This is a genomic window from Pseudoduganella sp. OTU4001 (assembly GCF_038440195.1).
GTDB lineage: Bacteria > Pseudomonadota > Gammaproteobacteria > Burkholderiales > Burkholderiaceae_D > Rugamonas.
The window spans coordinates 1-55075 of record NZ_JASATG010000002.1; the positions used below are offsets into that span (position 1 = coordinate 1).

The 55075-nt window shown below is 61.7% G+C and carries 54 protein-coding genes and 1 pseudogene (1 of these 55 cut by a window edge); 27 read left to right on the top strand and 28 right to left on the bottom strand.

From position 1 onward, the window contains the following. The coding region (locus tag AAHE99_RS02025) for a DUF5610 domain-containing protein (RefSeq protein ID WP_342113895.1) at positions 1 to 539 on the bottom strand (539 nt) is incomplete at its 3' end. Positions 540 to 589: 50 nt separating this feature from the next. Here AAHE99_RS02025 and sbcB point away from each other — a divergent pair. Continuing rightward, complete coding sequence (gene sbcB / locus AAHE99_RS02030) at positions 590 to 2035, top strand: exodeoxyribonuclease I (protein WP_342113897.1); 1446 nt, start codon at positions 590 to 592, stop codon at positions 2033 to 2035. Positions 2036 to 2052: 17 nt separating this feature from the next. Here the strand turns inward: sbcB and pyrF are convergent, their stop codons facing one another. Then, on the bottom strand, positions 2053 to 2874 hold the full coding sequence (gene pyrF, locus AAHE99_RS02035; protein WP_342113899.1) for an orotidine-5'-phosphate decarboxylase: 822 nt from the start codon (positions 2872 to 2874) through the stop codon (positions 2053 to 2055). Between the two features lie 113 nt (positions 2875 to 2987). Between pyrF and AAHE99_RS02040 the strand changes: the two genes are divergently transcribed. From AAHE99_RS02040 to AAHE99_RS02070, 7 genes and pseudogenes are all read left to right on the top strand, one after another. Beyond that, the gene (locus tag AAHE99_RS02040; protein ID WP_342113901.1) at positions 2988 to 3578 is read left to right on the top strand and encodes a LemA family protein; all 591 of its coding nucleotides are present in this window, start codon (positions 2988 to 2990) and stop codon (positions 3576 to 3578) included. 189 nt (positions 3579 to 3767) lie between these two features. Continuing rightward, positions 3768 to 4239, top strand: a pseudogene (locus AAHE99_RS26750) (TPM domain-containing protein); the annotation flags it as partial. Positions 4240 to 4843: 604 nt separating this feature from the next. Further along, on the top strand, positions 4844 to 5371 hold the full coding sequence (locus AAHE99_RS02050; RefSeq protein ID WP_342113904.1) for a TPM domain-containing protein: 528 nt from the start codon (positions 4844 to 4846) through the stop codon (positions 5369 to 5371). Between the two features lie 32 nt (positions 5372 to 5403). Next, the gene (locus tag AAHE99_RS02055; RefSeq protein ID WP_342113906.1) at positions 5404 to 6168 is read left to right on the top strand and encodes an SDR family NAD(P)-dependent oxidoreductase; all 765 of its coding nucleotides are present in this window, start codon (positions 5404 to 5406) and stop codon (positions 6166 to 6168) included. Between the two features lie 251 nt (positions 6169 to 6419). After that, positions 6420 to 8303, top strand: coding sequence for a methyl-accepting chemotaxis protein (locus AAHE99_RS02060; protein ID WP_342113909.1), 1884 nt, complete (start codon positions 6420 to 6422; stop codon positions 8301 to 8303). Positions 8304 to 8452: 149 nt separating this feature from the next. Further along, positions 8453 to 8851: a VanZ family protein gene (locus AAHE99_RS02065; RefSeq protein ID WP_342113911.1), complete on the top strand. Its 399-nt coding sequence runs from the start codon at positions 8453 to 8455 to the stop codon at positions 8849 to 8851. 67 nt (positions 8852 to 8918) lie between these two features. Next, positions 8919 to 9257 carry a hypothetical protein gene (locus AAHE99_RS02070; protein WP_342113913.1) on the top strand — a complete coding sequence of 113 codons (339 nt, stop codon included), beginning with the start codon at positions 8919 to 8921 and terminating at the stop codon, positions 9255 to 9257. Here the strand turns inward: AAHE99_RS02070 and AAHE99_RS02075 are convergent. The 8 genes from AAHE99_RS02075 to AAHE99_RS02110 form a co-directional block, all read right to left on the bottom strand. Continuing rightward, positions 9254 to 10132, bottom strand: coding sequence for a TraB/GumN family protein (locus AAHE99_RS02075; protein ID WP_342113915.1), 879 nt, complete (start codon positions 10130 to 10132; stop codon positions 9254 to 9256). The two genes, AAHE99_RS02070 and AAHE99_RS02075, sit on opposite strands and share 4 nt — an antisense overlap. A gap of 165 nt (positions 10133 to 10297) precedes the next feature. After that, complete coding sequence (locus tag AAHE99_RS02080; protein ID WP_342113917.1) at positions 10298 to 11791, bottom strand: dipeptidase; 1494 nt, start codon at positions 11789 to 11791, stop codon at positions 10298 to 10300. A gap of 4 nt (positions 11792 to 11795) precedes the next feature. Then, positions 11796 to 12509, bottom strand: a complete 714-nt coding sequence (locus AAHE99_RS02085; protein ID WP_342113919.1) for a substrate-binding periplasmic protein — start codon at positions 12507 to 12509, stop codon at positions 11796 to 11798. A 28-nt stretch (positions 12510 to 12537) separates the two neighbouring features. Further along, the gene (locus AAHE99_RS02090; protein WP_342113923.1) at positions 12538 to 13251 is read right to left on the bottom strand and encodes a substrate-binding periplasmic protein; all 714 of its coding nucleotides are present in this window, start codon (positions 13249 to 13251) and stop codon (positions 12538 to 12540) included. A gap of 29 nt (positions 13252 to 13280) precedes the next feature. Further along, positions 13281 to 13742, bottom strand: coding sequence for a hypothetical protein (locus AAHE99_RS02095; protein WP_342113925.1), 462 nt, complete (start codon positions 13740 to 13742; stop codon positions 13281 to 13283). Next, positions 13739 to 14626 carry a DUF6160 family protein gene (locus AAHE99_RS02100; RefSeq protein WP_342113927.1) on the bottom strand — a complete coding sequence of 296 codons (888 nt, stop codon included), beginning with the start codon at positions 14624 to 14626 and terminating at the stop codon, positions 13739 to 13741. Before AAHE99_RS02100 ends, AAHE99_RS02095 begins: the two co-directional genes overlap by 4 nt. Further along, entirely contained in the window at positions 14626 to 15345 is a 720-nt protein-coding gene (locus AAHE99_RS02105; RefSeq protein WP_342113929.1) for a hypothetical protein, read from the bottom strand. Before AAHE99_RS02105 ends, AAHE99_RS02100 begins: the two co-directional genes overlap by 1 nt. Before the next feature lie 85 nt (positions 15346 to 15430). Beyond that, on the bottom strand, positions 15431 to 15943 hold the full coding sequence (locus AAHE99_RS02110; protein ID WP_342113930.1) for a DUF6160 family protein: 513 nt from the start codon (positions 15941 to 15943) through the stop codon (positions 15431 to 15433). Positions 15944 to 16393: 450 nt separating this feature from the next. On the opposite strand from AAHE99_RS02110, the gene AAHE99_RS02115 reads away from it, so the two are divergent. From AAHE99_RS02115 to AAHE99_RS02145, 7 genes are read left to right on the top strand one after another with little or no spacing between them, the layout of a single operon-like run. Continuing rightward, the gene (locus AAHE99_RS02115; RefSeq protein WP_342113931.1) at positions 16394 to 17161 is read left to right on the top strand and encodes a C39 family peptidase; all 768 of its coding nucleotides are present in this window, start codon (positions 16394 to 16396) and stop codon (positions 17159 to 17161) included. 10 nt (positions 17162 to 17171) lie between these two features. Beyond that, positions 17172 to 18164 carry a transporter gene (locus tag AAHE99_RS02120; RefSeq protein WP_342113932.1) on the top strand — a complete coding sequence of 331 codons (993 nt, stop codon included), beginning with the start codon at positions 17172 to 17174 and terminating at the stop codon, positions 18162 to 18164. A 10-nt stretch (positions 18165 to 18174) separates the two neighbouring features. After that, on the top strand, positions 18175 to 19776 hold the full coding sequence (locus AAHE99_RS02125) for an OmpP1/FadL family transporter (RefSeq protein WP_342113934.1): 1602 nt from the start codon (positions 18175 to 18177) through the stop codon (positions 19774 to 19776). Between the two features lie 12 nt (positions 19777 to 19788). Further along, entirely contained in the window at positions 19789 to 20322 is a 534-nt protein-coding gene (locus AAHE99_RS02130) for a DUF2059 domain-containing protein (RefSeq protein ID WP_342113936.1), read from the top strand. A 15-nt stretch (positions 20323 to 20337) separates the two neighbouring features. Beyond that, on the top strand, positions 20338 to 21306 hold the full coding sequence (locus AAHE99_RS02135; RefSeq protein ID WP_342113938.1) for an AraC family transcriptional regulator: 969 nt from the start codon (positions 20338 to 20340) through the stop codon (positions 21304 to 21306). Further along, positions 21293 to 21973: a hypothetical protein gene (locus tag AAHE99_RS02140; RefSeq protein WP_342113941.1), complete on the top strand. Its 681-nt coding sequence runs from the start codon at positions 21293 to 21295 to the stop codon at positions 21971 to 21973. Before AAHE99_RS02135 ends, AAHE99_RS02140 begins: the two co-directional genes overlap by 14 nt. Further along, a complete protein-coding gene (locus AAHE99_RS02145; protein WP_342113943.1) occupies positions 21970 to 22512 on the top strand; it encodes an SRPBCC family protein in 543 nt (180 codons plus the stop codon). Before AAHE99_RS02140 ends, AAHE99_RS02145 begins: the two co-directional genes overlap by 4 nt. A 1-nt stretch (position 22513) precedes the next feature. On the opposite strand, the gene AAHE99_RS02150 is transcribed toward AAHE99_RS02145, so the two are convergent. Further along, positions 22514 to 23326 carry a DUF4019 domain-containing protein gene (locus tag AAHE99_RS02150; protein WP_342113945.1) on the bottom strand — a complete coding sequence of 271 codons (813 nt, stop codon included), beginning with the start codon at positions 23324 to 23326 and terminating at the stop codon, positions 22514 to 22516. An 81-nt stretch (positions 23327 to 23407) separates the two neighbouring features. Between AAHE99_RS02150 and AAHE99_RS02155 the strand changes: the two genes are divergently transcribed. After that, on the top strand, positions 23408 to 24157 hold the full coding sequence (locus tag AAHE99_RS02155) for an FCD domain-containing protein (protein ID WP_342113947.1): 750 nt from the start codon (positions 23408 to 23410) through the stop codon (positions 24155 to 24157). Positions 24158 to 24163: 6 nt separating this feature from the next. On the opposite strand, the gene AAHE99_RS02160 is transcribed toward AAHE99_RS02155, so the two are convergent. Further along, positions 24164 to 25780: a M28 family peptidase gene (locus tag AAHE99_RS02160; protein ID WP_342113948.1), complete on the bottom strand. Its 1617-nt coding sequence runs from the start codon at positions 25778 to 25780 to the stop codon at positions 24164 to 24166. A gap of 115 nt (positions 25781 to 25895) precedes the next feature. Here AAHE99_RS02160 and gluQRS point away from each other — a divergent pair, with 115 nt between their 5' ends. Together gluQRS and AAHE99_RS02170 are read left to right on the top strand one after the other, a co-directional pair. Beyond that, positions 25896 to 26813: a tRNA glutamyl-Q(34) synthetase GluQRS gene (gluQRS, locus tag AAHE99_RS02165; RefSeq protein ID WP_342113950.1), complete on the top strand. Its 918-nt coding sequence runs from the start codon at positions 25896 to 25898 to the stop codon at positions 26811 to 26813. Between the two features lie 47 nt (positions 26814 to 26860). After that, positions 26861 to 27169, top strand: coding sequence for a DUF4124 domain-containing protein (locus AAHE99_RS02170; protein WP_342113952.1), 309 nt, complete (start codon positions 26861 to 26863; stop codon positions 27167 to 27169). On the opposite strand, the gene AAHE99_RS02175 is transcribed toward AAHE99_RS02170, so the two are convergent. Then, a complete protein-coding gene (locus AAHE99_RS02175; RefSeq protein WP_342113954.1) occupies positions 27166 to 27516 on the bottom strand; it encodes a hypothetical protein in 351 nt (116 codons plus the stop codon). The two genes, AAHE99_RS02170 and AAHE99_RS02175, sit on opposite strands and share 4 nt — an antisense overlap. A 125-nt stretch (positions 27517 to 27641) precedes the next feature. After that, positions 27642 to 28373, bottom strand: coding sequence for a substrate-binding periplasmic protein (locus AAHE99_RS02180; RefSeq protein WP_342113956.1), 732 nt, complete (start codon positions 28371 to 28373; stop codon positions 27642 to 27644). Between the two features lie 54 nt (positions 28374 to 28427). On the opposite strand from AAHE99_RS02180, the gene AAHE99_RS02185 reads away from it, so the two are divergent. Further along, positions 28428 to 29213 (top strand): alpha/beta fold hydrolase, encoded by a 786-nt coding sequence (locus AAHE99_RS02185; RefSeq protein WP_342113958.1) that lies wholly within the window; start codon positions 28428 to 28430, stop codon positions 29211 to 29213. A gap of 33 nt (positions 29214 to 29246) precedes the next feature. Next, positions 29247 to 29438, top strand: a complete 192-nt coding sequence (locus AAHE99_RS02190; RefSeq protein ID WP_342113960.1) for a hypothetical protein — start codon at positions 29247 to 29249, stop codon at positions 29436 to 29438. On the opposite strand, the gene AAHE99_RS02195 is transcribed toward AAHE99_RS02190, so the two are convergent. Beyond that, positions 29435 to 30307 carry a LysR family transcriptional regulator gene (locus tag AAHE99_RS02195; protein ID WP_342113962.1) on the bottom strand — a complete coding sequence of 291 codons (873 nt, stop codon included), beginning with the start codon at positions 30305 to 30307 and terminating at the stop codon, positions 29435 to 29437. The two genes, AAHE99_RS02190 and AAHE99_RS02195, sit on opposite strands and share 4 nt — an antisense overlap. 89 nt (positions 30308 to 30396) lie before the next feature. Here AAHE99_RS02195 and mdtH point away from each other — a divergent pair, with 89 nt between their 5' ends. The 5 genes from mdtH (at position 30397) to AAHE99_RS02220 (ending at position 34525) form a co-directional block, all read left to right on the top strand. Further along, entirely contained in the window at positions 30397 to 31602 is a 1206-nt protein-coding gene (mdtH, locus tag AAHE99_RS02200; protein ID WP_342113964.1) for a multidrug efflux MFS transporter MdtH, read from the top strand. Positions 31603 to 31725: 123 nt separating this feature from the next. Next, positions 31726 to 32820 (top strand): sialidase family protein, encoded by a 1095-nt coding sequence (locus tag AAHE99_RS02205; RefSeq protein WP_342113966.1) that lies wholly within the window; start codon positions 31726 to 31728, stop codon positions 32818 to 32820. Between the two features lie 2 nt (positions 32821 to 32822). Then, positions 32823 to 33305, top strand: a complete 483-nt coding sequence (locus tag AAHE99_RS02210; RefSeq protein WP_342113968.1) for a TlpA family protein disulfide reductase — start codon at positions 32823 to 32825, stop codon at positions 33303 to 33305. Between the two features lie 23 nt (positions 33306 to 33328). Then, positions 33329 to 33631 carry a hypothetical protein gene (locus AAHE99_RS02215; protein ID WP_342113970.1) on the top strand — a complete coding sequence of 101 codons (303 nt, stop codon included), beginning with the start codon at positions 33329 to 33331 and terminating at the stop codon, positions 33629 to 33631. 15 nt (positions 33632 to 33646) lie between these two features. Next, a complete protein-coding gene (locus AAHE99_RS02220) occupies positions 33647 to 34525 on the top strand; it encodes a 5'-nucleotidase (RefSeq protein WP_342113972.1) in 879 nt (292 codons plus the stop codon). On the opposite strand, the gene AAHE99_RS02225 is transcribed toward AAHE99_RS02220, so the two are convergent. The 3 genes from AAHE99_RS02225 to AAHE99_RS02235 all read right to left on the bottom strand — a co-directional run bounded on the left by AAHE99_RS02225 (position 34451) and on the right by AAHE99_RS02235 (position 38696). Further along, positions 34451 to 35227, bottom strand: coding sequence for a pseudouridine synthase (locus AAHE99_RS02225; protein WP_342113974.1), 777 nt, complete (start codon positions 35225 to 35227; stop codon positions 34451 to 34453). The two genes, AAHE99_RS02220 and AAHE99_RS02225, sit on opposite strands and share 75 nt — an antisense overlap. A gap of 1 nt (position 35228) precedes the next feature. After that, complete coding sequence (locus tag AAHE99_RS02230) at positions 35229 to 37745, bottom strand: DUF4214 domain-containing protein (protein WP_342113976.1); 2517 nt, start codon at positions 37743 to 37745, stop codon at positions 35229 to 35231. 72 nt (positions 37746 to 37817) lie between these two features. After that, on the bottom strand, positions 37818 to 38696 hold the full coding sequence (locus AAHE99_RS02235; RefSeq protein ID WP_342113978.1) for a LysR substrate-binding domain-containing protein: 879 nt from the start codon (positions 38694 to 38696) through the stop codon (positions 37818 to 37820). Between the two features lie 101 nt (positions 38697 to 38797). Here AAHE99_RS02235 and AAHE99_RS02240 point away from each other — a divergent pair, with 101 nt between their 5' ends. Further along, positions 38798 to 39529 carry a glutathione S-transferase family protein gene (locus AAHE99_RS02240; RefSeq protein ID WP_342113980.1) on the top strand — a complete coding sequence of 244 codons (732 nt, stop codon included), beginning with the start codon at positions 38798 to 38800 and terminating at the stop codon, positions 39527 to 39529. 31 nt (positions 39530 to 39560) lie between these two features. Next, positions 39561 to 40415 carry a diguanylate phosphodiesterase gene (locus AAHE99_RS02245; protein WP_342113981.1) on the top strand — a complete coding sequence of 285 codons (855 nt, stop codon included), beginning with the start codon at positions 39561 to 39563 and terminating at the stop codon, positions 40413 to 40415. On the opposite strand, the gene AAHE99_RS02250 is transcribed toward AAHE99_RS02245, so the two are convergent. The 10 genes from AAHE99_RS02250 to AAHE99_RS02295 form a co-directional block, all read right to left on the bottom strand. After that, positions 40324 to 40710 carry a response regulator gene (locus AAHE99_RS02250; protein WP_342113982.1) on the bottom strand — a complete coding sequence of 129 codons (387 nt, stop codon included), beginning with the start codon at positions 40708 to 40710 and terminating at the stop codon, positions 40324 to 40326. The two genes, AAHE99_RS02245 and AAHE99_RS02250, sit on opposite strands and share 92 nt — an antisense overlap. Positions 40711 to 41078: 368 nt before the next feature. Then, a complete protein-coding gene (locus tag AAHE99_RS02255) occupies positions 41079 to 41939 on the bottom strand; it encodes a hypothetical protein (protein WP_342113983.1) in 861 nt (286 codons plus the stop codon). After that, the gene (locus tag AAHE99_RS02260) at positions 41939 to 43579 is read right to left on the bottom strand and encodes an AAA family ATPase (RefSeq protein ID WP_342113985.1); all 1641 of its coding nucleotides are present in this window, start codon (positions 43577 to 43579) and stop codon (positions 41939 to 41941) included. The genes AAHE99_RS02255 and AAHE99_RS02260 overlap by 1 nt, the downstream gene beginning before the upstream one ends. Positions 43580 to 43621: 42 nt before the next feature. Next, a complete protein-coding gene (locus AAHE99_RS02265; RefSeq protein WP_342113987.1) occupies positions 43622 to 44758 on the bottom strand; it encodes a restriction endonuclease subunit S in 1137 nt (378 codons plus the stop codon). Next, positions 44755 to 46293 (bottom strand): type I restriction-modification system subunit M, encoded by a 1539-nt coding sequence (locus tag AAHE99_RS02270; RefSeq protein WP_342113989.1) that lies wholly within the window; start codon positions 46291 to 46293, stop codon positions 44755 to 44757. Before AAHE99_RS02270 ends, AAHE99_RS02265 begins: the two co-directional genes overlap by 4 nt. A gap of 29 nt (positions 46294 to 46322) precedes the next feature. Then, complete coding sequence (locus AAHE99_RS02275) at positions 46323 to 49769, bottom strand: DEAD/DEAH box helicase family protein (RefSeq protein WP_342113990.1); 3447 nt, start codon at positions 49767 to 49769, stop codon at positions 46323 to 46325. Between the two features lie 540 nt (positions 49770 to 50309). Further along, on the bottom strand, positions 50310 to 52289 hold the full coding sequence (locus tag AAHE99_RS02280; protein WP_342113992.1) for an ATP-binding protein: 1980 nt from the start codon (positions 52287 to 52289) through the stop codon (positions 50310 to 50312). 222 nt (positions 52290 to 52511) lie between these two features. Next, positions 52512 to 52712, bottom strand: coding sequence for a helix-turn-helix transcriptional regulator (locus AAHE99_RS02285; protein WP_342113994.1), 201 nt, complete (start codon positions 52710 to 52712; stop codon positions 52512 to 52514). Positions 52713 to 52772: 60 nt separating this feature from the next. Continuing rightward, positions 52773 to 53639, bottom strand: a complete 867-nt coding sequence (locus AAHE99_RS02290) for a phage integrase N-terminal domain-containing protein (RefSeq protein WP_342113996.1) — start codon at positions 53637 to 53639, stop codon at positions 52773 to 52775. Positions 53640 to 54667: 1028 nt separating this feature from the next. Continuing rightward, positions 54668 to 55075, bottom strand: the 3' portion of a protein-coding gene (locus AAHE99_RS02295) for a hypothetical protein (protein WP_342113998.1). 39 nt of this gene lie beyond the right edge of the window; 408 of the gene's 447 nt are visible here — the last part of the coding sequence; its start codon lies beyond the right edge, outside the window; its stop codon occupies positions 54668 to 54670.

Below are 55075 nucleotides of genomic sequence, written 5' to 3' on the forward strand. Positions count from 1 at the left end.
GCTTCGTCAGTCGAGGTGTTCTTGCCCTGGTTGGCGACGAAGTCGTCCAGGCCTTTCTGCACCAGCTCGTAAGTCTTGTCGATGTTGGAGGCGATGTCGCCGCCCAGCACCTGCAAGCCCTGCAGGATGTCGCGCGCTTCCTTGAAGCCTTTTTCGATGCCGCCCTTGATCGTTTCCATGAAACGGTTGAGGGCATCGTCGCCTTCCAGTTCGGAGTGCTGCTGCTGGAAAGCGCTGAAGAAGGCGGTCGAAAGTGATACGATGCGCCCCGCCGTGGCTTCCGGCGAATTGTCCTGGCTGGCGGCGTTCTGGATCGCATCCGGCCCGAAATCGGCCTCCAGCTGTTCGTTGATCGAGGTGATCGCCGACTTGTAGAGCAGCGCCAGCGGGTCGTTCTCGGAATTCAGCGACACCGAGGCCGATTCCTGCAGGATCGACACATTCAGCTGCAACTTGGCGCGTGTGGACGCCGAAATGGCCATGTCATTGCTGGCTGCCGCCGGCGTAGCACGGGTATTGATGGAAATGGAATTTGACACAACAGTCCTCCTTGCCTCAGCATTCGATAACGAGAACCAACATTTGCACCATGAGTAACCATACCTTCCTGTGGCATGACTACGAAACCTTCGGCGCCGTGCCACGCCGTGACCGCCCAGCCCAGTTTGCCGCCATCCGTACCGACGCTGAGTTGAACGAAATCGGCGAGCCGATCATGCTGTTCTGCCAGCCAGCCAACGATTTCCTGCCCGACCCGATCGCCTGCCTGATCACGGGCATTACCCCGCAGCAAGCTTTGCAACAGGGCGTCCCGGAATATAAGTTCGCGGCGACGATCGAAAAGGCCTTCTCGGAGCCTGGCACCATTGGCGTAGGCTACAACACAATCCGTTTTGACGACGAAGTCACGCGTTTCTTGTTCTGGCGCAACCTGATCGACCCTTATGCGCGCGAGTGGCAGAACCAGTGCGGGCGCTGGGACTTGCTGGACGTGGTGCGCATGACCTATGCGCTCCGGCCCGAGGGTATAGAGTGGCCTATCAATGATAACGGCAAGCCAAGCTTTAAACTTGAGCACTTAACCAAAGCTAACGGCCTGGTGCATGAGGCGGCGCACGATGCGCTGTCCGACGTGCGCGCCACCATCGCCCTAGCGCGCTTGATCCGCAGCAAGCACCCGAAGCTGTTCGATTTCTGCCTGGCCCTGCATAAGAAGGACCGCGTAGCGGAGGAGATCGGCCTGCACCTGGCCGCCAACCAGCGCCAGCCTTTCCTGCACGTGTCGGGCATGTTCCCGGCCGAGCGCGGCTGCCTGGCGCTGGTGTGGCCGCTGGCGCCGCATCCGACCAACAAGAATGAGCTGCTGGTGTGGGATTGTTCGTATGACCCGCAAGAGCTGTTCGCGCTCGATGCGGAGACCATCCGTATCCGCCTGTTCACCCGTTCGGACGCCATGCCGGAGGGCATGACGCGCCTGCCGATCAAGAGCATCCACATCAATAAGTCGCCGATGCTGGTATCCAACCTGAAGACGCTGCGGCCGGAGCTGGCCGAGCGCTGGGGGCTGGACCTGGAAGCGGCGCGTGCCCATGCGGCGCGTGCGGCTGAAGGGCCGGATATGTCGGCCATCTGGGAGCAGGTGTTCTGGCGCCCTGCCAGCGAGCCGGCGGATGTGGATGAAGACCTGTACGGCGGCTTTATCGGCAATGGCGACAAGCGCTTGCTGGAATCGCTGCGCCGCGAGCATCCGGCCAAGCTGGCGACTGCGTCACCGCATTTCCAGGATGAGCGTTTGGGCGAGCTGCTGTTCCGCTACCGCGCCCGCAACTTCCCGCAGACTTTGAGCGAGGAAGAGCATGAGCATTGGGAGCAGCACCGCGCTGCGCGCCTGTACGAAGGCGCTGGCGGTGCGCGCACGGTCGACGAGCTGTTCTCGGAGCTGGACCGCCTTGGCCCCGAAGCCGATGAAAACGGCCAGCAAGTGCTGGCCGCGCTGTACGACTACGTCGAGATGATTGCGCCAGAGCGCTATTAAAACCGCCAGAACCGGTTTTAAGCGCGATGTGCGTTAATAGCGTCGCGAGTCTCCTGCGCCACGCGGCGCGCCGCCGCAGCGAAATCTTCACCGCCCTGCGGCGCCGCATACAGAATAGCGCGCGACGAGTTGATCATCATGCCCGTGCCATTGTAAGTACGGCCCGACTTCACGGTCGCCTCAATATCCCCACCCTGCGCGCCGATACCCGGCACCAGCAGCGGCATATCCCCCACAATCGCGCGCACCTGCGCCAGTTCTTCAGGGAAGGTTGCGCCGACCACCAGCGAGCACTGGCCGTTGGCATTCCACTTTTCCGCCACCAGCTTCGCCACGTACTGGTACAGCGGCTTGCCATCGACCTTCAGGAACTGCAGGTCCGAACCGCCCGGGTTCGAAGTGCGGCACAGGACAATCACGCCGCGGTCGCTCCACTCCATATAAGGCTCGATGGTGTCGCCGCCCATGTAGGGGTTCACGGTCACCGCATCCGCCTGGTAGCGGTCGAAGGCCTCGCGCGCATACTGCTTGGCGGTGGCGCCGATGTCGCCGCGCTTGGAATCCAGGATCAGGGGGATATGCGGGTAGTTCGCTTTCGCGTAGGCGCAGATTTTTTCCAGCTGGTCTTCCGCGCGCAGTGCCGCGAAATAGGCGATCTGCGGCTTGAAGGAGCATGCCAGGTCGGCGGTCGCGTCGATGATCTCGGTGCAGAACTGGTAGATGCCTTGCGGGTTATTCTGGAATTGCGCAGGCAGGCGCGCCATGTCCGGGTCCAGGCCAACGCACAGCAGGGAATCGTTGGCTGCCCACGCAGCGGATAATTTTTCGATAAATGTCACAGCGGGCCTCTTTACTCTTGCGTTGCAAACCCTACATTATAACGGGCGGCACTGTGCGCCTTGCCGTGCCCGATTGCGTGTATATTTCGATAATACGTTCCAAGGAGCGAATAATGCGAAACTTTCTGGCAGTGGGTGTGCTGGCAGCGGTTTTCCTGTCCGGCTGCGGTTACAACGATTTCCAGGCCAAGGACGAAGCGGTCAAGGCGCAATGGGGCGAAGTGGTCAACCAGTACCAGCGCCGCGCGGACCTGATCCCGAACCTGGTCAATACCGTCAAAGGCTATGCCTCGCACGAGCGCGAAACGCTGGAGGCGGTGACCAGGGCGCGCGCATCGGCCACCAGCGTGCAGGTGACGCCGGAGGTACTCAACAACCCGGGCGCCTTGCAGAAATTCCAGCAGGCGCAGGGGGAGCTGACCAATGCGCTGTCGCGTCTCATGGTGGTGGCTGAAAAATATCCGGAACTGAAGGCGGATGCCAGCTTCCGCGACCTGCAGTCGCAGCTGGAGGGCACCGAAAACCGCATCACGGTGGCGCGCCAGCGCTATATCGCTTCGGTGCAGGACTTTAATGTCCTGGCGCGGCGCTTCCCGACCAACCTGACGGCGAAGATGTTCGGCTACGAGGTGAAGCCCAGCTTCACTGTCGAGAACGAAAAATCCATTTCAACCGCTCCAACGGTGGACTTCAACAAGAAGTAAGGAGCCGCAATGGCGACCTCTCCACGGCATTCACGCGGTGGCGGCAAGGGTTCCAGTCGCGATGACGATTTAAGCGATCCCTTGAGGGACCGCGACCTGGCGCGCCGCACCGGCGGGCTGACCCAACACGCGCGCCGCTGGCCGCTGTTGCCGGGCTCCCCCTGGCTGCGGCTTGTGATCGGGCTGGCGATTGCTGCACTGCTGGTGCTGGTGGTGACCGGCGCGGCGCGCGCGGCTGATGACGGCTTTGCTGCGGTGCCGGCCCATACGGCGCGGGTGACCGACCAGGCGGGCATGCTGACGGCGCAGCAGCGCGCAGCGCTCGATGGCGTGCTGGCGGATTATGAGCGCAAGACGGGCAGCCAGATTGCGGTGCTGCTGGTGCGTTCTACTGCGCCGGAGGCGATCGAGCAGTACAGCATTCGCGTTGCGGATGCGTGGAGGCTGGGGCGGCGTGGGGTGGATGATGGGGTGCTGCTGGTGGTGGCGAAGGATAATCCTTCCTCGCTGCGCAGGCTGCGGATCGAGACGGGCCGCGGTGTTCAGGGGACGCTGACGGATGCTCAATCCAAACGCGTTTTGCAGGATGTGATTGCGCCGCACTTTCGGCAGGGTGATTTCTATGGCGGGCTCGCGGCTGGCGTGAGCGCGATAGCGACTTTGCTGGATAAGGAGCACTTGCCTGCCCCGCCAGGCGGTTCCCGCCCCGGTAAAACTGGCGCTGCAGGATCGGCTGGCGCTGCGGTCGAGAACTCGGGCACGGTGGCTCCCGATGCACAGGGCGGCACGGCTGCACACGGCGGTGTCTCGGGGATGGCGGAAGCTGCCGGCGCTGGAGCCATTCCTGGCGCAGGCAATGCGTCTGGTCCCTCTGGCAGCCATTCCGGCAGCATGCCGGGCGGCGCAGGGGGCAGCGCGGACGGCCCAGGTGCGGGCGGCGGCGCGGATGGCGCAGGCGGCGCGGATGGCGCAGGCGGCGGTGCTGGCGCGCGTGGCGGCTGGTCGTCGGGCTGGCTGCTGCCGGCGCTGTTGTTTGGCGCCTTCATCATCCTGCCGATGATGCGCGGCAGCCGGCGGCGCGGACTTAGGCGCGGCGGCTGGGGCTCGGATGCAACGGGTGTCCTGATCGGAGCAGCGCTGGGTAACGCCATCAGCGCAGCGAGCCGTGGCGGCAGCGGGGGCGGTTGGGGCGGCGGCGACGGCGGCGGCTTCAGCGGAGGCGGCGGTGGCACCTTTGACGGCGGCGGCGCCTCGGGAGACTGGTGATGACGACGACCCTGCCCGCATCGTTCCTCGCCCGCTGCAAGCGCGCCTGGTGCCACGCCACCACCGGCACCGCCGCCGGCAAACGCGCCTTCCCACCCGCCACGCTGGAGGCAATCGCCCAAGCCATCACGCAAGGCGAGCAGCGCCACCGAGCCGAAATCCGCCTGATCGTGGAACCCGGCCTGGACGCCCGCGCGGCCTTCAACAACACCACCAACCGCCAGCGCGCCCGCGCCCTGTTCGCGCAATACGGCGTCTGGGACACCGAAGAAAACTGCGGTGTCCTCATCTACATCAACCTGGCAGCAAGGGAAGTCGACATCGTGGCCGACCGCCACGTCGGCAGACAGGTAGCAGACGCCGAATGGCAAACCATCTGCCGCACCATGACCAGCGGCTTCGCCCAGGGCGACTACCACGCCAGCACCCTATCGGCACTGGAACAGCTCAACACCCTGTTGGCCCGCCTCTACCCCGCCAACGGCGCCCGCCCCAACCAACTGCCCAACGACGCGGTGATCCTCTAAAATGAGCTTCCTCACCAAAAGTGGAAGCGACAATGAAATTAACCAATAAAGTAGCCATCGTCACCGGCGCCACCCAGGGTATCGGCCTGGCCTGCGCCCAGCGCCTGATCACCGAAGGCGCCAAGGTCATGCTGGTAGACATCAAGCCGGAAGGCGCGCAAGCCGCCGAGGCGTTGGGCGACCAGGCCCGCTTCTTCGCCGCCGACGTCAGCCAGAAAGCCGACGTGGACGCCCTGGTAGCCGCCACCCTGGCCGCCTTCGGCCGCGTGGACATCCTGGTCAACAACGCCGGCGTCACCCACAAATGCAGCTTCCTCGACCTGGCGGAAGCCGATTTCGACCGCGTGCTCGGCATCAACCTGAAATCCATGTTCCTGTGCGGCCAGGCCGCGGCGCGCGAAATGGTCAAGCAGCAGAGCGGCTGCATTATCAATATGTCAAGCGTGAACTCGGAACTGGCAATCCCGGACCAGGTGCCATATGTGGTGTCGAAAGGCGGCGTCAACCAGCTGACCAAGGTCATGTCGCTGAACCTGGCCCCGTACGGTATCCGCGTCAACGGCATCGGCCCCGGCACCATCCTGACCGAACTGGCCAAACAGGCCGTCCTGGCCAGCCCCGAAGCCAAACGCACCATTTTGTCGCGCACTCCTTTGGGGCGTTGCGGCGAGCCGGAAGAGGTCGCTTCGATCTGCGCTTTCCTCGCCAGCGACGACGCCAGCTACATGACCGGCCAGACCCTGTTCGTGGATGGTGGCCGCATGGCGCTAAACTATGTTGTACCAGTTAAAGAATAGTTAGAACTTTAGTTATACAAAATTTGAATAACGATTATCGAAAACAAAAATTGGACTGATATGCGGCAACGCACCATAATGGCGCATGTCTCCACTATTCTCCTCCAAGAAAATAGTTTAAGCCCGCTTTAACCAGCGGGCTTTTTTTTTGTTCGTTACTATTCACCAACAACTTAAACCACCTGATGCGAAGCAGGAGCACAATCGAGTTACCGTGGAATTGCCAAAAAATATTTCCATAGGAGAACCTTGTGTCAAATCTGTTGAACCGTTTAAAGCTCTGGCAGCGCTTCGCACTGCTGGGACTAATGGCTTTACTCCTGGTAACTCCGCCCTCCTACCTGTTTGTTACAGAAAATAACAAGAACATCGCCTTTTCCATCGCCGAACACGCCGGCCTGAAACCAGGCGCCCAGGCACTCAGCATGCTACAGTCCATCCAGCAGCACCGCGGCCTGTCGGCGGCGTTTGTCGGCGGCGGCCAGCTGGCCAGCGAACGCAGCGCCAAGGAGGCGGAAGTCAACCGCCTGCTGCTCGGCATGTCCAGCATGCTTGCCAAAGGCAACGGCGAGGACCGCAAGATGCTGACCAGAATCAGCGAGGACTGGGCCCGCCTGTCGCGCGAGGTCAGCACGCGCTCGCTGACTACCGTCGAAAGCTACCAGCGCCATACCGCGCTGTGCGAATACATCCTGCTGTTCATCGAACAAATCTCGGACCAGGCCGGCCTGGCGCTGGATCCGGATGCCGACAGCTATTACCTGATGCGTGCCGTGTATTACGAGATTCCGCGCGTGGCCGAAGACCTTGGCCAGATGCGCGCCCGCGGCGCCGGCTTCCTGGCGGCCGGCAAGATCGACATCGAAGGCCGCGCCGTCATGTACAGCCTGATGAGCAAGGCTCGCGGCGCCAGCGAGCGCATGCAGCGCACCATCAGGAAGGCCTATGCCGCCAACCCGGCCCTGGAAAAGAAACTCGAAACCAGCGTCGACCTGGCCACCGCCCAGGCCAGCACCGCCACTGAGCTGGCGCGTACCCGCATCGCGGTAGCGGAAGTGATCGACTTTCCGGCGGCGGAGTATATCGCCGCCACCACGCGCGCCATCGACCAGCAGTTCAAGGCAGCCGATAGCACGATGGAGCAGTTGACCAGACTGATCGAGGCCCGCCTGGAGCAGCAGCGCAGCGCCCGCAACGCATTGGCCGGTTCCATCGCGGTGATCACGCTGCTGACGATCCTGGCCGGCTACGCCATCAGCCGCCACCTGATGCGCCAGATCGGCGGCGAGCCGGGCGAAGTGTGCGAGGTGCTGGCGAAAATCGCGCAAGGCGATTTGCAGCAGCGCCTGGATCTGCCGCGCGAGGACCGCAGCAGCCTGGCCTTCATGGTGCAGGACATGGCCGAACGCCTGCGCGCGACAGTGACCGGCGTGCGCCAGGCGGCCGACGCCTTGTCCAACGCGGCGGGCCAGGCCAGCGCCACCGCACAATCGCTCAGCACCAGCTCCACCCAGCAGGCGGCCAGCGTGGAAGAGACCAGCGCCTCAGTGGAAGAAATGAGCTCGTCGATCTACCAGAACCACGAAAATTCGCGCGTGACCGACGAGACCGCCTCGAAGGTCGCCAACTACGCGGTCGCTGGTGGCGACGCGGTAGCGAAAACCGTCACGGCGATGCGGCAGATCGCCAAGGAAATCGCCATCATCGACGACATCGCCTACCAGACCAACCTGCTGGCATTGAACGCCGCCATCGAAGCGGCCCGTGCCGGTGCGCATGGCAAGGGCTTCGCCGTGGTTGCCGCCGAAGTGCGCAAGCTGGCCGAACGCAGCCAGGTGGCGGCGCAGGAAATCAGCGAAGTGGCGCAGCACAGCGTGGCGGTGGCGGAGCAAGCCGGCGTGCTCTTGAACGAGATCGTGCCGGGCATCCGCAAGACCTCGGAACTGGTGCAGGAAATCAGCGCCGCCTCGAGCGAGCAAAGCAGCGGTGCGGGGCAGATCAGCCAGGCCATCAACCAGCTCAGCGAAACCACCCAGCGCAACGCCGCCGCCGCCGAGGAGCTGGCGGCCACGGCGGAGGAACTGGCGGGCCAGTCGGAAACCCTGCTGGAGGCGGTGGCGTTCTTCAAGGTTTGAAAAACTTGCGCTATGTCATGGCGCGGTCATACGGCGTCCCTATAATGGCTTCATCTGCGACACACGCAACAGATATGCGTGGTGGCAGAAGATGCGCCGGCCTCGTGCCGGCGCATCCGCTTTATGCGGCCTGTGGTATCTTCGCACCCATGCAAAAATTCCTGACCCTGCTGTTCCTCAGCGATGCCCATGCGCGCCTGCGCTTCTGGGGCGCCATCACCCTGTTCACCCTCAACTGCATCATCGGCTCCATCCCCGGCGCGCGTGAGGAAGCGGCGCAGTATGCCAGCGGCCTGGTGCTGCACAGCTTCGGCTATACGGTGATGACCTTCCTGCTGTTCACCGGCTGCCAGGGCGTGCCGGCGCAGCGCGCTTTGAAGGCGGTATGCGGCGTCGCCATCATGGGCGCCATCGACGAACTGGTCCAATCCTTCTTCCCTTATCGCCACGGTTCGGTCGACGACTGGCTGGTCGATATGTCGGCCGCGGTCATCGCCGCGACGGTGATGTGGGCCCTGTGGAGCTTGCGCAAGCGCCCTGCCGCCTGATGTGCGTCGAGTGATTGCGGAACGGCGTACACTTCCCCGGCACGCGTTGGCTAACCAAGGAGGATGTATGAAATATTCCGTAATCATGCTGATGAGCCTGGCCCTGGCGGGCTGCACTACAGACAGCAGCAAGAAAACCGCAGGCATGGAAGCCAGCGGCGAGACCAACGCAACGGCGGTGGCCAGCTGGGATGGTGTGGTGCAATCGATTGATCCGGCCGGCTCGCTGTCGGCAGGCGGCGCGGTGGGCGCCACGGCGGCTGGCGGCGGCAGCGGTTACCGCGTCACCGTGAAGAAAGCCGATGGCACGCTGGAGACCATCAGTGTCGACGCCATGCCCAGCTATCGCGTGGGCGACAGCGTCCGCTATTCGAATGGCGCGCTGAGCACCAGCCCGAAATATTAGTAAACCTTCTCGACCTGGTAGCCGTGCTGGCGCAGCAAGGCCGGCACGCCGTTGTCGCCCACCAGATGCAGCAGGCCGATGCCGATAAAGGCGTCGCCCTTGCGCATGATGGCTTCGATGCTGGCGGCCATTTCGGGATTGCGCTTGCCCAGCAGGGTGCGCTCCATGAAGCGGGCCGAGACGGTATCGCCGCTGGTCAGTTCGCGCGTCAGGGCCGCAATGCGCGGCGCGTCGGCGGCGCCCCAGGCTTCCACCAGCCCGGCGGATTTGCGCAGCGCGGCGCCGCTGTCGATTTCATCAATGTTTTCCAGCAGGTAGGCTTCCTGCTGCGCATCGTCCAGTGAGCCGAACAGGCCGAGCTGGTAATCCGCGTTCTCCAGTTCCAGCAAGGGCTTCTTGCGCGCATTCGACAGCAGGTAGCCTTCCACTCCCATGCCGCGGTTGAAGCCGCTCTTCTCAATCTCCTGCCCCACCAGGATATTCGCCACTACCCACGGCCGGTAATGTTCGACGCTTTTCAGCGGCAGCTTGACCTTGTCCAGCGCGGCCTGCAGGCGCGCCAGCGCGGCCGGCGACAGGTGGTCGCGCAGGGTTTGCCCGGCCGGGTACTGGCCGTGGCGCGCCAGCGCGCGGAAGTACGCATCGCTGGAGCGCACGTCGAGCTCCAGCACCAGTGAACTGGACTTGGCCAGCGCTTCGGTGACTTCAGGCTCGAGCGGGAAGAAATCCTGCTTGCCCACGTGGATGGTACCAAACAGGTAGGAGGTTTTGCCTTCGTGATGCACGCGGTACAGCGCGCCGCGGCGCGGCACCTCGCTGAGCTGGATGGCATCCGCAGGCGCGGCGACGTGCGCCGGCGGGATACTCATATCCATACTTTGTGCCGACAGGGAAAATGACAATGCAGTCAGGAAGACAAGCTTGCGAAACATGGCATCACTTCAAAGGATGCCTGTGTCACAGCCAGGCATGGGCTGAGGCTTCCGTGTCGAAAGCCTTGTTGCCCATGGTAACTTCTTTTACTGCCGCACGGCAATCTTTTATTTCGCCAATTCCACCAGGACCGCGGTGTACATTTCCAGGTTGAGCAGTAATTGCTTTTCCGTTATGTGCTCATGCTCGGAGTGGCCGGTGTAGACCTTGCCCGGCATGGTAGGGCCGAAGCTGACGGCACGCGGGAACAGGCGCGAATTGGTGCCGCCACCGACAGCAATCGGCTGCGGGTCTTTGATGCCAGTGTAGTGGGAGAACACCTTCATCAGCGTCGGCAATTGCGGCGCGTTGTCCTGCACCCACGGATCGGTGATTTGTGCGGCCAGCGTTGCGCCGACCTGGTTCTGCGCCTTCCATGCCTCGAAAGCAGCATTGATTTCCGCCGTCAGCTCAGCTGTTGTTTTTCCGCGCGGGCGGCGCAGGTTGATGCCGAGGACCAGGCCCTTATCGGTCGCTTTCAGCGTGGTCGGCGACACCGTCATCGGGCCCATGAAATCGTCGCGATAGGCAATCTTGCCGAATTTCTCACCTTCCAGGCCGGTGCCGATCATGTCGTTGACGAAATCGACCATCAGGCCGGCCTGGCTGCTGCGCCAGCGCTGCACCGCCAGTGCATCGGCCAGCATGGCGATTGCGTTCACGCCTTCCTGCGGCTTGGAGGAATGCGCCGCCAGGCCCTTGGCGGTTACGGTCAGGCGCTGGCCCGACCAGGCGTACTTGTAGCTCATGCCCTGCTGCTGCGCGGCGCGGGCGCGGATGGCCGCTTCCAGCGCGGCGTCGGCATTGTCGATGTCGGCGCGCGCGTCTTCCGGGATCTGGCTGTCGAAGAAACCGCCGGTGAAGTGTGCCACCAGCGGCGTGCTGCCCGGCGCGGCGCCCATGTCCGGCATGGTCACGCGCATGCCGCCCCAGCCCTTCTCCGCCGTCACCGCCGGATACTCGGCGTCGATGGTGATATTGGTTTGCGGCGGCGTATGGTTTTTCAGGAAGGCTTCCAGCGGCGACCAGTCCGATTCCTCGGCCATGTAGATATACAGTTCGATGCGCTTCTTCAGCGCCACCTTGCGGTCCTTGATCGCCTTCATCGCGTACATGGCGGTGGCGATCGGGCCTTTGTCGTCTTCAGTACCGCGGCCCAATAGCAGACCCGGTTCGCTGGTGCGGTCAAGCTTGAACGGCGACTGCTTCCATTTGCCCGGGTCAACCGGCTGCACATCGCCGTGGGTGATCACGCCGACGCGTTCCTTGCCTTGCCCCAGTCCGACAATCATGATGTAGCCGTGGTCCGCATAGTCCAGGCCCAGGCGCGCCGCTTCCTCCTTGATGAAGCGCTTGAAGCCGATGTGCTGCGGGTTCTTTTCGAACGGCACCTTGGGATCTGCCACGGTGTTGAAGCTGACCATGGTGGCCAGGCTGCCGATCACTTTTTCCCCGTAGGCTTGGCGCGCATGGCGGGCGGTGGCGGTGGCGGCCTCGCTGACTGGCGCTGCATGGACGGTGGCATGGGCCAGCAAGGCGGCCAGGGCAATTTTCTTGAGCATGTGCTTATTGGTAGTTGGAGAGGATTTTGGTAATGGCGCCTTCGCGCACCAGCTGGTTGATGGCGGTTTCGATTTCCGCCAGCGGCACCTTGCTGCGTGCGGATACGGCGCAGCGCGTGAGCTGGTACTTTACGACCAGCGGCGGGTGGGCGCCGGCCTTGAGTCCGAGCCGCACCTGGTAGTCATAGAAAGCCTTATCGATAATCATGTGCTGCACGCGCCCCAGCCTGAACTTATCCAGGTTGGCGACCTGCGACTGCGCATCGGAACGCACGAAGCCGGCGCCCAGCGCGCGGTCCATTTCCGGATAGGCGAAGCCGAGTACCGTGCCCACCGGGCGGTCGCGCACGTCGGCAATGGCGTGCGGGCGCGGCGCGCTGGAAGTCGTCACCAGCAGATCGGACTGCGGGAAAAAAGGCTGGGTCCATATGTGGCGGCCTTCCAGCCAATCGGGCTGGTAGGTGCACAGGATATCGGCGCGTCCCGACTCCAGGGTTTGCGCCAGCCGCTTGCGCGGCATGACTTCGATCACCAGCTCGCGGCGCAGCTTCTGCGCCAGAGCCTTGCCCAGGTCGAGGTGGATGCCGGCCCGTAGTTTGCCATCACGGATGTCGGCCATCGGCATGGCGACGCTATTCGCTACCAGCACCACCACTTGTTCTGCGCGGGCCGCCCCGGCAGCCAGGACGGCAAATAGGAATATGTAGATCGCCTTCATGCAGGAATATTAACCGATCTACCTATTCTTATTGATAGTTAGACAGGATCTTGCCGATGGCCCCTTCGCCGACCAGTTGCGCAATGGCGCTGTCGACATCGGCCAGCGCCACGCTGCTATTGGGCGACAGGGCGCAGCGCGTCAGGTATTGCTTGATCACCAGCGGCGGATGAGCGTTCAGCTTCTCGCCTTTGCGTAACTGGTAGTCGTAAAAAGTCTTGATGGTCGCCACGTGCGGGATGCGTCCGGCGGACAGCTTGCGCAGGTTGATGACGTTCGAGCTGACGTCGGTGCGCCGGAATCGCACGCCCAGCGCGGCTTCCAGTTCGGGGTAGCTGTAGCCAAGCACGGTGCCCACCTGCTGGCCGGCCAGGTCGGACAGGGCCTGCGGTGCGGGGGCGCTGAGCGCTGTAACCAGCAGTTCCGTTTGCGGGAAGAAGGGCTGGGTCCACTGGAAATGGCCGGGCAGCCATTCGGGCAGGTACATGCACAGCAGGTCGCCCTGCCCCGATTCCAGCGCCATGGCGATGCGCTTGCGCGGCAGGACTTGCAGCTCCAGCTGGCGGTTCAACTTGCGCGCCAGCGCCGTGGCCAGGTCGCGGTGGATGCCGCCCCGCAGCTCGCCCTGGCGGATATCGGCCAGCGGCATTTCCGTGCTGGTATCGACCAGTACGACCAGCGGGTCGGCGTGCACCGAACCAATGGTAAAGAGTGCCAGCAACAGGGCGGAAATGGGGTTCATGCGGAAATATTACCGCACCAGCCGCCCTTTTAATGTGACCACATGCGAAATTCGCCCTGCATCTGCAAACTGCCGTTGATGTTCACGCTGCCAAGATTGCCCGTGATGGCGGCGTTGCGGTCGTTCTGGACGCTCATCGATTCAAAGCCGAAATCGGTAAAGCGCATATGCGACGGCAAGGTGATCGCGATGTAGTCGCCGCCGCCGTCGGGGCGCGGTTTGACGTTGATGCCGATGGCGAACATGTCGACCGTGCCGCGCACATTGCGCAGCACGATGTAGCGCGGCTCCCCGCCGTCGTGGAAGCCGAGCGAGAACCGGCTGTCGGTAACGGCGCCGGCCAGGGTGGGGTCGTTCAGCACCACGTGGGCGGCGAAGCTGATGCCGTCGCGCGCATTCACGCTCGATAGCTCGCTGTCTTCCAGCGTTTTGGGCGGCGCCGCCTGCAGCAAGACGGGCCAAAGCAGCAGCGTGGCGGCGAGTCTTTTCATGGCCTGAATTTGATGTCGAGGTAGTTGATCTGGATATTGCCGATGCGCGAGGAGCCCAGGTCGACATTGCCGCTGGGCGAGCTGAAGCTGATCCGACCGATCTCGATGCCGCCGCTGGGGGCCTGGCCGCTGCCGTATTGCGCGTCGGGGGTGCCGATGCCGAGGTGCAGGCGCGGGCCGCTGGCGTCGGCCAGTGCGTTGACCACGGCGGGCTGGCGCGCGACGTCGGCAACCACCCAGGGCTGGCCGGTGAAGTTGCCGGCATCGTCGGTGGCGCCGATGCGGATGTTGTCCAGCGCCAGCATGCCGTCGGTGTTGCTGCGGCCGTTGGGGCGTAGCGACCATTGGCCGATCTCCATGCGCAGCGCGGCGCCGAAAGCCAGGCCGTCTTGCGTGCGTGGCGTGGAGAATTGCCATCCGCCGCCGTACAAGGCGAGGTCGCTCACGACGACGGCGCCGCCATTGCGTTCGATGCCGTCGGCGTTCACGCCGAAGTCGTAGGCCAGCTGCCATTTCTGTTCGCCGTTGAGGTTTTTCGGCAGGGAGAATTGGGCGATGTCGGCCAGGCCTTGCGGGCTGCGTACGATGTCGAAGCGGTATGGGTCGGAAAATGGCTGCGCGCTGTCGCTGCGCGAGGCGCTGGGATTGGCGGCCCAGATGCTGGCGCCGTCCGGGCGGATGTAGGTGACGCGCAGGTCGCCTTGCATGCGGTAGCCGCTCAGGTCGAAGCTGACGCCGTCGCGGCCTCGCACTTCGGACAAGGCGCTGTCAGGAAGGGGCCGCAGGCCGTTGGCGGATGCCGGTGGCAGCGCCAGGGCTAGCGCCAGGGCCAGCGCCGTTGCGGCTGGCTGGCGGACGGCATGGCCGATGCGAGCGCGCAGCATCAGCGCACCGCCGGCATCGCGGGCGCCAGCGTCGGCGCGGCTGGCGTCGGCGCGGGGGCGACGGGCGCGATCGGCGTGACAGGTGGCACGGGTGCGGCGGGCAAGGCCGCCAGCGACACCAGCTTGTCGCGCCAGTTAAGCCAGACGCCGGCCTGCGCGGCGTCCGGTACTTGCGCCGTGCCGCTGGGCGCCTCGAACTGCACGCCCGTCTTCAGCACGGAAATCCAGAAATCACGGCTAGGCCCCGAGCCATCGCCGGCGCGCACGCCGACCAATGAGGTAGCGCCATCCCAGCGCTTGCCACCGCCCGTATCGTTGCGCGAATCCAGCGTTACCGGCTTGCCGGTGCTGTCATACCCGCTCACCAGCAGGGAGCCCGACAGGCTATTCACCTTCAGCCCCACATCGCCGCTGATCGAATCAAAACCCATGCGCATGCCCACCACTTCGCTGTCGCGGTACACAACTTCGAAATAGGGATTGGTAATCGCAACCGTACCGCCGTTGACGCCGAAGTGCAGCAGCGGCATATCGATATCCGCGCCCATCCCTTCGCGCACGGGGAAACGGTAGTCGCCCAGGCGGATATTGCGCAGGCTCGCATTCAGCGCCACATCGGCATCCAGCGCAATGCGCGTGAAGTCGAAGCCGTTGCGCGAGCTGTTGCTGATCGCGAGCAGCCCCTGCCCCCGTGCGCGCGACAGATCGTCGTCGCTCATGGGACGCAACTGCGCGCAAGCCGGCGCGGAGAAAAAGGCGGCCGCCAAAGCGGCCGCAAAGAGACGGGATTCCATCAATTGCGGATTAGTGTGCCCAGATCCACACCTGGGTGCCGCGCATGTCCAGCTGGTTGATCGCCATCGAACCGTAGGACGCATTGCTGTTGCCCATCTTGATCGAATCGACCGAGATGTTCAGCAGTTTGCCGGCAGCGACCTGCACGTCGGCCGGGATCGCGATCTGCACCACGTCGCCGCCGGTGGCAGCATTGTAGAAGGTGCCTGGGTTGGTCACACCGGCAGCGCCGGCAGCCTGCAGGAAGGAAGCGCGCGACAAGATGTCGATCGATGCAGCGATCAGGCCATTGACCTTGATCTGGTTGAAGCTCACCGAACCGCCGCCCAGACCATTGGCATCCAGCGCATCGGTGTCGGTGTAGACGAAGGAATCGACTTTGATGTTCAGGTTGGCGCCGATCGACACGCCGTCCTGGCCGGTAACGGCGCTCAGGTCTGCGTCTTTGATCGGGGTCATGGCGGAAGCCGACAGGGCCAGGGTGGACAGGGCGACAGCAACTGCGGTGGCAATACGTTTCATAGCGTTTATCTCCGTTGAATGTGTAGTGGTTTTCTCCTGTGCGCCCCCTTGCCGGCGGCCAGGCCTGGTGGGCCCGGAGCGGCGAAGCGCCGTCTTAATATTGTTTCAATATTAATTAAATTTATGATATGTGGCCGAAATCCCAAGGGTCTAGCGTTTCGCACTGACCGTGCAGGCCAAACGCTTGGCCTTGCGAGCCACATAGAGGAAGAGCGCTGTTGCACGCTTGATGCAGACTGTTGCACGCTTTAGCATAAGTTTTCGTGCGCGAAGTAGAGGTGTGCATCTAATCTTTTTGGAGCCCCGGCTGCGTGAAACGTGCGTAAATAAAAGTAATAAAAGAGCAAGGACGAACGTTCGTCCGCATAAATTTGGAGACACCATGGGAGCAGGTTTCGACGCGCGTGCGACGCGCAAGGGCAGCGCTTACCCCAGCGATCGGGAGCTGCCATGCTGATGCTGTTAATGGGCGTTCTGGCCGCCCTGATCGGCGGTTCCGCCGCCCTCTCCCGCCATGAAGTCCAGGACCGCCCCAAGGGCCAGTTCGAGATGCCGCAAACCATGCTGGGCGGCGGCGCCTACTCGCAGGCGGTCACCATGGAACCGTTCTCGGAGCTGAAGTACCGCCACATCGTGCGCCAGGCCTACGACTACAGCTGCGGTTCGGCGGCGCTGGTCACCATCCTCAAATTCCACCTGGGGATCGACGTCACCGAGCAGCAGGCCATGGAAGGCATGCTGGAAAAGGGCGAGAAGGAAAAGATCATCGAGCGGCGCGGCTTCTCGCTGCTGGACATGAAGCGCTACGCGGCCTCGCTCAACGTGCCCGCCGCCGGCTACCGCGCCGAAGTGAAGGACTTGCTGACGCTGGAAGAGCCGGCCATCGTGCCGATCGATTACGCCGGCGCCAAGCACTTCGTGGTGCTGCGCGGGGTGCGCGACGGCGTGGTCTTCATCGCCGACCCCTCCGCCGGCAACCTGGCCTTCTCGGTCGCAGAATTCGCCCGCCTGTGGGACAAGAACACCCTCTTCATCCTGTCCGCGCCCGCCGGACAGAAAGCGCCGGCACAACTGGCGCTGAATGACCTGGAACTGGGCGTGGTCGACATGGACCGCGTGACCAACCGTGGCCAGCTGGATCCCTTCAACAACACTACGCAGCTGCTGGAACGCGCCGTCAATTCGGGCGCGGGCCGTACCTGGATGCATCGACAATAAGGAACTGAGCATGAAATACGTAACACTGCGGCTTGCCGCAGCGCTGGTACTGCTTCACTCTACCGCCGGCGCACAGGAGAACACGGCAGCTGCGGCGCGCGAAGCGCTGGCCAAAAAAGAAGGTGAAGGCGACCAGAGCGCCCTGCTGAAAGAGACCCTGACCGCCATCGACAAGCAGTACTCGCTGATCCGCAAAGGCAAATCGCAATTCACCTATGACCTGAACTACAGCTATATCGGGCAGGAGAAGATCGTCACCGACATCACGGCCGAGGGCCTGACCCTGTTCGAGATCGAAAACGTCTCGGCCCATATCGTCACCAACACCGTGTCCGCCGACTACGGCGTGCTGGATAACCTGACCGCCAATGTCACGCTGCCGGTGATCGCGAAATTCGCCGAGGCGCGCGGCGGCAACCACACCTCCTACTCGCTGGGCGACGTCACGCTGGGCGCCCGCTTCCAGCCCTGGGAAGCACGGCGCGATGCAGCCGGCATTACCCTCACCAGCAACCTGCGCCTGCCCACCGGCCGCAGCCCGTTCAAGATCATCGCCGGCAGCGGCGAGGCAACCGGCAGCGGCGTCGCTTCGCTGTCGGCCGGCGTCAACGTCAACCGCATCGTCGATCCGGTGGCGCTGTTCGGCTCCATGTCGCTGACCGCCAGCGCGCCGGCCAAGGACCTGCACCAGACCAACGGCACGCGCGTGCTGAACCGCGTCGCACCGGGCACCCAGTTCGGCTTCGGCATGGGTTTCGCCTATGCGCTGTCGTACGGCATCTCGACCACCATGTCGTTCCAGGGCGCGATCGCGCAGGGCGCCAAGCTGCGCTTCGCCGATGGATTGAACGTGCGCACCAACACGCAGACCTCGGCGCTGCTGAACTTCGGCCTGGGCTACCGCGTGTCGCCCAAGCAGACCGTCAACCTGTCGGTCGGCATTGGCCTCACCAGCGACTCGCCCAACTTCTCGGTCGGCATGAACCTGCCGCTGGCCTTCTGACGGGGCGGCCATGCGAAGCCCGCTCCGCCTGGCGGCATGTGCCGCCGCGCTGTCTTCCGTGCTGCCCGCGCATGCCGCGCTGGTAGAGAACCTGACCACCAGCGTGGTGGCCATGGCGCTGGGCAACGCCGTCACCGCCGATCCGCCCGGCATCGACTCGGTGCATTTCAACCCGGCCGGCCTGGCGCGCCTGCAGGGCGACAGCACCCAGCATTCCGCCTTCGGCGCCTCGATCCGCGCCCGCGCCAGTTTCCGCCAGCCGGACGGCTTCGACATCGGCGGCTGGAAGGACGACCCGGTCAACGGCACCAGCACCGGCCCGATGCGCCAGACCATGTACGTGCCGGGCTACGGCATGCCGGGCTGGCGCCTGCCGGGCGTGATCGTGCCCAGCCTGGGCTTCGCCTGGAACAATCCCGGCTCGCCCTGGACCTTCGCCACCAACTCCTACATGGCGCAGGCGATCAGTATTGACCGCACCACGGACCCGAATGATCCGGGCCGCTTCGATGGCCGCCAGATCCAGCTGCAGCGGCTGGTGTATGCCTCGCCCTCGTTCGGCTACAAATATTCGGAAACGCTGCGCTTCGGCGCCGCCGTGCCGATCGCGCACTCGGCCTTCGTGGTCGATACGCATATGCGCTTTCCCAACGAGCTGCTGGGCATTTTCGGCAAACTGCAATCGGGCTGGTGCCCGGAGGATGGCGGCAACATCATCGACACCTTCGGCTTTGGCCTGTGCGGCGGCGGCAAGGAAGGCATGGTCAATCCCTTCAAGAAGGCGGCGGCCATGCGGCTCGAGATGACGGCGCCGGTCGACCCGACGCTGAACCTGGGCGTACTGTGGGAACCCAGGCCCTGGTTCGCGCTCGGCGCGGTCTACCAGGGCGGTTCGAAGACGCGCTACACCGGCCATTACACCTTCGACACCGAGCCGATGCTGCGCAACTTCGTCAAAGGCCTGAATTCCAGCCTGTTCGGCCCTGTGGCCGGTGCGGTGCTGGGCATGCCGACCTCGATCCCGGCAACGCAGCACGGCAATATGTCGGCCAGCATCCCCTTCCCAGCCCACCTGCAGGTCGGCCTCAAGTTCAAGCCGCTGCGCTATGTGCAGCTGAATGTGGACGCCAGCTATGCGCGCTGGAGCGACTGGAACCAGCTGACTTTTGAATTCGACCAGAGCATCAAGCTGCTGGAAGTGGCGCGCCTGTACGGCATCCCGGACGCCACGCGGCTGAAGATCCCGCGCGGCTACAAAAGCGTGCTGAATATGGGCTACGGGCTGCAGCTGTTCCCCTTCGATGGCATGGCGCTGCGCTTTGGCTACGAGCCGCGCAAGACGTCCGTCCCCTACAACAAGATCGACCTGATCGCTCCGCTGCCCGACACCAGGCTGCTGAGCGCGGGCCTGAGCTGGCGCATCAACAAGAAATTCGAGCTGAACGTGACCGGCACCTATATGCAGGGCCGCTTCAATGCCCCGGCCGAAGCGTCGGACAACATGAACAGCAGCAAATTCCTCAACATTATTTACAACCCCTATGCCGGCCAGGATGTCTCCGGCGATATCAAGGTCCGCTACGTCGGGCTGAGTCTTATTGAACGTTTCTAGGAGCGCAAAACCATGAGAAAAATCGCGATCGTGATCGCCGCCCTGGCCATCGGCGGCACCGCCCAGGCATCCACCGTGCCACCGGCCAAACAGGAACTGGTGAACCGCGTGCTGCAGCTGTGGCACCCCGAAACCATCGGCGAATCGATGCTGCAGGCGCCGGTCGGCGATGCGGTGCAGCAGGCGCGCGCCGTGCTGCAAGGCCGCGTGTCGCCGGAGAAGCGCGACGCGGCGCTGAAGGACATCGTGGGCGATGCCCGCAAGTTCATGGACGACAACAAGCCGCTGGCCCAGGCCAGCGCGCAGAAGCTGGTCGGCACCACCGTGGCGCCGCTGCTGGCCGAACGCTTCAGCGAAGACGAACTGCGCCAGATCATCGCCATCCTGGAATCGCCGGTGAAGAAAAAATTCGAATCGATGGTGCCGGAGCTGCAGAAGAAGCTGGGGGAAAGCGTGGCCGCCGACACGCGCGCCGTGATGGACCCCAAGCTGCAGGAACTGCAGCAGCGCATCGGCATGCGCCTGCGCAGCGCGGTGACGCCCTGACCGGGAGCCTGGGCCATGAGCTACTCTTCGGCTCTTCACCTGGTGCGCGGTGTCAAATCGCGCTTGCTGCATTCGGGCGTGCAGGCGGAGGACCTGTTCGCGCAGGCCGGCCTGGACGAAGGCGACGGCATCGCCTGCGATGCGCTGACGCTGTCCGACAAGCTTAGCCACCTGTGGGAACTGCTGGTCGAGCATTCGGGCGATCCGCTGATCGGCCTGAAAGTGTCGACGCCGCACCGCCTCGGCTGGCTGGGCGTGATGGGGCACATCATGCTGCTGTCGCCCACCGTGCAAAGCACGATCGAGCGCTGCCACGGCCATACGCGGGTCGGCATCCTGCTGCCCGGCATGCATCGCACGGTGCCGCGCCAGCGCTACGACTTTGTATGGTGCGTGCTGCTGCGCACCTTGCGCTGCGCGTCGGGCCGCGACGACGCGGTGCCGGTGATGGTGGAATATGCGTTCCCGGAGCCGGCCAATGCCGCCTTCTTCCACGCCACTTTCGGCTGCCCGGTGCATTTCAACCGGCCGCACAATGTGATGGAGTTTTCCGATTCCGACATGGTGGCGGCGCTGCCGAACGGCGGCATGCCGCAAGCCGGCGCTGCGGCCGGTGGGACGGTGCTGGCGCAGCTGGCGGAGGCGCATCCGCCGGCGTTCACGGCACGCGTGCAGGAGATCCTGGCCTCGCTGCTGCCGAAAGGCCCGCCGCATCGCGATGCGGTGGCGGGCCTGCTGGCAATGAGCGAGCGCACCTTGCAACGCCGCCTGGCGGAAGAAGGCACCAGCTTTTCCGCCCTGGTGGACGATACGCGCCGTGCGCTGGCGCGGCAATCCCTGGAAGCAGGCGAACTGTCGCTGAAGATGCTCAGCTTCCAGTTGGGCTTTTCCGAACCTAGCGCGTTCTACCGGGCCTGCAAACGCTGGTTCGGCATGACGCCTTCCGATCTCGCCAATCATGGAGAAAAACATGGCATGGTATAGACCCGAACATCCGGCGCAGCTGTTTGGCCAGCTGCTGGTCAAGCACAAGCTGGTCACCGAAGAACAACTGCGCAGCGCCATCGAACAGCAGCGCGAAACCGGCCAGCGCCTGGGCGAGATTTTCGCCGAGTGGAACCTGGTGACGCACCAGCATGTGCAGGACATCCTGCGCAAGCAGCGCCGCGTGCGGATGGCGGCGGCACTGATCGGCGCCATCTTCGCCCCGCTGGAAGCCTACGCCGCCGAGGCGGTCGCCGTAGCGCCCGCCGCAGTCAGCGTGCCGGCGCTGCGGCCCCTGGCCGAAGGCGAGCTGGATGCGGTGTCGGCGCAGGGGCTGGACGATGAACTGGTGCGGCAGGTGCGCGACCAGCTCAAACACAATGGGGTGGAGGTGATCGGCGACCTGGCCAAGCTGGTCAACCCGGTGCTGGGCGTGCTCGATTCGGATGCCAGCATCCACAATGTCGTGTACGCGCCGAACCGGGCCGCCACCACCATCAATCCGGATGGCTCGCTGACACTGAATTTGCCGACCACGATCGGCGAGATCAATTTCAACAACATCCGCGTGCGCGGCTCGGCGCCGGGCGGTCCGTCGTTCGGCAGCATCTCGATCCGGGGCATCGACCTGACCGGCACCGTCATCACCCTCGCGCTCAAGAAATGACCCGCGCCCTCGCCTCGGCCGCCGCCGCGCTGCTCGCAAGCGGGGCCGTGCAGGTGGCGCCAGCCGCCAGCCCCGGCCTGCCCGGCAAAGCCTTCACCGCCTGGACCCTGGTGCCCGCCCCGGTACCGCGCCTGTGCGCGCTGGTGCAGGACTACGCCTCCTACGCCGCCTACATGCCCAACACCAAAAGCGCGCAAACCGTGGGCGCCGGCGATGGCTATGTACTGGTCGACCTGACCCTCGACCTGCCCCTGGGCCAGGAAAAGAAATACCGCCTGCGGCTGGAGCCGCAGACCGACGCCACGCAATGCCGGCTAAGCTGGCGCCTGGTTCCCAGCGGCCTGCCGCAAGCCGACACCATCGCCGACACCACCGGCTACTGGCTGTTCAAGCCGGAAGGCGGCAAAACCCTGGTCGAATACCACGTCTACGCCGATCCCGGCCCGGTGCCATTCGGCTTCGGCTGGATCGTCGACATGATGAGCAAGCGCAGCCTGCCGCGCACCCTGGAAGCCCTGCGCGCGCAAGCCGCGAAATAGCTCATTCCACGCAGCGGTACACGCCCAGCATCTTGGCGCGCTGCTCAGGCGTCAGCTGCGCCTCGGTCGCCTTGTAGATATAGTTCTCCTCCTCCCGCACCAGCAGGAAGCTGCCGTCCGCCTGCTCGCTCCACACCAGGTAGCCGCAATAAGTATCGGCATTGGCGAAGCGCCCGGTGAAATCCACCGCCGCATACGTACCCGCCGCCCCGCTATGCGCGCTGCGGTAGATCGTCACCTTCTTCACCTCGCGCTGCAGGGCCGCGCCGGCTTTCGCCGCGGTTCCCGCTGCAGCCCGGCGCCACTCATCGAAGCTCGATTGCTGCTGCGCCGCCGAGCCCAGTCGCGCCCACGCCTCGCGGTAGCGCTGCGCATCCTTGTCGGCAAAGTAGGCCTTGCTCAACTCCTCCACCCGCGCCTTTTGTGAAGCCGTCGGGCTCCACGGCGCTGCGGTGGAAGCCTTGGGCGCTCCCAGCGCCTGCTGCAAAGCCGTATTCACACGCCGGAATTCATCCGTCAGCGCATCGCAAGCCTCGCGCGCGCCCTGGCACAGGGTAGTCATGCGGATCGACGGCTGGCCATCGACATTGACCACTGTGCGCCGCACCACCGCCGGATGGGCCGCATGGCCCGCCTGCGTGAACGACCACAGCGTGCCGTTGGCCTTGTCGTCCGCAACGGTCCAGCCATCCTGCACCGTGATGGTCACGTCGGCGCGCGCCTTGAGCGCCTCCAGCGCTGCCGCGGCAGTCGGGTAGCCAATGCCGTTCACGCTGGCGGCGACGGCGATCGAAAAAATCAGGGAACCAAGCATGCGTTGCAATATAGACCACGGCGCGCGGAATGGTCAATTGTGGTAGCATCCCGTGGTCTTACCACCAAGCCAATCTACACCATGCCATCCGCCCAACGCCTGTCCGACGTCGTCGCCACCGAACTGGAAACCCGTATCCTCGAAGGCTCGCTGAAACCCGGCGACCGCCTGCCGGCCGAACGCGAGCTGGCGGTGGAACTGGGCGTATCGCGCCCTTCCCTGCGCGGCGCCCTGCAGGCGCTGGTGGCCAAGGGCTTGCTGGTCACGCGCCATGGCGGCGGCACTTTTGTCACCGATTCCATGCAGGCTGCGTTCACCGACCCTTGGCAGCAGATGTTGAAGGACCATCCCGATATCCATGGCGATATGCTGGAGTTCCGCCACATGCTGGAAGGCCAGGCGGCGCAGCTGGCGGCCGAACGCGGAACCGTGGAGGATTTCGAGCGTATCCGCAGCTGCTACGAGGCGCTGGAGCAAGCGTACGAGGCGCGCGACCTGGAAAGGTGCATCGTCACCGATGTGGAGTTCCACCAAGCGATTGCGGAAGCGTCGCACAACGTGATGATCGGACACCTGAGCTCCAGCCTGCACAAGGTGATGGAGGGGCATGTACAGAGCAACCTGGAATACCTGAATGCGCGCCCCGAGCTGTGGGCGCAGCTGCGCGAGCAGCATCGCGCGATCTGGGAAGCGGTGCGCGAGCGGCGCATGGACCGCGCGGGAAGTGCGGCGCACCACCACCTGGATTTCGTGCAGCAGACCATGCGCGAAACCATGAAGAATGAAGAGCGCCGCAGCGCGGCAACACGGCGGCTGAGCGCCGCCGCATAAGGGTGCTTACCTGGCGCGCGCCTTGCCGAAGGCGTCGCCGGCTTTCCACTCGGGCATCTTCGGCGCATCCGCCACCATGCGGCCCAGGTTCAGGGTGAACTGCGCCATCTGCGCCATACCGGCCATGCTCCAGGTCGGATCATATTCATCGCTGACCTGGTGATAGCTCTTGCGGTACGACGCACGCATCTGCTCCGCCTTCTCCTTATCGCCCAGGTAATCGCTGCCCGAGGTGATCGAGAACGCCGGCACGCCAGCCTTGGCAAAGCTGAAATGGTCGGAACGGAAGTAGCCGCCCGCCAGGTCCGGCTTTTCCTTCGCGATCACCATCTTCATATTCTTCGCCGTGGCTTCCGCCATCTTGCCCAGGTCCGTACGCTCGCTGCCGGCGGTGCCGATATCGCGCGTGGTGCCGATCCAGTTCAGCGAATCCAGGTTCAGGTTGGCCGCAGTCTTATCCAGCGGCCACAGGGGCGCTTCGGCATAGGCCGCGCTACCGAGCAAGCCCTGTTCTTCCGCCGCCACCCACAGGAACATCTGGCTGCGTTTGCCGGGCGACTTCACCGCCTCCTGCGCCATGGCCAGCAACGCCGCCGTGCCGGAAGCATTGTCGACCGCGCCGTTGAAAATTGTGTCAGCGCCGGTGCCCTGCTTGCCCAGGTGGTCCCAATGCGCCGAGTAGATCACCACTTCCGACTTCAGCTTCGGATCGGTGCCCGGCACCACGCCGGCCACGTTGTACTGGTCCACCAGGCGCACATCCGCCTTCATCTCGCCGACCAGTTTCGCCTTCAGCGCCACCGGCTGGAAGTCCTTGCGTTCAGCCGCTGCACGCAGCTGGTCCAGGTCCAGGCCGGAAGCCTTGAACAGCGCCACGGCGGTGTCATTGGTCAGCCAGCCTTGCAGCTCGGTGCCCGGCGTGCCTTGCGCCAGCTGGAAGCGCTCCACGCCATCCCAGCTGTTCTTCACCACGCTGTAGCCGTAGGATGCAGAAGCGTCGGTGTGGATCAGCAGCGCACCGATCGCGCCCTTGCGCTTGGCTTCCTCGAACTTGTAGGTCCAGCGGCCGTAGTAGGTCAGGGCCTTGCCGCCGAAACGGTTCGGCGCTTCCGCCGTCGGCATCGGGTCGTTCACCATCATCACGATGACCTTGCCCTTCACATCCTGGCCCTTGTAGTCGTCCCAGCCCTCTTCCGACGCGGTGATGCCGTAGCCGACGAATACCAGGTCGGCATTGAAGCTGTGCGCAGCCTGCGCATCGCCCGGCGCGTACACCCAATCCTTGCCGAAGCTGGCCGGCAGCGCCGCGCCGCCGGTTTCCAGGCGCAGGGTCGATGCCGCAGCGTCGGTCTTGACGCCGGCAATCTTCACCAGCTGGCGGTAGCTGTTGCCGTTGGCCGGCTTCAGGCCCGCAGCCATGGCCTGGTTCTCCAGGTAGGACACGGTCAGGTCGCCGCCGCGCTGGCCGGTGCCGCGCCCTTCCAGCAGGTCGCTGGCGAGGAAGGCCAGGTGCGCGCGCAGCGGCGCTTCCTGCACGACCGGCTGGGCCGCCTTGTTGGCTGCAACGGCAGGCAGCGCCAGCGCCACACCGGCGGCCAGGGCGAAGTTTGAGAGTTTTTTCATGTGGTTTTCTGGTGGTTGTCCGAAGAAGCGGCAATGGCCGCGCGGGGCATTCTAGCGGATTTGCGCAGCGCGCCAAGCTGCAGCGCAGCATACGGAATGGTATGCTACGCGCCGTATGAACGATTCAGCTTATATCGGCCGCTTTGCGCCCTCCCCGACCGGACCATTGCACCTGGGCTCCCTGGTGGCGGCCATGGCCAGCTACCTCGACGCCAAGGTGCATGGCGGCCAGTGGCTGGTGCGGGTGGAAGACGTCGACCGCGACCGCAACGTGGCCGGCGCCGACCGGCACATCCTGTCCTCGCTGCAGCGCTGCGGCATGCACTGGGACGGCGACGTCACCTGGCAAACGCAGCGCGAGCATTTGTACGAAGCGGCGCTGCGCCAGCTAGGCGGCAACATCTACCCCTGCGGCTGTTCGCGCAAGGAGATCGCCGATTCGCAGCTGCGCCTGGGCCAGGCCGGCCAGCCCAACCTGGTCTACCCCGGCACCTGCCGCAACGGCCTGGCGCCTGGCCGCACGGCGCGCGCGCTGCGCCTGCGCACACCACAGGAGCCGCACTGCGTCATCCACTTCCACGACCGCTTCGCCGGCGACGTGAGCCAGGACATCACAGCGGAAGTGGGCGACTTTGTGGTGCGGCGCGCCGACGGCTTCTGGGCCTACCAACTGGCCGTGGTGGTCGATGACGGCGCGCAGGGCATCACCGACATCGTGCGCGGCGCCGACCTGCTCGACTCCACCCCGCGCCAGCTGTTCCTGCAACAGCTGCTTGGCCTGCCGCAGCCGCGCTACCTGCACGTGCCAGTGGTGCTCAATGCGGACGGCGAGAAGCTGTCGAAGCAAACCGGCGCGCAAGCGTTCGATACCGGCGCGCCTGCGGCGAGCCTGCTGGACAGCGCCCTGCTGCCGGCCGCACGATTCCTCGGCCTGCAGCTGCAGGCGGATTCCATCGAAGCATTTTGGCGCGCCGCAATACCTGCATGGGAAATCGTCCTACGCGCCCACGGTGAAGCGCCGCACAGAGCGTAAGCGTCCCCCGCCGCACACTGGTTGCATCACGTTGAAGGAGGTGCACCATGCGGCTGTTATTGATTACCTGCATATTGGGCGCAGCCGCGCTGCCGGCCAGCGCTGAAGACACACTGTACCGCTGCGTGGACCGCAATGGCACGACCATGCTGACCGACCGTCCCTGCGAAACCCTGGCCGCCCCTGCGCGCCCGGTGCTGGAGAAGGAACATTTTGTCCTGCCGCCATCCGAACAGGGACGCAACCGCTGGGTCTTCAAGCCGGCGGTATCCGTTCCACCCAAGGTCGACGTGGAAACCCTGCGCCTGGCGCGCCAGGCGCTTGAACTGCGCGACAAGGTGGCCAGCGCGCGCTAGCGCTCCTCGTCTTCCATCGGTAGTAGCAGCATGGCGCCGGCTGCCGCGCCATGCACAATCGGCAGCAACAGCAGCGTCACCTGGGCCGGCGCCTCAGGATCGCTGACCGCGAAGTACGTGATCGCCACAGCCATCACGATTGGCGCCAGAGGCAACACGGCGTCCCCCACCGAAGCGGGGTTCAGGCGGCGCACAGCAAGCAAGTTCAACAACAGCGCCACCAGATAGAGGGTGCGGTACATCCATTCGGAACGCGCGGTGGCAAAGTGCAGCCCCGCAAGCATTCCTTGCATGAGCAGCCCGAGCAATAGCGTCAGCAAAAGCACGGGCAAAGCGGAACGTTCCATGATCACTTAGGGCCTCCCATCGTCACTGAAAGTAACGAAGCAATTTCTGCGCCAAGCCCAATAGTCAAGGGGAATACTGGGAAGACGTTGCGGTTTTCCCAGCTTTCTGTAAGGAATTTCGACATCTAGCGGTTGAAGCGGATCGACTTGTTGAGCTTGTCGATGACCTCGTCCGGCACGCCGCGCGAGCACATGATGTGGCGCGTTTCACCCTTCGGCATATCGGCCAGCCGCAAGAGGCGTAATTTGCCCGCTTGGGAAATTGTGTTTGCCATCAAGTAACGACCTTCTTCCTCGGAGACGAAGATCAGGTCGACGCTCCGGGCGCCCAGCGATTGCAGCATTTGCAAGGTGGTGCCGGTTGATACCGCAATGGCAGGCTTATAGCGAACCAAGAGTTCGTCAATGCTGCGGCCGTAAGAATATTTATCTTTTACCATGACGCGCAAACCCGGCCGCGCCAGTACGTTCGACAGGCTATCGCTTTCCGCCACGGTCATGCCGCCGTGCACCAGCACCATCCAGGCCTGGTCGCGGTACAGCGGTTTGGTGAACTTGGCAAAGCTGTCGCGCTCCGGCGTCTGGAACCAGCCGATGGCGCAGTACCGGCCACCGTTCTCACGGATCATCAGGATCTGGCGGTTGGTGGGCAGCACGCTCCAGTGCACCGGAATGCCGGCGCGCTCGAAGGCCTGCTGGGCCGGCGTGCCGGTCAGGCCCGACGGCACCCCATTCTCCTTTTGCACCAGGTAGGGCGGCCGCACATTGTAGAAGACCGTAAGCGGCTCACCCGCGCGGCAAGGAGTGACCGGCAGGCTGCCCAGCGCGACCAGCATCAGTCCGGGTAGCAGTCTCATAGCTTGCCCATCTTAGCACGGTATAATAGCGGGCTTGTCTTTTGGATATCGCTTATGCACGCCCCACGCCCTGCCGTTGTTCTGTTGCACAGTTCCCTCAGTTCCCGCAGCCAATGGTCGGCCCTGATGGCCGAACAGGAAGCCAATTACCGCTTCATCGCCATCGACCTGCTGGGCTATGGCAAGTCCGCCTTCCCGACCGAAGCGGCCGCCGCCGGCTACACCCTGGCGCATGAAGCCGACGCCGTTGCTGCCGCACTGGCCTCCCATCTGGACGCCGGCGAGCCTTTCCACCTGATCGGCCACTCCTACGGCGGCGCCACCGCCCTGCGCCTGGCGCGCCAGATGCGCGAGCGCGTGCTATCGCTGGCCGTGTTCGAGCCGGTCGCCTTCCACCTGCTGTCGCCGCAGGACGCCGGCCGCCAGGAGATCGAAGCCGTGGTGGCCCGCATCAGCGCCGCCGCTTCGGCCGAAGACGCCACCCGCACCTTCATCGACTACTGGAACCGCGCCGGCGCCTTCGACACCCTGCCGGACGTGCAGCGCGCCCGCTTCACCGCCGGCATCGCCAAGGTCAAGCTGGACTTCGTCGCCCTGCTGGGCGAACCGGCCACCGCGGCCGACATGGCGCAGCTGGACATGCCAGCCCTGGTGCTGGCCGGCGCCAAGGGTCCGGCATCGACCCGCCGCGTGGTGGAAACGCTGGCTGCTGCACTGCCGCAAGCGCAGTTCGCGCTGACCGCCGGCGGCCACATGGCGCCGATCACGCATGCCGCAGCTGTGAACGAAATGCTGCTCGGCTTCCTCGAAACCAGTTGCTCGTCCGATAGTATTGTTTGATAATGATCGGATAATTTTCCGGGGAGCGGCATCATGAGCGATACGCGCTACAACCAGCAGTTGGCAATCCAGGTCGACAAAGGCATCGAGCTGCTCGCGCAAATGGGCGCGGCCAATGCCTGGATCTATATGCAAAGCAAGCAGGTGCCACGCAATGTGATCCTGCGCGTGCTGGCTTATCCCGAGCAGCGCCGCCACGGCAGCGACCCGCGCTCCTTACATTAAAGTTCGCGCACGGCCTGGAGCACACGCAGCTTGGCGGCATCTGGCCGCTTGCCGCTGCGCCAGGCCACCATCGCCTCCCACTCCCAATGCGGCAAGTCCGCAATCTCCAGTTTCGCCAGGTTGCCCAGCTTGAGCTGGCGCGCCGCCGCCATTTCCGGCATGAAGGTCAGGAAGCCGTGCTCCAGCGCCAGCTCGATCGCTGCGCTGGCCGGCTGGATCGCGTGGATCGCGCTGTCGCTGCGGCGGTGCACGCGCAGCAGCCGTATCAGTTCGTCGCAGTCCTCGCCCCAGAATTGCGGCGCCAGGCGCGCATTAGCCACATCGGCCAGCGTCAGCCGGGCGCGCCGCGTCAGCGGATGGCCGCGCCGCACCACCGCCACAATCGGCGACAGGTATAAGCGTTCCAGCTGGATGCCGGCGATGGCCGGACACTTCAGCACAAAGCCCAGTTGCGCGCGGCCGGTCAGCAGCTTGTCCATGATCACCGGCGAATGGTCGGTGCTGCAGCGGATCTCCAGCGGCGCATCGGCCAGCTTGGGCAGCAAGGGGCCGTAAATCAGCGACGTCAGCGAAGGCACGCAGGCCAGCGTGACCTGCGGCAGCGCTGGCGCGCCTTGCACCGCCTGCTTGCCCGCCTCGATCGCCGCCAGCGCCTGCTGCGCGGAAGGCAGGAAGGTCAGGCAGGCCGGCGTCGGCGTGGCGCCGCGCCGGTGGCGTGCGAACAGCTGCACATCGAGCTGCTCCTCCAGCGCCGCCACGCGCTGGCTGACCTGGGGCTGCGACCAGCGGCGCCGCGCGGCCGCCTGGCTGAAGCTGCCCAGTTCCACGATTTCCACCAGCAGGGCCAGGTCGTCGATGCTCAGAGCCATAAGAAAACCCAATACGAAATATCACGAGATAGCGGCTTCTATTATGTCTCAAGCCTGCCTAAACTGTCAGCACTACTTACGGAGGCAGCATGGCAAAGGCAGCAAGGGCAAGGCGCTTGGGCAAACGGTTCCTGATGTTTGACCACATGCTGGTGGTGGCCGGCTTCTACCTGGTGTTCCCGATCATCGGCCTGCACTTTGTCGGCCAGCTCGAATGGGCCGCCGCCGCAGTCGGCCTGGCGCTGGGCGCGCGCCAGCTGTCGCAGCAAGGCCTGGCCCTGTTCGGCGGCTCCCTGTCCGACCGCTTCGGCGCCAAGCCGATGATCATTGCCGGCATGCTGCTGCGCGCGCTGGGTTTTGCCATGATGGCCTTTGCCGCCAATCCCGCCATGCTGCTGCTGTCCTGCGTGCTGTCCGGCCTGGGCGGCGCCCTGTTCGATCCGGCGCGCGGCGCGCTGGTGGTCAAGCTGACCCGCGCCGCCGAACGCCCGCGCTTCTATTCCCTGCTGATGGTGCAGGAAAGCGTGGCCGCCGTGACAGGCGCCCTGCTCGGCACCATGCTGCTGGGCGTGGACTTCCGCTGGGTCGCGCTGGGCGGTTGCGCCGTGTTCCTGCTGGCCGCGCTGGCCAACCAGTGGCTGCTGCCGGCCTACCGCGCCGCCACGCCCGGCACTTCCGCCCTGACGGCCATGCGCACGCCGCTGCGCGACCGTCCCTTCCTGCTGCTGGTACTGACCCTGAGCGGCTACTACATCCTGACCGTGCAGCTGATGCTGCTGGTGCCGGTCACCCTGACCGAACTGGCCGGCACCCCGCGCGCGGTGGCCTGGATGTATGCGATGGATGCGGCGCTGGCCCTGCTCCTGCTGTATCCGATGGCCCGCCTCGGTGAGCGCTACCTGTCGCTGGAGGCGCGCCTGCTGGCCGGCATCGGCATCATGTGCTGCGCCGTGCTGGCAATGGCCGTGGCGCGCGGCCTGGGGCCGATGTTCATCTGCGTCGCCGTGTTCTATACCGGCTCGCTGGTGGCCGAACCGGCGCGCGAGTCGCTGGTATCGCGCTATGCGCAGCCATCGGCGCGCGCCAGCTACATGGGCCTGAGCCGCTTCGGCCTGGCGCTGGGCGGCCTGTTCGGCTACACCGCCGGCGGCTGGCTGCTGGACTGGAGCCGCGCCGTACGCAGCCCGGCCCTGCCCTGGCTGGTGCTGGCGGCCATCGGCCTGCTGACCCTGTGCGCACTGGCCTTCGCCGCCGCGCCGCTGCCGGCAAAAAAAAGCCCGCCATTGGCGGGCTAAACACTTTGGTTGGGTGCCGTTATTTTAGCGCCGCAAACGGCGTTTGATTCTCACCAATCGTCACCGCTGATAAGTTGATCTGCATCATGGAAGCTATTGCCAGGGCTGCGGGATCATCCAGACATGAACATCCTGTTGATTCCAGCACTGACGGCCGCACTGGGCAGCTCGGGAGCTTTCGATGCGCAAGGCCGCTTGTGGGTGGCCTACGTCGCCGATAACAATATCGTCCTGCAATCGAGCGCCGACCAGGGCCGCAGCTGGAGTGCGGGGCGCGCCATCCTGCCCGCGCCGGAAGCGGTGGAAGCCAATGGCGAAGCGCGGCCGAAGATCGCTTTCGGCCCGCAAGGCCAGCTCTACCTCAGCTACACCCAATCGTTGGGCAAACCGCATACCGGCAATATCCGCTTCATGCGCTCGATGGATGGCGGCGCCACCTTCAGCGCACCGATCACCGTGCAGCGCGACCGCGCGCCCATCGACCACCGTTTCGACGACTTCCAGGTGGACCGGCACGGCCGCATCTTCCTGACCTGGCTCGATAAGCGCGACAAGCAGGCTGCGCTGGCTGCCCAGCGCCCCTATCGCGGCATCGCCATCTACTACGCCGTATCGGACGACCAGGGCGCCAGCTTCGGCGAGGACACCAAGCTGGCCGACCACACCTGCGAATGCTGCCGCATCGCCACCGCTGTCGACGACAAAGGCCAGGTGGCAGCCATGTGGCGCCATATCTATGAACCGAACATCCGCGACCATGCCGTGGCCACCTTGGCCGCCGATGGCCGCCCCGCAGCGCCGCAGCGCGCCACTGAAGACGGCTGGAAAATCGACGCCTGCCCACACCATGGCCCCTCGCTGGCCTTCGACAGCAGCGGCCAGCGCCACCAGGCCTGGTTCACCGGCGCCAATGAGGAAGGCGGCTTGTTCTACTCAGGGCATGGAAAACCGGTGCGCCTGGGCGGTGCGCAAGCCGAGTATGGCGAAGTAAGCGCCAGCGGACAGCGCGTCGCCATCGCCTGGAAAGAGTTCAACGGCAGCGCCACCGGCATCCACGCCAGGGTGTCGCAGGATGGCGGCGCCACCTGGCGCGAACACACCGTCGCCACCACCCACGGCGCATCCGACCATCCGCACCTGCTGCGCCATGGCGGCATTGCGTGGCTGCTGTGGCGCACCGCCGATGAAGGATTCGTTGTCCGCAAAATCGAGGATTGACCATGAAGCTGCTGCGCACCCTTTCCATCCTGGCCTTTGCCGGCGCCGCCAGCGCCAGCAACCTGAAACCGTTCGAACCGCACAGCGTCGAGCAGATCGCCGCCAGCCACAAAGGCAAGCCCTTCGTCGTGCTGGTGTGGTCGATGGACTGCGAATTCTGCCAGCACAGCCTGGACGTCCTGGCCAAGGCGCGCGCAGCCAACCCCGGTTTCGACATCGTCACCATCAGCACCGACCCGCTGTCCGATGCCGCGCTGGCCGGCATGGTGAAAAAACGTCTGTCCTCCATCGACCTGATGGGCGATGCCTGGAGCTTCGGGGCGTTGGCGCCGGAACGCCTGCGTTTCGCCATCGACCAGCGCTGGCGCGGCGAGAAACCACGCAGCTACTGGTATGACGCACAAGGCCAGCGCGTGGCCTATTCGGGCGCCATCACCCCAGCCGTGATCGACAGAATGCGGGCTCCACCCGCGCGCTCCCCTTGAGCTGGCCGCTGTAGCATTGGCCCATGGCTAAGGACGGTAAACAGAAACTCGACCATGCGGTCGATGACCTGGAACGCGAAATTCCATCGGGAAAAATCCGGCGTTTCATCGAATGGATACGCTCCGACAAGGCACGCTGGGTACGCATTCCCGTAGCGCTGCTGCTGATCGGCGTCGGCATCTTCCTGCCGTATATGCCCATCGTCGGCGTCGAGGACATTGTGCTCGGGCTGCTGCTGCTGTCCTACGACATTCCCTTCCTGAGAAAACCCATGGCCGCCATGGTCGAATGGCTGATCAAGCTTTGGCGGCGCATACGTTCTTGATGCTATAGTTCCAGCATGAAACTAGTCGTCGCCATCTCTTCGCGCGCCCTGTTCCACCTGGACGAGAGCCACGCGATTTATGAATCGCAGGGTGTGGACGCGTATTGCGCCCACCAGCGCGAGAACGAACATGTGGTGCTGGAGCCCGGCCCCGCCTTCACCCTGGTAAAGAAGCTGCTCGCGCTGAACAAGGGCGTCGAAGTGGTCCTGCTGTCGCGCAATAGCGCCGACACCGGCCTGCGCATCTTCAACTCGATCGAGCACTACCAGCTCGACATCAAGCGCGCCGCCTTCTGTTCCGGCGCCAGCGCCCACCGCTATGTGGAGGCATTTGGCGCGCAGCTGTTCCTGTCCACCAATCCCGACGACGTGCGCGAATCGCTGGTCCTCGGCCACGCCGCAGCCACCATCCTGCCCTCCAACCGCGACAACGACAGCGGCCAACTGCGCATTGCCTTCGACGGCGACGCCGTGCTGTTCTCCGACGATTCGGAGCGCATCTACAAGCAGCTTGGCCTGGACGCCTTTACCCGCAATGAAAAGGAAACCGCACGCGATCCGATGCCGGGCGGTCCTTTCAAGAATTTCCTGGCCGCCCTGCACGCGCTGCAGGCAGCCTATGGCCCGGATGATTCGCCGATCCGCACCGCCCTGGTCACGACGCGCTCGGCCCCGGCGCACGAACGCGTGATCCGCACCCTGCGTGCCTGGGATATCCGCATCGATGAAGCGCTGTTCCTGGGCGGCATGCCCAAGGGCGTATTCCTGAAGGCCTTTGGCGCCGACATCTTCTTCGACGACCAGCCGGTGCACTGCGAATCAGCGCGCGAATTCGTCCCAACCGGGCACGTCCCCTACGGCATCGCCAATGCCGCTGTCGGCCGCGAAGATTGACAGCACCTGGGTGAAGCTCGGCTCCAGCGGCGCCGCCAGCTCCAGCGGCTGGCCCGTCACCGGGTGCGTGAACGACATGCCGACTGCCGCCAGCATCAGCCGACCAAAACCAAAACGCTCGGCAAAGTAGCGGTTATGCCGGCCGCGCCCATGGTTGGCGTCGCCGATGATCGGATGGCTGATGTGCTTCATATGGCGCCGCAGCTGATGCCGGCGGCCGGTTTCCGGAAACAGCTCCACCAGGCTGTAACGACTGCTGCTATAGCCTTCGATGGCGACCGGAATCTCGGTCGTCGCCAGGCGGCGGTAGCGCGTTACAGCCTCGCGCAGCGGCATCTCCTCATCCTTGCTGCGGCGGTCTTCCGGCTCCTCGCGCAGCGCATGGTCGATCAGCCCCTCCTGCGGCGCCCAGCCGCGCACCATGGCCAGGTAGCGCTTGTGCACTTCGCCCGCCATGAAAGCCTTGCCCAGCACACTGGCCGTCTGCTGGTCGCGCGCGAATACCAGCAGGCCGGACGTCGGCCGGTCCAGCCGGTGCACGGCATAGACGTACTCGCCGCCATTCATTTCGCGCGCATATTGCAGCGCGAATTCGGTTTCGTGCGGATCGATCGGGCTGCGGTGCACCAGCAGGCCGGCCGGCTTGTGCACCGCCAGCAGCCACTGGTCGCGATAGATCTCGATGAGGGGATTGCTTTTCATCTCAGCGTACAGCTTCCTGTCGGGTAACCACCGGCACGTAGCCGATCTCCAGTCCCGCCGGCGGTGTGACCAGCAAACCGGCATCCAATGTCGCCAGCGTACCGGCAGTTGGCGGCGCCATGAATTCATGGGTGCCGGCCCAATTACGGTGCAGCAGTTCGACACGCTGCTGCAGGCGCGCCTTCTCCGCCGCAGTCCATCCGAAGCCCTGCAGCGACGGCTGGTCGATGAACTTGTACCAGTAGTAGGTGACGACACTGCCGTCGCTCAAGCTGGTGGAGTATGGACCGGCGGCCGGCGCCGGCGACATCCAGCTGGTGCTGCCGCTGTCCGGCGAAACGTATGTCGTGCCGCGCTTGGGCGAAGAGAAGTCTTTGAGCGACAACACGGTTTCCGGCGGCACGTCCGCCGCGGCAATCGGCGTCCAGCCGCTGGCATCCTTGCGGAAGTACTCCGGGAGAACACCGGGTGTCGAAGCCACCGTCCATTTCAGGCCGAAGCCCTGGCCGCCGCCCGGTGTTTTCATCACCGCGACGCTGAAGTAGTCGTCCAGGCCATTCACCTTCACGCCCTTCATCGAAATGTCGGAGCCGGAATGGGCATACACGTCAAAGTACGTGGCCGTACGGTCGAAAGTACCCGGCGCCACAGAGCCGCCGGCAAACCATTTCCGCACCGGCTCGAACAAGGCCCCGGCCGCGTAATGCGCGCGGTCCGCAGTCAGCCAGGTGACATCATCGCCATCGACCGGGAACAGCAGGCGCGAATGGCGCGCGTACAGCGTCCCCGTATCGTCGAAGTTAAAGAACGCCGACGTCTGGTTTATTTCCACCAGCGTGTCGTCGACCCTGCCGGTGCGCGCATCCAGGCCCCGGCCAATCGCCGGCGCCCAGGTCTTCGAAATGCGCGCAAACGCATCCGGCACCCAGAACACAACCGGCCCACGGAAGTTCGCCGCATTGAAGAACAGCGTCCAGCTATGGTTGCCGACCGGGACCGTGCCGCTGCGCGCATCGGTCAGCGGCAGCGCCATCCAGCCGTAGCCGAAGAAGTCGCCGGTGGTACCGCTGCGGAAAGTGAAACCATCCGGCGGCGTGACGATACGGTTGCTCAACTGGGCGATCGACATCAGATCGCGCGACAAGGCCTGCGGGTTATCGAAGCCCCAGCCCGGCGAATTCATGCCATGCGCGTAGCCGTCCGGTGTGCCGACAATCCAGAACTTGGGATCGCGTACCGGGAACTGCGTATTGCCCCAGTTTCCAGGACCGCCTTCAAGCGACTGGAACAGGCGCCACCAGGTCGGCCCCGCGTTCGGCGCGCCCACGCGCATCGAATGGTCCGGCGGCAGCAATGGCTTGTCGTAGGTGAGATTGTCGGGAATGACAAAGAACCCGGCGCCCACCTGGTGCCGCTGCAAGGTGTGGTCAACCATCGGGTACATGGCCATGTACTGCGTAAAGCCATAGCCGAATCCTTCCGGCACATCGGCCACGCCGTGGTACATGAAACCAAACAGGCCAAGGTCCTCCGTCGCCTGGCCGGCCGTTACGGCATCGGCCGGCAATGGCACGCCGTCGCGCAGGAACAGTTCCCCAATCACGCGAATGGCGACCACCTTGCCCTTGACAATGACCGGGACGATATTCGCGTTGTCCCAGCCGTAATACGGACTGCTGGAATCGAGCTTCAGCTGGCCGTTGCGCAGGTCGTCCGTCAGGGTCCAGGTCTGGCCAACCTTGTTCTTCCATACCAGCCCGGTGCCGGTCTGCACCAGCTGGCCCGAGTGGTAATCATTCTCGAACGGCAGGCGCACATAGCTGCCAACCAGTTCGGCCAGCGTCGGCACCTTGGCCGCGTTCCGCGACGCCGGCGTAGGCGGCGGATTATGCGTTTGCAGCGGCGCAGTGTAGCCGGTGCCGCCGTACGGGTAATACGTGACGCCGGCTTTGATCGTCGCCGCCACATTGCTGCGGTTCTCCGCACTCTCGCTGAAATCGCGCAGGACCGCTACGCGCGCATAACCGGACTGCAGTGCCTTGAGCCAGAAATCCAGGCCGCCCTGGTCCGGCGCACGTTTCAGCACGTTGCGGTAAAGGAGGGGCAGGAACTGGGTATCCGTCAGCTGCCCATAGCTGGACTGGAATTCCGCCGAGCTGTAAAAGCCGCTCGCCACGTCCGGCAGCGAAACGCCATTGCCCATGGCCCAGATCCAGAAACCCAGGCCCGACGCATCCGGCGTACGGTTGAAGGCCGCCTGGTACAGGCGATAAACCTGGCCCTGGACACCACTATCGTCAAAGAACACCAGCGCATCCTGGAATTCCAGCGGACCAGCGGCCGGCAAGGTCGCCTGCGTAACGCCGTCGCGCAGGCGCTGGATGGCGACCGAACCATCCTGCTGCAGCGACACGGTGTAATTGCTGCGATAGCCGGGAATGCTGGTGACAGGCGCATTTTGAGCCGCCGCGCTGCCCACGGCCAGCGCCGCGATAACTTTCACTACTTGATACCGCATGGGGTTACTTTTTCAGGACGAAATGGACGACTATAACCAAGCCGCCCTTGCTATTCAATTACAGGATTGTAATTATGCCGCGGCTATCGCGTCCGCCACCAGCCGCACCGACGGCAGCTGGCCGCGCCTGTGCGGCATCAGCAGCGTGGTGGTCACCGTGCCGGCGCTCCATTCCGGCAGCACTTGCTGCACACGCCCGGCAGCCAGCGCATCGCGGAACATGTGCAGCGGCAGGCAAGCGATACCCAGGCCGGCCTCCACCGCGCGCAGGAGCACCGTCGATTCGTCCGCATGCATGCGTGGCTGCAGCGCCACTTCCACTTTTTCGCCCGCTATGCTTTGCAGGCGCCATGGTCCTGCCGTCATGGTGTTCATCAAGCCCGCATGCTGCGCCAGCTCACCCGTTGACTGCGGAGTGCCGTGCGCCGCCAGATAAGCCAGAGACGCCACCAGGAATATTCCTTCGCTCGCCACGCGGCGCTGAACCAGTCCAGAATCCGGCAATGGCGCGAAATGGTCGCGCAGCGCGATATCAAAACCTTCCTGGACCAGATCGACAAAGCGGTCGGTGACATGCACCGACACCTGGATCTTGGGATACGCCACGGCCAGGTCCACCAGCACCTTGGCCAGCACCGTCTGCACCGTCGGCACCGACGCGGTGATGCGCACCGTGCCGCTTGGCTCGGCCAGCCGCCCTTTCACCACATCCTCCGCCGCATCGGCCTCGATCAGCATGGCCGACGCGTGGCGGTAGAACTCCTGCCCCAGCTCCGTCACCGTGAAACGCCGCGAGGTGCGCTGGATCAGGCGCACGCCCAGTTCCGCTTCCAGCGCGGCGACACGCGTCGCCAGGGTCGATTTCGGCATGCCGCTGTGGCGCGCGGCCTGGGCGAAGCCGCCCTGGTCCACCACCAGCACAAATAAGTAGTAATCGTTGAGGTTGCGCATCGTTCAGATTTTCGAACCATAAGTCCAATTTTGACCGTCTTTTCAGCCATCGTTCATGCGCATATATTTTACCTACCAATCAACCACATGGAGAAATACCAATGAAACCAGTCATCTTCTACGGCGTACCCTCCGGCTGCTCCCTCGCGTCGGTGATCGCATCCGAATGGCTTGGCCAGCCCTACCACCTGGTCCGCATCGAAATGATGGACAAATGGCCGGCGCAATTCGCCCAGGTCAACCCGCGCATGAAGACGCCGGCCATGCTGACCGCCAGCGGCGACAGCCTGACCGAAAGCCTGGCAATCCTGCAGCACATCGGCCAGCGCGGCGTAGCGCAAGGCCTGGGCTTCGAGCCGGGCACGCCGAACGCAGACCGCCTGGCGTCGATGCTGTCCTACCTCGTCACCGATTTGTTTGCAGCCTTCGCACCGCTGTGGAAGCTGTATGACGCGGGGATCGACGATCCCACCGTGAAGAGCGTACTGCGCAAGTACGGCGAGGACGCGGTGCGCGTCGAATACGCCTACCTCGACTCCCTGCTGGCCGACCGCGCGTGGCTGCTGGGCGGCGACAAGCCAACCGTCGCCGACGCCTACCTGTTCGCGATTGGCCGCTGGGCTGAATACCACACGGTCTTCAAGCTGGAAGACAGCTACCCCAACGTCGCACGCTACATGCGCAAGCTGGCCGCGGATCCTGCCATCCGCTTTGCACAGGAAATAGAAAAGAACGGCGCGGCACGCGGCAATGGCAGCTTCCAGGGCCATGTCGAAATTTCGCAGTTGGATATGTCGAAAGCTTCGTTCACATCGACACTGGCTGCGGCTTAGACTGGGTCTCCAAGCATTTCAAGGAGACCCAATGAGCTACCCAGCCCTGCAAGCCTATGTAGAACGCCTCGCAAACGGCGCAACACCATCCAACAGCCTGCGCCTGGGCGAAGATGGCCTGGTCCAGGGACACATCTTCAATTGCTGGCTGGGTAGCTCCTTCCACCCTATCCGCGAGCTTGGCAGCGGCGAAGTGCGTGCCTTTGCCGGCCGCGTGCGCGGCGTGAGCGCGGAAGACCAGGGTTTGCCGCTCTGGTCCTATCTAGATGGCGCCGCCAGCGATGATGAATCGGTCGCGCTGGACCGCCTGTGCCGCACGCTCCACGCCATCAACTTCTTCCGCCGCGACGATGCGAGCGCGCACACCCTGCACCTGAATGTACACGACCGCCTGCTCAGCGCCGTCAGCAGCAACCACGGCATGGCCTTCCGCCGCATCCTCGACTCGCTCGGCCTGCCGATCGGGCAAGTCGTGCTGCAGCTGCCCGCCGTGAACGCGCGCCAGAACTGGATGCTGAACTATGTGGCGGACAACTACCGCCGCAATGGCTTCCGCATTTCGGTCAAGGTGGCGGCCCCTTCGCAGCTGACATCCGTGCTGGGCCATGCGCGCGTGGACGGCGTACGCATCTCCAGCCTGCACGGCGCCGGTACCGCCGAACTCACACAGGCCCTGGCGCAAGCCGCCGCGCTTGGTGTGGAAGTGCTGGTCAAGGACGATACTCCCGCATTGCGCGAAGCCGCCCACCGCACGGGCGCCCGCGTGCTGCTGCAGGACAGCAACGGCGCGGAAATTAATGGTGTCCCAATGGCAGTATCCTACGCAACGACCGCATGGCAACGGGTCGCTCAAGCAGGTGATCGAAACCGGCCCCACGCGCAATGACCTTGTCATGCGACTGGTCCGAATCGCTTAAGGCGATGTAGGTTGCATGCTCGTCCGGATGCAGGGCGCGCAGCTGCCGCGCCAACGCATAACCCTCGACGCCCGGCATATCGGTCCTGATCAGAACCGCATCCGGGTGCAGCTCGCGCGCCGTCTCCAGCGCGCTGGGTTCATCCTCGCACAGGGCCACCCTGTGGCCTTCCGCCTCCAGTGCGGCGGGCAATTCAGCATCCTCATCGTCCGAGCGGTCCACCAGCAGGATCTGCAGCGGCCGCGCCACCCTGTCATGCTGCAACAGTGCTGGATTTCAATGGACGCTAAAAGCGCTCTAGAAACAAAAAACCCGCGTTCTCACTGGGAGTTTCGCGGGTTCGTGGACATCTTTGAACGTCCTGCTACTTGTTCTTGGCGGAGAGGGGGATTCATATCTTTGCCTCAGTCGCAGATAGATTCATAGTTTTCAAAAAATTTGAAATAAATCTACCCCGAAATCTACCCGTTCCTGTGCTGGACGTTCTTAGCGACGGCATCCCAAGCCTCACCGGCCGGTTCCTTGTCCGTTGTCTCCATCGATGGCAAATCCTGGCTTGGCTGGCGGGCCAACCTCGATTCGACTTGAAAGCGTGCATCTTTCCTGTCGGTCGTTTACCTCCACGTTTTAATTTAAAGATTTAACCGCATGATGCTGTCATCACCCGCGTATGTGCCCCATTCACGTGACCAGACGTCTGTCTGCATTATAGTTACGATGTCTTCGGGACGATCGCCTGTGGCATCATCGTCCAGGCCTATTTGGAATGAAACACCGCCTGCACTGCTCATAATGAAACGGTTGTGCATCGTATCCTGTGGCCGCAAAAATAGGCGCAGGACAGTGCCTGAGAGTTTCCAATCCTGCAACATCCGCTGGATGCCCGCGATAAAGTGAGCTGGATCTATTCGATCACCGCGGAAAATGTCGATGGTCGTGCCTGCACGGGTCCGCCGCATGAACTCTAGGAAAGGGCGTTTAAAGCGCCGCGCGTGAGGGTCGAAGTGTGGATCGATGAGTTTGAGGTGGAACGAACTCGACAGAAGGGGCCCACAACAATCTGCCATCGAAACGGCATCCCGTTTCACGTGCCATTGTCGATTGGTTACAAAACTCGGATGGTCAGTCGACACGTCAGCAGGTTGCAGAAACCCTGGCTCACCTACCATAGCAGCAGTGATAACTGCTTCGAACGGCAGACGACGATGTTCGTCAATCGCAGCCCGAACCCAATCTTCTCCGCATCCTTGCCCTGGACGTTCTCGTGCTAGGAAGGCAGTTGTCGGCAGCTTACGGAGCCGTTCCTCAATTCGCTTGAGATCCAAGTGTCCTTTCAATTGAGTGTTCGCAGCTTCATACACGAGGCGCTTCCACTTGCTTGGGAACGCAGCGATCAGACGTCCTTCTGGAACGCCAAACCGATCGATAATGTGGTTGAACTGCAAGTAAGAAGCAGCGACCGCAGCCGGGTCTATAGCGATCTCCTTGAACATCAAAAGAGCTCCGCGCCACGTTCGTCGAAGAAACCCTGAGGCCAGGGCTTGGCGAAGTCCCCCTCCTTGGTTACTGGAATCTCGTCGATGTTCACTGCTCCGTTCCTCTTGCTTAAGCAGTAGACACCTATCAGGGCTGGCGAAAGAGACTGATCAAGGGCCTTGCCAGCAACTTCAGCTACCTCGCGAATGCGGCGTAGCAGGCGAAGAATCAAATGTTCGCTGTGCGTCTCGATTAGAAACGATAGCCCTTGGTTTATTGCGCCGTCAATGAATAGGTCTCCAAGACCGACCTGAACGGCCGGGTGGATATGCAGTTCCGGCTGCTCAATACAAACCACGCTCGCTGAGCCGTCCTGAGCGGCCACGACCACAGGAAGGACCTGAGAAATGCCGACGCCTACGTCCTGGGGATGCAGCGCGAGGCCTGCATCATCGACTAATTGTGCGCGCTTCCGAATTGGACCAACAGGCTGAGGCACGATGTGGCTAGGGTCAAATTCCTGATAAGCTCTGCGTTCGACAGCGTAGCCCGTGCCGAGCTTATCGCGGGACTGCATCCAGTCGCTCACTCGCTCAACCAAGTCTTGGCTACAGGTGGATAGCGTCTCCCAGCCAGCCATCCCATCGGACCATGCCGAATCACTTTTCGTGAGCGACATTTCGAAGCCGCGTGGAGGGATGCGGCGCATGGGGCCGATGTAGCGCATCTGTCGCAATTGATCACGTAACAGCAGCGCTGGGCCCACTGTGAGCCAGGAAAGGAACGCCGTGAACTCGCGCACCATGTAGACGTTCTGGGCTCCCCTCACGCCTGGGGCCGGGATATAGAGCAGCTGATCCAGCTTCGGCAGGGCACCGCGGAATCCTGTGAGCCAAGCTCGTAAGCCATCTCCTGGACGCTCGATGCCAGCCTCGCTCACCATATCGATTATGGACGAGAGGACCGAGACCTTGCCTGGAGAATCTTTGATCTCTTTGGGCTCAAAAGCGGCGCTGTCTTGCTGCCCCAAGTCCTCCGGGTTTACGAAGTCGTTAAGCAGAGACAGGAGTTGATCTCCGTCCGGGCCATTCACCATAAAGATGGGGTTTGCATGGTTGATACGCATCTGCGCATCGCGCCCGTCTGCGCTCGCTGCGATCTTAACGCACCACTCGCCGTTGGTATCAATCTCGTAGCCTTGCACGACGGGCTGTTCACGCTGCGCGTTCCATCCAACGCGCAGACGGATTGCAACGGTCTCCACAGCGCTGCGGATGTTTTGGAGTGTCTCGTACATCCACCAGACGTCTTCGTCACCAGTTTGCCAGTCTTCTAAGACATCTGGCACCAGGTCAGGAATGGCATTTGTACCAAGCTCCATTTCGATGGCAATCTCAATTTGCTTCTGGGGAGCTCGACCGTGAACAAGGTTTAGGAACCCACCAAGGTCTACAGCTTCGCCGCCTTGCAGCGTGCGGTCGGCATTGATGTTCTGTCGCTCCAGGATCTCGCGCACGTAGTGAAGGGCTTGCAACACACTACTCTTGCCTGCACTGTTGGCGCCGAACAGTAATGTGATGGGGCGCAACTCGATGCGAACTTCGTCAGAGAAGCCCTTAAAGTTCTTGAGCGACAGGGACTTGATAAGTGAGGTCATCGTAGGATTTCTTGGTTTATGGCTTAAGAGCTTAATGTCTGGCTAAGCGAGCAATTCATGCTGAAGTGATGACAACAGAGCATGACTTTCTTGAAGCGCCTTCCGTTGTTCAATCCGAATGGACTCGGTCGCAGATACGATGTCAGCAAATTTGAGGATCAAGTCAATCGGCGGAACGGGAACTTGGAGGTCGCGCAGGATCGCAAGATTGATATTCTTTTGTGCCGATTCAGGAGCATTAGCCTCCAAGGTTTTCTGAAGGAACGACAACCAGAATCGGACGTACTCAACAGTGGCATGCGTTGACGCTGTGAAGCCAACAACGCTATCCGGGAAACATGCGGGGAAGAGCAAAATTCCAGTCTTTGCAATGTTAGCAGCGATGGTGATGCACAACGTTCCGGTAGGCCACAACTTGCTTTGAAGCAACCCCTTGTCAGAATAGGTGCTGGTATAGCTTCGGATGTACCCATCACAGTTTGCCACCTCACCCGTTTGAATAAGCGGATGGGCCCCCCCTAGCAATGAGGGGTCATTCCGTGGACGGTGTTTAGAAATTCCTCGGTCTAAAGAGCCGAGATCAGCCAGTCGTTTGACCTGCCACCCCTTCGGATTCGCCACCGGATCGCCAAACATATCGATAAACACCGCCCGAAGGAACTCGTCGGCTAGTAGAACGGCTTCCTGGCGTTTTCGGCGTAGGCTGTCGGCCTTGTCGAGGATGGATGTGATGTGCTTTTGTTCGTCCAAGCCTGGAAGTTTAATGCGGTGCTCCCACAAGACCTTCATCGAAACGCGCGGCATTTTTGCTCCGTCGACCTGTTGGCTAACCCAGTGCAAGAATGCAGGGCAGCGCAGGTAGGCGGCTAGATATTCCCGCGTTACTATCGCTTGGTTGGGACGCATCGGAACCAGTTCAGACGTGCAGTAGCCTGCGATGTCGGGAAGCAGAACCTTGTTGAGATATGGTCGGAGCTTCGAATACAGAACGTTCCCGTCGTCAAAGGTATGTGTTGAAGTTCCAATTCGGCTGCGCTCGACATACTCTTTGTTTAGCAATATGCCTGTGTGTGGCTCAATCTGATCAAGGTTCAGCAGCCATACCTTTTCGCCAACTGGAGTTGTGATGGCGGGAGCCGGCGGTGCAATCTCTCGAAGGCTATATATCCTGCGGATCAAAGTAACGCCTCCAGTTGGCTCAGCTCGGCCTGGATCTCGTTCTCCAAGGCCTTCAGTCGCCTAAGAATTTCCTTGGGATCGTCGTGAGTCGCAACGACGTGAGCCTTTTGCATGTACCGGTTAATGGACAAGTCATAGTTCTGCGCCCGTATGTCATCAGCTGATACTTCGAATGCTTTTTCCTTCCGATCGTTGAAATCGCCTTGGCCTTCGCACCACTGCAGGTACTTGGTCTGCACATCCGGTATGTCGCCCTTGCCGTCGCCGATTTTGGTTCGTTTGTCATCTAGTGTGAAGCCGTCCGACTGCACGTCGTAGAAGAAGACGTTCTCAGTCTTACCACCCTTGGCAAAGATGATGATTGCCGTGGACACGCCGGCGTAAGGCTTGAAAACGCCAGAGGGTAGCGAAATCACAGCCTCAAGCTGATTGTTTTCGATTAGGTGCTGGCGCAGCTGCACATGGGCCTTGCTGGAGCCGAAGAGCACACCGTCCGGCACAATGGTAGCGCTGCGGCCGCCCACTTTAAGCATGCGCAGGATCAGGCCGATAAAGAGCAGCTCGGTCTTCTTAGTCTTGACAGTGCGTAGGATGTCCGGAGCGACATCCTGCTCGTCGAGGCTACCCTTGAACGGAGGGTTGGCGAGAATGAGGTCGAATGCATTCTTGGAGCCTTTGGGGTGGCGCTCTTCGAAACTCTGGCTCAGCGTGTCCTGGTAATGTACATCGGGCTGTTTTACGCCATGCATCACCAGGTTCATGGTAGCGATGCGCAACATGGTTGCGTCGAAGTCGTAGGCGTGGAACATGTCGGTGTCTACATGCGCGCGGTGCTCGCTGAGCAGATCGCCGCTGTAGCTGATGTGTTCTTCGCCGTCGATCACTTCCTTATGTATACCGGCTGCGCTGCTGTAGTGGCGCAAGAGGTAGTCATAAGACTCGATCAAGAACCCGGCTGTGCCGCAGGATGGGTCGCAAATGCGATCGGTAGGCTGGGGCTGCATCAATTCCACAATCATTCGGATGATGTGGCGTGGTGTTCGAAACTGACCGTTGATCCCGGCGGTCGTGAGCTTGCTGAGCAGGTACTCGTATAGGTCACCCTTGGTGTCACCTTTTTCTAGCGGCAGTTCGTGCACGGCGTTGACAGCCTTCACCAGCAGCGATTCCTTTTGAATCATCAGCTGTGCATCTTTCATGAAGGCGGCGAAGTGGCTGCCTTCGCCGCTGCTGCGCTCGGCCAGACGGCGGAAGTGCGGGAATACTTGGTCACGCACATGGGACAACATTTCAGGGCCGCCGTAGTGACGCCATTTTTCCCAGCGACAGTCTTGGTCGGCATCGCCGAACAGGCTGGGTTCGCGTTTGCCGGTAACGGCGGCGCGCTTCTCTTGGGTGCGCTCTTGCATGTCCAGCAGGCGGCTGTACATCAGGAAGGTGATCTGCTCGATGACGGTGAGTGGGTTGGTGATACCACCGGTCCAGAAATCGGTCCAGAGGCTGTCGATGCGGCTTCGTAGTGCGCCAGTGATCATATGTGTGCTTCTTTTTGCTTGTTGAGATGTTAGTGCGCAGCAGGTGGCAGTGGCTCGCCGAAGGTACGTACCAAACGGACCACGTCATCAAGCTGCACGGGGTTAGGGAAGACGCCCCCCAGGCCTTCGGCGTGGACCGTATTGAACGGTGCGTCGAACAACTGCCCGACGGCAATAGCACCGAACTGGCGGATGTGATCCTTTAGCAGGGCGAGGAAACGCAGTTGTTGACTGTTGAGTGCATGGTCTTGCGCGAAGGTAGAGAACTGCACATCCACGGCCGCGTGATCCAGGCCGACAATTCCGCGCAGGATTTGCGTCAGCTGTACGGCGGTGTTGGGGTAAAACTCACGCAGGGTGGAAAGATCGACATCGGGGTTGCGGGTGTGTAGCAGGCTGTTGAGCTTATCCAGCTCTTCGGTCGTGATGCGCTCGCCACGACGCAACTTGAGCAAGACCGGGTCGGTTTCGAACAGCGGCTCCAAAGCGGACTGCACGGCTTTACGGTAGATGCTGAAGTCGACTGACTTGATCTTGCTTGGGCGTGCATAAACCTGGTATTCAGCTTCGTCCTCGCAAATGTCCAAATGAGGTATAGGCACGGGCGGGGGTAACGACGGGCGATCGGCCAACTCCATCACGTCGCGCAAGGCCGCGCGCATAGCATCAAGCTGGGCAAAGCTAGGGGCTTGCCAGAAGGAATCGGTGCGCAGGACTTGCAACTCCTTGGCCTTGGCGCGCACGGGGTTGAGGTGCGGGGGCAGGCGACCGACCCATTCCAGGATGGCTTCTCGATGGGCATTGGGCTGGCCGGGTTCTGCGATGGCGGCGGCTTCGGCCTTCGCAAGCAACAGGTCCCAGCGTAGCGCATCGCCCTGACCGCGTACATCCAAGGCGCTCATCAAGGGCGCAACGGTGTCGGTCAGCAATTGGCGGGTGATGGGGGCGAACTGGTGTACCAATTTAGCTTCGCGCGCTTGATTCACGGCTTGCCAGTTCTCGCGCACGGCGATGCTGCCATCCGGCAGCGCGACAGCGTCTTGTTGGATCTGCTGCGCTAGAATATCAAAGGCCGCGATGTCGGAGCGCGCCAGAGCCAGGGCCGCGAGCTCGATGCGGGCCTCGTAGCGGCGCTGCGTCAGCGGCTTAGGAACAGTAAGTTCGACCTCTTCGGCATTCAGGTCGTGAAAGGCGAAATTATCCCAGTGGTCGAAGATTAGGAACTCGCCTTTGTCAAGGCCAAGACCGAACAAGTCTTTGCACAGACGCGTACCGCGGCCGATCATCTGCCAGAACTTCACCTTGCTTTTGACCGGCTTGGCGAAGACAAGGTTGACCACCTCGGGTACGTCGATACCGGTGTCAAGCATGTCCACCGAGACGGCAATGCGCAGCTCGCCGTCGGGCTCCTTGAACTGGTCGATCAGCGCTTCAGCGCGCGGTTCCTTTGAGTGAATCACACGGCAGAACTTGCCGGCAAATTGCGGGTACATCTCGTTAAAGAGCTCGGCCAGCAGGCGGGCATGGCCGATGTTACGCGCGAATATGATGGTCTTGCCGGGGAGCTGGCCATCGACATCGCGAATGCCGTTATCCATCAGATTGCGAAGGATGACGCGGTTGGTGCCCTTATTGAAGACTGCGTCGTCAATTTCCTTTGCGTTGAAGTCCAGAGTGTTGGGATCAATGCCTTGGTCTTCCAATTGCGCGATCTGCTCATCCGTCATATGCGCTGCTTTGATGCCATCGCGTAGGAATTTGGTCGTGTGGGCGACCACTCGAAAGGGCACTAGCTTTCGATCGGCAATGGCCTGCTCTAGCGGGTAGTTAGCTGTGGGAAGCTTGTAGTCGCACCCAAAGAGCTGGCAGGTACTTCGGCTCACCATCTCCACCGGCGTGGCAGTCAGACCGACCTGGAGGGCGTCAAAGTACTTGAAGAGGTCACCGTAGAGGTTGTAGATCGAACGGTGCGATTCATCGGCGATGATAAGGTCGAAGAAGCCGACGTCGAAGGACTCATAATCGTTGATCAGGCCTTGGTATATCCCGATGTAGATGCGTGCATCCATCTTGCCCACGTCGTTGGCTTGGCCGATAACGTAGATCGGTTCACGAACGAAGTCATTAAAGGCGTTTTTGGCCTGCTTGCGCAGTTCCTTGCGATCACAAAGAAAAAGAACACGCTTGACCCAGCGCGCATTGATCAGCAGCTTGGCTAGCGAGATAGCTACGCGAGTCTTACCCGTGCCCGTAGCTTGCACGACCAGGGCACGACGGTGGCGTTGCGTGAATCGCTCGGCCACGCGGGTGATGCTTTCAATCTGGTGCAGGTAGCCAGCGATGTTGGCGTCGGGCCTAACGTCCTTCAATAGATCGAGCTTCTCGCGCCGCTGGAAGCCGACACGGTACTGGAGCGTGTCCTTGGAATAGAAACCATAGACCGTGCGCGGAGGGTAGCCGCCAGCATCGTCCCAGACCCAAATATCATGCCCATTGGTGAAGAAAATCATCGGCCGCTGGCCGTGCTGCTTTTCCAAAGCATCAGCGTACTGCTTGGCCTGCTCCTGTCCAGCGCGAGCATCGACCAATGTCTTCTTGGCCTCGACAACAGCCAGTGGTTTGCCATTGTCATCCCACAGGACATAATCGCAGTAACCTTTGCCCGTAGCAGTGGATTGATGCAGAACCTCGACTTCTTGTCCAACTGAATGATTGCTGGCGGAACCCTTGGGTACATCCCACCCGGCCATGCGCAAGTCTCGATCGATCAACCACTTGCGCGTATTGTCTTCGGTGAAACGAAGCTGGTTTGCTGTTGCCGCCGATGATTGGGCAGCTTGTGCCAAAGCTTGGGCCGATGTAGGCGCAAAGGCGGCGATAGAAGGCTCTTTTGCCCGGTCTGCAGCCCTTAGTTCGGCGAGTTCCTGCAGCGCAATTTTAAGGCGTTCCTCCTTGAGGCTATTCTCCTCAGCTAAAACCTTGGCCTTCCGTTTGAACTCTGCTTTGCTGTCGATGCCTTCAGCCGGAGGCTGCTTGAATACCTCGAAGTCTTCGATCTTGCCGCCGAGGAATGTCACATGCAGCCAGCGGGCCAGTTGCCAAGCTTCTTGGACGCAGCGAACTGCATCGGAAGCTTCGACGTCTTCCCCATGGGCGCCGCGATTGCCGAGACGCCGCAGCAGGTGCAACTTATCGAGCACCAGAGGCTGAGCAATAGTTTGGAAACTTGCGTTGTGCAGCAGGTCCACAAAGTTGGACTGCGGCATTCGTTCGAGATTCACCTTGATGTAAAGGCGATCCACTAGGCGCTCAGCAAAGCTACGGAGCTTGACCAGTGCACTCTCCGGGTCCGTGTGAGCATAATGCTCCGCATAGCCACCCATGTTAGCAAGCTCGGGATACGCAGCCCGCAAGGGCTCAAAGTTCAGCGACTTAATGTCTTGCATCGACACCTGGTCGGCTTTCGTAGCATTCATGCCTATGATTATGCGAAAGCCGTGCCAGCCCCCTATTCGTTTGGATGTTGTGTTAGAGGCCTACATAATAAAATATTTTCCGTCCTGGCAAGAGTATTTATGACTAAATGGTCAATCACGTACTTGCAGGCTGAAAGAAACCGCTTTGGTTTCGAGCACTTGCCTAGCGCTAGACCAGTGCTGCAAGCGGCGCTCGGTTCGTTGATGTGTCCTTGAGACGCGACCTGATCAGGATCGCGGTGCGGGACTGTGTGTACGCAGCGCGCCACGTAATTGCCGCGCCACCAGCGCGAGCTTCCATTCCCCCTGTGGCCTCGGGGCGGGTGCCCACCCTTACGGCTTACTCAGCGTAGAATTCGGCGCTGATTGAGTAGTCTGGAACAGTACCGCTTGTCTCGACGACTCCTTCGTCATTTATTCAGATGAACGGAATTGCTCATTCAATCCGAAGCATGTGAACGCAGCTAGGATGCGGACAACCGCCCCTGGTACTATCAGCGCGATCCTAAAGCTGCGAAAATCATATGAATACTTTTTTATTTAAAAAGTCTCTTGGAGTTCTTTAACTAAATTTTCTTTGGTTGAAGAAGCTAATTCATCACGACGTAATTCAAGAGTTTTTAAGAGATGGCCGTGCGTTAGTTCAAAACCGTCAAGTAAGGTGTACCAGTTCATTACGTATCGCTTCATTCCGAAATCAGCACTCACTAGGCCCATTTCGTTCTTCGAAATTTGGTTTTGAAGTCGGCTCTTAATCTCAAAGTCTGAACTGGATATTTTTCTGCCTACCAAAATAAGTTCGAATTGCAAATGTTCACTACTAAAGGCTGGGTGCCGTTTTATAATGGCTGCATATTCGTCGAGTTGGCGCAAATGTTTGTGGTTTAGTGCGATGCCAGGACGTTTAATTTCAATAACAATGCAGCGGTAAAACATTTTCCCCATCGAGTCTACGCTAGGGATTTTTCGCGCCATAAAAAGGTCTGTTTGTCGATTCACGCCCTCGACATCAGTGTCATCTTCAACATCGTCCTCGTCGATTACTTTTATCCCTTTGATGGCATCGCGAAGACCCCTTGCTACATTGGTGAATGTATCTTCTTCAGCACCAATTGTTTCGTATTGATTCCCAAATAGCCACGTATTGTTTTCAATAATCTGTTGTAAGTCTGGAGTCTCACGTACTTCTCGATAATGATCATTCATTAATTGACGCAGCTTATCAACCGCTAACTGCCGTTGTTGGAGCAGTTCGATAGTACTAATGATGTTCTTAAGCTGAGTATGTTTAAGCTGATGAGATAAATGGCTCAGGGAAAGGTCATCCAAGTCAAGCACTTCACTGATTATTTGGAGGATAGCATCATTTTCGTTCGACACGGATAAGCGGTCGAGAAGTCTCACGATGATCTTTTTCTGCTTTTTATTCAATGAATTCATTACTGACGGATCGGATAGATAAACCAGTCGAACGATTTCTCGAGTGTTCTCGGCACGCCACTTAGCGTAGTGTGGTTCTAGGCCAGTGTAGTTGGGGAAAATGCCTTCCTCATCGTACTTTTTTAGTTCTCCCTCTACATAATCTCGTAGAAATTGCTCGTAAACCTCCCCAATAAATTCATATAGAGGCCCGCCAAGCTTCTTCCACTCTTCGGATTCAACTGTATGGGTATCCGTGTTGAATAAGTTATTTCCTTCACTCGAAAATTTATCAGCCCAAGAGGATTGGACATAAATGCTAACAAAAAAATTCGCTTTCTTATTGAAACTACTAAGCTGCTTGTACCTCACTCGGCCAGCACTATCGAGTAAATAAATTTTTGAATTTTCAGAGGTTGGTTTTTCGTTCCAGCGAATTACTTTGATAGTGAAGACAGCCTTTCCAATTGTGAGTTCCTTCTCCGAAATCTCATGTGAAGGGACTGCAACTAGGGCACCATTCAAGTACAGTTTTCGGTCTTGATTCAGTGCCAAAGACCAACCAAATTCAACTGAAAACATTGCATGCAGTTGTGAAATCTGCGGCAAATTGGTATGGATGTCGGTAAGCTCAACAAGGGTTCCACTGGACTGCTCTCTTAGACGTGCGTGCTGACGAGCAGGGGCAATCTCATCACCAACGAATCTGGTGATGTTGTCGTCTTTAATTTCGATTAAAGCATCTTTACCATTGAATTTCGTCCACCATGCTGCGCGGTGGGACAGCCGATAGAAAGATAGGCGCCCACGGCCGTGAGAGCCTTGCTGGGCCATGTCTTCTTTTTTTAAGGAGTCATTGAAGCGTCCAAAATTATCTTCGATATGATCGAGGTCAATCCCATCGCCGTTATCGTGGACTGTTACCGTCTCCACGGCATGCAACTCGTTTTCTGTGACTTCTACAGTGACAGTCTTTGCACTGGCATCAAATCCATTCCAAGCAAGCTCGAATAGCGGCTGCCAAGCTTCGAAATTTCGGAAGTGCTTCTTGACTCCTTCATCGCCAATCTTGGCGATCCCAGAAAGATTGAGGGTAGCCATATTTTTTCTCCCTGAGGTGCCTCGTAAGACGTTGAGCAACAATTTGATGTTCTAGAGTCAACATTGTACGACAACAACTTGAGATGGAAAGTTACTAATTTGAAGACGACAAGGTCTGAGCGCCCTGGCACCGTAGAAAAGCTCTATGGTTCAGGTCGCACGGTCACTGCTCGAAAATATAACTTGCAAATTGATAATGTCTTTCCCATAAAAAATGAGCGGTTAGTCAACTCCCCGGCTGGCGTCAATACAGCGCTGCTGCCATTTGGCGATCTCCTCTGCATCCCAGGCGATTGACTTGGGGCCGATTGGAATCGGGGCTGGGAACACGCCTGCCTTTACTTTCCGCCAGATTGTGGTGCGGGACCATCCTGTAGCATCGAGCACTGCAGGCAAGCGGAGGAATTTTCTGGTCGTGGTCATGATTGCTCCTGTAGTTCTTGGAAGAAGACAGCAAGGAAAAAGTAGTGCTTGGAATGTTCGTCATCTGCCCAAGTAGATGGAGGTTACCTGCGAGCGAAAATGCCCCATCTCCCTCGATAACTTGAGCCGAGCGTCTTGATCGGCCGGCTTGTCCGCAGCAGTTAGCTGCTTCGAAGTGATTCCGCCGCTTGCCGGGCACGGCCAGCCAGTCAACTCGCCATAGCGTCGCTGCGCATATTCATGGCGCAGCCCATGCACGCCATGGACGCCAGCCTTATCGCACTGCGCCCGAAAGCGGTTCAACTGGTCCCGATATCGCAACTGCGCCGGGATCAGGCTGCCTTTCTCTGCCAGCGCTTTGGCCGCATCCAGCACGGCGCGCTGCTGCGCAGTCGTAATCGGCACCTCCCGATACTTGCCGCCCTTGGTCCAGCTATCCTGCAACCGCAAGAAGCTCCCGCAATCAGCCCACCCTGGCTTGATCTTGATGCTTTCCTCCCGCCGCAAGCCAAACGCCGCCTGCAACTGCAAGGACATTCGCGTATAGGAATCGGTCACGCGCGCCAGCATGTCGGCGTCCAGCACCTTGGCCTTCGAGACATTGGTGACAAACACCCGTTTGTCGATCCCGTATTCGGCGTTGGAGCACGCAATCACGTTCTTCTTGCCGACCTTCTCGGCCCACCATCGCAGAGCGCTCATACGGTTCTTAAGTGTCCCGGTGCTGACGCCGTCCTGCTTCCATTTATCGAGCAGCGCTGCCACATGTTTCGGTTTCAGGCTGTCGGCATTCAGATGCTGGAAGCCACGTTGCGCCAGGTCGTTCGCGCACAGGGCTAATAAGCGCTCGCGGTCGGCCTGCGTGGCAAAGCTGCCGTCCCGGTTGCGTTGACATAGCTCCTTGAGCTGGTGGTTCAAGTCGTGCATGGCAAACTCCTCCTTCCGATCATTGGGGTTCAACAAGCAAACTTCGTTACTGCGTGGTGTAAGTGTGTCCGGTGAGTGTTTCTGGCCGCCCGTACTGCCGCAGCAGGACAGGTTTGGTAAAGGCCCCGGGGCACCACCCCCGTGTATGCGGTTGCTGTTACAGCCTGCCCGCGCCGCATGCGCGTCTGGCACCACTGCGCGTTCCCGGAGGGAACTGCCGCAGCAGGGACCAATCACCCAGGGTCCATGGAGTGCACCTCGTGCACGTATCACAACAACTAACCAGCCCGAAGCGGGCGAAGGACTTCGCAAGGCTTGCTGGCGAAGTGGGGCGCTTGGCCCCGTCACTGACTACCATCACGCAGAAAAGAGCCGCTTGCCGCCTGCGCTGATGCCGCCTGCGGCGCGTCGTCACTGGCAGCACGCCGCCAGTAACGACGCGCGTGCTCGCATCCGTGACAACTGATCGCGGTAATGCCGCTATCGCACGATGTGCGACGAGCGCGGCTAACTTGAAGCGCCTGCATTGGCGGGGCAGACGCGTGCTGGCTTCCAACGATACCGCTACTGGATGTGTGTGCCAGCCGCGCAGACTGCAACGCAGGGCTTTATGGAGCCCGCAAACCACGAGTAGCGTGCGGGCTAATCTGTGCAAGAGGCTTGTTCCTGCAATATCGCGCCACGAGGGAGCTGACCGGGAACGTATGCCTCCCGCATTCGGTGCAACTAAAAACTAACTCATCTGGGTGACATCTTGCACCCTGTTGGGCGCGACTTAGCGGCCAACATAACATTTATGCGGGTGACGACCGCAACGCCTATGCACTGAAGCATAGGACCACGCTCGACGCATGGCCTCGTGGGAGCGATTCCCACATGTGAGGCCTTCATTCTAGGCGGGTGCTTGGCGTTTGCAAGCGCTGCACATGGCGAAGTATCTTTTTCCGGTGCACAGAATCGCGGTGTTCGGGGATGCGCCTGCTTCCCGTTTTATCGAACCACTGCAACGCCATCGAGATCGGTTTCACCTAACACAAGGAAGCCTTCAATGATCCCGGTGATCTGGTAGCTGGATGGCACGGCCAACGAAAAAATATCGGAAAGATTTCCTGCGGTGTCTTTTCCAATGCAGCGTACGCGGCCTCAAGCCGTTCTCGACTTGGCTCAATAATTCCGCACCAGAACGATATCTGCCCGCGCTTGCTAAAGATCGCTGGTTGCAGGTGGCCGAGATCAGTATCGTCAGGGCGGCCTGGACTCAGAAAGCCATCCATCGAGGTTCCATCAGCAAGGCGGAAGTTGGCCTTTGCTACGCACATCACTTCAACCGCATCCAGCGATCTCGCGGGTTCGACGGGGCGCACCGTGGCTTCATCATGACCTTCTTCGCCTTCCTCATCCTGGGCGTATTCCCATATTGGCGCGAAGTCCAAGTC

Bases quoted from the DNA above. Each gene is read 5' to 3' on its own strand.
- sbcB (WP_342113897.1), top strand. From the start codon at position 590: ATGAGTAACCATACCTTCCTGTGGCATGACTACGAAACCTTCGGCGCC.
- AAHE99_RS02040 (WP_342113901.1), top strand. From the start codon at position 2,988: ATGCGAAACTTTCTGGCAGTGGGTGTGCTGGCAGCGGTTTTCCTGTCC.
- AAHE99_RS02050 (WP_342113904.1), top strand. From the start codon at position 4,844: ATGACGACGACCCTGCCCGCATCGTTCCTCGCCCGCTGCAAGCGCGCC.
- AAHE99_RS02055 (WP_342113906.1), top strand. From the start codon at position 5,404: ATGAAATTAACCAATAAAGTAGCCATCGTCACCGGCGCCACCCAGGGT.
- AAHE99_RS02065 (WP_342113911.1), top strand. From the start codon at position 8,453: ATGCAAAAATTCCTGACCCTGCTGTTCCTCAGCGATGCCCATGCGCGC.
- AAHE99_RS02070 (WP_342113913.1), top strand. From the start codon at position 8,919: ATGAAATATTCCGTAATCATGCTGATGAGCCTGGCCCTGGCGGGCTGC.
- AAHE99_RS02075 (WP_342113915.1), bottom strand. From the start codon at position 10,132: ATGGATATGAGTATCCCGCCGGCGCACGTCGCCGCGCCTGCGGATGCC.
- AAHE99_RS02080 (WP_342113917.1), bottom strand. From the start codon at position 11,791: ATGCTCAAGAAAATTGCCCTGGCCGCCTTGCTGGCCCATGCCACCGTC.
- AAHE99_RS02085 (WP_342113919.1), bottom strand. From the start codon at position 12,509: ATGAAGGCGATCTACATATTCCTATTTGCCGTCCTGGCTGCCGGGGCG.
- AAHE99_RS02090 (WP_342113923.1), bottom strand. From the start codon at position 13,251: ATGAACCCCATTTCCGCCCTGTTGCTGGCACTCTTTACCATTGGTTCG.
- AAHE99_RS02095 (WP_342113925.1), bottom strand. From the start codon at position 13,742: ATGAAAAGACTCGCCGCCACGCTGCTGCTTTGGCCCGTCTTGCTGCAG.
- AAHE99_RS02100 (WP_342113927.1), bottom strand. From the start codon at position 14,626: ATGCTGCGCGCTCGCATCGGCCATGCCGTCCGCCAGCCAGCCGCAACG.
- AAHE99_RS02105 (WP_342113929.1), bottom strand. From the start codon at position 15,345: ATGAGCGACGACGATCTGTCGCGCGCACGGGGGCAGGGGCTGCTCGCG.
- AAHE99_RS02110 (WP_342113930.1), bottom strand. From the start codon at position 15,943: ATGAAACGTATTGCCACCGCAGTTGCTGTCGCCCTGTCCACCCTGGCC.
- AAHE99_RS02115 (WP_342113931.1), top strand. From the start codon at position 16,394: ATGCTGATGCTGTTAATGGGCGTTCTGGCCGCCCTGATCGGCGGTTCC.
- AAHE99_RS02120 (WP_342113932.1), top strand. From the start codon at position 17,172: ATGAAATACGTAACACTGCGGCTTGCCGCAGCGCTGGTACTGCTTCAC.
- AAHE99_RS02125 (WP_342113934.1), top strand. From the start codon at position 18,175: ATGCGAAGCCCGCTCCGCCTGGCGGCATGTGCCGCCGCGCTGTCTTCC.
- AAHE99_RS02130 (WP_342113936.1), top strand. From the start codon at position 19,789: ATGAGAAAAATCGCGATCGTGATCGCCGCCCTGGCCATCGGCGGCACC.
- AAHE99_RS02135 (WP_342113938.1), top strand. From the start codon at position 20,338: ATGAGCTACTCTTCGGCTCTTCACCTGGTGCGCGGTGTCAAATCGCGC.
- AAHE99_RS02140 (WP_342113941.1), top strand. From the start codon at position 21,293: ATGGCATGGTATAGACCCGAACATCCGGCGCAGCTGTTTGGCCAGCTG.
- AAHE99_RS02145 (WP_342113943.1), top strand. From the start codon at position 21,970: ATGACCCGCGCCCTCGCCTCGGCCGCCGCCGCGCTGCTCGCAAGCGGG.
- AAHE99_RS02150 (WP_342113945.1), bottom strand. From the start codon at position 23,326: ATGCTTGGTTCCCTGATTTTTTCGATCGCCGTCGCCGCCAGCGTGAAC.
- AAHE99_RS02155 (WP_342113947.1), top strand. From the start codon at position 23,408: ATGCCATCCGCCCAACGCCTGTCCGACGTCGTCGCCACCGAACTGGAA.
- AAHE99_RS02160 (WP_342113948.1), bottom strand. From the start codon at position 25,780: ATGAAAAAACTCTCAAACTTCGCCCTGGCCGCCGGTGTGGCGCTGGCG.
- gluQRS (WP_342113950.1), top strand. From the start codon at position 25,896: ATGAACGATTCAGCTTATATCGGCCGCTTTGCGCCCTCCCCGACCGGA.
- AAHE99_RS02170 (WP_342113952.1), top strand. From the start codon at position 26,861: ATGCGGCTGTTATTGATTACCTGCATATTGGGCGCAGCCGCGCTGCCG.
- AAHE99_RS02175 (WP_342113954.1), bottom strand. From the start codon at position 27,516: ATGGAACGTTCCGCTTTGCCCGTGCTTTTGCTGACGCTATTGCTCGGG.
- AAHE99_RS02180 (WP_342113956.1), bottom strand. From the start codon at position 28,373: ATGAGACTGCTACCCGGACTGATGCTGGTCGCGCTGGGCAGCCTGCCG.
- AAHE99_RS02185 (WP_342113958.1), top strand. From the start codon at position 28,428: ATGCACGCCCCACGCCCTGCCGTTGTTCTGTTGCACAGTTCCCTCAGT.
- AAHE99_RS02190 (WP_342113960.1), top strand. From the start codon at position 29,247: ATGAGCGATACGCGCTACAACCAGCAGTTGGCAATCCAGGTCGACAAA.
- AAHE99_RS02195 (WP_342113962.1), bottom strand. From the start codon at position 30,307: ATGGCTCTGAGCATCGACGACCTGGCCCTGCTGGTGGAAATCGTGGAA.
- mdtH (WP_342113964.1), top strand. From the start codon at position 30,397: ATGGCAAAGGCAGCAAGGGCAAGGCGCTTGGGCAAACGGTTCCTGATG.
- AAHE99_RS02205 (WP_342113966.1), top strand. From the start codon at position 31,726: ATGAACATCCTGTTGATTCCAGCACTGACGGCCGCACTGGGCAGCTCG.
- AAHE99_RS02210 (WP_342113968.1), top strand. From the start codon at position 32,823: ATGAAGCTGCTGCGCACCCTTTCCATCCTGGCCTTTGCCGGCGCCGCC.
- AAHE99_RS02215 (WP_342113970.1), top strand. From the start codon at position 33,329: ATGGCTAAGGACGGTAAACAGAAACTCGACCATGCGGTCGATGACCTG.
- AAHE99_RS02220 (WP_342113972.1), top strand. From the start codon at position 33,647: ATGAAACTAGTCGTCGCCATCTCTTCGCGCGCCCTGTTCCACCTGGAC.
- AAHE99_RS02225 (WP_342113974.1), bottom strand. From the start codon at position 35,227: ATGAAAAGCAATCCCCTCATCGAGATCTATCGCGACCAGTGGCTGCTG.
- AAHE99_RS02230 (WP_342113976.1), bottom strand. From the start codon at position 37,745: ATGCGGTATCAAGTAGTGAAAGTTATCGCGGCGCTGGCCGTGGGCAGC.
- AAHE99_RS02235 (WP_342113978.1), bottom strand. From the start codon at position 38,696: ATGCGCAACCTCAACGATTACTACTTATTTGTGCTGGTGGTGGACCAG.
- AAHE99_RS02240 (WP_342113980.1), top strand. From the start codon at position 38,798: ATGAAACCAGTCATCTTCTACGGCGTACCCTCCGGCTGCTCCCTCGCG.
- AAHE99_RS02245 (WP_342113981.1), top strand. From the start codon at position 39,561: ATGAGCTACCCAGCCCTGCAAGCCTATGTAGAACGCCTCGCAAACGGC.
- AAHE99_RS02255 (WP_342113983.1), bottom strand. From the start codon at position 41,939: ATGTTCAAGGAGATCGCTATAGACCCGGCTGCGGTCGCTGCTTCTTAC.
- AAHE99_RS02260 (WP_342113985.1), bottom strand. From the start codon at position 43,579: ATGACCTCACTTATCAAGTCCCTGTCGCTCAAGAACTTTAAGGGCTTC.
- AAHE99_RS02270 (WP_342113989.1), bottom strand. From the start codon at position 46,293: ATGATCACTGGCGCACTACGAAGCCGCATCGACAGCCTCTGGACCGAT.
- AAHE99_RS02275 (WP_342113990.1), bottom strand. From the start codon at position 49,769: ATGAATGCTACGAAAGCCGACCAGGTGTCGATGCAAGACATTAAGTCG.
- AAHE99_RS02280 (WP_342113992.1), bottom strand. From the start codon at position 52,289: ATGGCTACCCTCAATCTTTCTGGGATCGCCAAGATTGGCGATGAAGGA.
- AAHE99_RS02285 (WP_342113994.1), bottom strand. From the start codon at position 52,712: ATGACCACGACCAGAAAATTCCTCCGCTTGCCTGCAGTGCTCGATGCT.
- AAHE99_RS02290 (WP_342113996.1), bottom strand. From the start codon at position 53,639: ATGCACGACTTGAACCACCAGCTCAAGGAGCTATGTCAACGCAACCGG.